This is a genomic window from Sphingomonas lacusdianchii, assembly GCF_022664395.1.
Classification (GTDB): domain Bacteria; phylum Pseudomonadota; class Alphaproteobacteria; order Sphingomonadales; family Sphingomonadaceae; genus Sphingomonas; species Sphingomonas lacusdianchii.
In genome coordinates, this window is record NZ_JAKRET010000023.1 from 1 (window position 1) to 42,067 (window position 42,067).

The window sequence follows — 42,067 nt, forward strand, 5'->3', positions numbered from 1 at the left end:
GAGAGGCCGGCGATCTGGCGCCATGCTGAGGCTGGACCCGTCCTGACCTCGAAGACGACAACGATGCGCAAAAGAAGATCGACTACGAGCACCTTGGCAAACGGCTTGACCGATTAGACGACAAGCGCGTCGAGCGGATCTGGCGGCGCGAGGGGCTGAAAGTGCCGCAGCGCCAACCGAAACGCGGCCGGCTCTGGCTCAATGACGGCTCCTGCATCCGGCTTCGACCAGAGTATCCGGGGCATGTCTGGGCCTATGATTTCGTCGAGGAGCGTACCCACGATGGGCGCAAGTTCCGCATCCTGACCATCATCGACGAGGCCAGTCGCGAGTGCCTGGCACTGGTCGTGTCACGTCAACTGCGCCACGAAGACGTGCTGGCCGCGTTGGCCGACCTGTTCATCGAACGCGGTCCGCCAGCGCACATCAGATCGGACAATGGCAGCGAGTTCATCGCCACCGCCGTCCAGACCTGGCTCGGACAGATCGGCGTGAAGACGCTCTACATCGCCCCGGGCTCGCCATGGGAGAACGGCTATAACGAGAGCTTCAACGGGTCGCTTCGCGACGAGCTGCTCAATGGCGAGATCTTCTACAGCCTCGCGGAGGCCAGGGTGCTGATCGAGGCATGGCGCCGTCACTACAACACCGTCCGGCCGCACAGTAGCCTGGGCTACCGCCCGCCGGCCCCGGAAGCGGTGACACCGCCATTACCGGCCTCCGGTTCCGCTTCGCTCCACCTACGCACGGCAATGGCGGCGGAGACGACAATGCACTAACTAACAAGCCGGACCACCCGGTGGGGGCTGCTCACAGCTTCCCGCCTGCTTACCAGGATCCGACATTCGTTCAGGTCGGAGTTAGCCGATGCCGCGAGTATTCCTCACGGCACTGCAGCCAACCGAAATCCTCATCCATCTGCGTGGCTCTTCGCAGCTTCGGCCAGGGCATCGATGAAGACCCGAACCTTCGCCGACAAGGCCCGGTGGCTTGGATAGAGCGCGTGGATCGCAACCTCGTGGGTACGTCCGGCAGGCCACAACCTGACCAGTCGGCCCTCCCCGACAGGAGCTTTGATGAGGAAGTCCGGAAGCCGTGCGATACCGCAGCCGCCAAGGACGGCGGGCAGGATCGCTGCGGCGTCGGAGATCACGGCGTGCGGGCGGAATTCGGCGTGGCCCGCTGGTCCAGCTGCGCCGTCGTGATAGGCCACTGGCCGGTCCGCATAGTCGAGCAGGGTATGGGCATGGAGATGGCTGGCGCGAAGCGGCGTGCCGCGCACCGCGAGATAGTCAGGGCTCGCACACAGCCATGTCTCCGATGTCAGTAGGTGCTTCGCGATCAGATCGCTATCGGCCAACGGTCCGACCCGGACAACCATGTCCACGAGTTCGGCCGGCATGTCGATGATGCGGTCCTCGATCTTCAGGTCGACGCGCACTTGCGGATAAGCCGCCATGAAGCGGGGCAGCATCGGCGCAACCAGCGCGCTTGCGATCGTGAACGGCAGACTGATCCGCAACGTGCCGCTCGGCACGGCAGCAAGACCTTCGAGCGCCGCCCCCGCCTCGTCGACATCGGCGAGGATGCGAAGGGCGTGCGGCCGGAACAGGGTGCCAGCGTCGGTCAGGCGCATATGCCGGGTCGAGCGATCGAGGAGGACGGCACCGACCTGCTGCTCAAGCCGAGCCAACGCGCGGCTAACGCCTGATTTCGGTAAGCCCAATGACCTTGCCGCGGCCGAAACGCTCATCAGGTCGGTGATGCGCACGAAGGCACGAAGATCAGACAGGTCCATCATTGTTGCATCGTATGCAACACCTGTCGCGCATAGGCCATCTAATCAGGCCGCCGTGCAACGACTATCCTTTCCCCGACACGAAAGGATGCACCATGAGCCCTACGATAAATCAGACCCGGCCCGATGCGGTGACGGCGTTCCCGATCCACATACCCGACGCCGACCTCAGCGACCTCGCCGACCGGCTCGATCGTGTGCGCTGGCCCGACCTCGGCACGACCACGGATGGGCGTCAGGGGCCTGCCTTGCCGACGATCCGGCGATTGGTCGAGCACTGGCAGGACGGCTACGATTGGCGGTCTACGGAGGCCATGCTCAACGGATGGGGCAGCAGCAGGACCGTCATCGACGGACTGGGCATCCACTTCCTGCACATCCGGTCGCCGCACGCGACTGCCGCTCCACTGCTGTTGACGCACGGCTGGCCCGGCTCGATCCTCGAGTTCCGCGACCTGATCAGGCCGCTCACCGATCCGCCATCGCATGGCGGCGATGCCGCAGACGCCTTCCATCTCGTGATCCCGGCGCTGCCGGGCTTCGGCTTCTCGGACAAGCCCACCGAGCCCGGCTGGGGCGTGGGCCGCACCGCCGCGGCATGGGGGCAGCTGATGGAACGGCTGGGCTACGGCGACCGCTGGATGGCGCAGGGCGGCGACTGGGGAGCGGCGGTGACGACAGCGCTGGCGCATATGCGCGCGCCCGGTCTCGCCGGCATCCACCTCAACATGGTGATGTTTCAACCGACCCGAGAAGAGATGGCCGACACAACACCCGACGAGCAGCGGATGCTCGACGACGCTCAGAGATATGACCGCGAGTTCTCAGGCTACATGAAGCTGCAGTGCACGCGCCCGCAGTCGATCGCGTTTGCGCTGGCCGACTCTCCGGTAGGTCTGGCGAGCTGGATCTACGCGCTGTTTCAGGACGTATCCGACAGCAATGGTGAGCCCGAGCGCGTGATCTCGCTCGACCATCTCATCGACGACGTGATGCTCTACTGGCTACCGAACTCCGGACCGAGTTCAGCACGCTTCTACTGGGAGGCCTCGCAAGAGATGGCGCAGGGAATGCCACACGGTCCAATCCCGTTACCGGCCGGGGTCAGCATGTTTCCCGGCGAGCAGGTTCGGCTCTCGCGGCGCTGGGCTGAAACGCGCTTCGCGGACCTGCGCTTCTTTGCCGAGGCGGACAGGGGCGGACACTTCGCGGCAATGGAGAACCCGCAGATGCTGGTCGAGCATATCCGTTCGACCTTTCGCACAATCAGGTAAACGGGAGTAGTAGCAGTGCACATCCTCGTCGTCATGACCCATCCTGCCGGCCCGTCGCTGACCCGCTCCATTGCGTCTGCAATCGTCGACGCAGGAGCAGCGCTCGGACACACCGTCGAACTTGTTGATCTGGTAGCGGAAGGGTTCGATCCGGTCTTCGGGCCTGCGGACCATGCAGCGTTCGCCGCTGCTGGCCCAACGCCGCCAGATGTGCGCCGAGAGCAGCAACGGATCGACAGAGCGGATCACCTCGTCCTCGTCCACCCGGTCTATTGGTGGTCAATGCCGGCGGTGCTCAAAGGCTGGATCGATCGTGTGTTCGTGTCCGGATGGGCATTCGAAGAGGATGCCGATGGAGGCATCGTCAAGAAGCTTGGACGGTTGAACGTCCATCTCATCGCGCTGACGGGTGCCAGCGCTGCGACCTATGCCAGGCATGGCTATCGCGATGCGATGCGCGCGCAGATCGATCATGGCATTTTCGATTTCTGCGGTGCGCCGGTCGTCACGTCCGAACTCGTCGACGGTCAAAAGGAAGATTTTGCCTCGGCACCATCGAGGGTTGCCAGCCTTGTCGGCTGCCACCTTGCGTGACAAGCAATGCAGCCGCGCTGCCTGACGACCCACATGCGGTCATCGGACGCACCTTATCCCCTTCCGACTTCTGCCGTTCGTTCATATTCTCAAAGGTCGGTCGATATCACGCCGGAGTAAGCGGTCGTTTGGTAGGACGGGAAGCGGAACGGTCGCATACAGGAAAGCCGGCGTACCCTCGCTGTGACTCACGCCACTCTCGTGTTAGTAGGGTTATCATTTTCGGCATTAGCCTTCGAAATGGCTCGCCTCACCTGATCAAGGTGTAGCGCGGCCACGACATCGCCCCTGGCAAGCTGATAATCCAACCTGCTCTCGACCAGGCGAAGCGCTGTGCCGTCATATTCGGCAATGAGACGGCGGGCTTCATCCTCGGCGGCAGGATGACGGATACTCGGACAGGTCGTGGATCGTTTTCGTCGAATATAACTCATGGCAACTAAAAGGCCGGGGGCCTTGGTGGGTCCGCTGCAGCGTGCTGCAGCACCGTCGAACGAGGTCAGTCGGTACTAGAGAGAGGTGGGTAGCCCTTCTACCAAGGGCGGTAAGAGCAGCGGCGCAGCTGCTGTAAACGGAAAAAGGCGCCCGCATCGCTACGAGCGCCTCACCGGACCGGCTTACCAAGCGTAGGAGCTAACAGTCCGTCCGGCCCTAAGCCGACAGTGGTTAGATGCCGTTCTTCAGGTTCGTGTCGGCATCGTGCGTGCGCATGTCTTCGGCTTGGTTCTCGCCGGTCGCGCGGACTGCTTCGGCAGCGTTCTCGAGATTGGCTTCGGCTGCTTCGCTCGTGACGTTGTCGGCAGCTTCCTCGAGGTTATCGGCGACCGCTTCCGCGTTCGCTTCGATGTTGTCGGCAGCCTGCTCGCGCGGGGTGTTGTTGCAAGCGGACAGCGACATCAGACCAACGGCCACGCCGAGCGCAAAAACCTTCTTCATTGAGCAATATCCCTCTTTTTGGAGGGAATACGCCATACGCCGGCAGGAAAGGTTGGCAAGTCTGCTTGATACATGGACACAGTGGCGTAGCCCGTCGCATCCGGTTGCTTCTATGATGACGACGGGTAAGGTCCGCTCTGTCTTAAAACGGAGTGCGAACAGTATGAATATCAGTGACCTTGCGAAGGACGTAGCTTCGATAGCGGAAACCAGCGAGGCAGACGCGAAGGTAGCGGTCCTCGCGGTGTTCGAAGCTATCGGAAACGCAGCGGCCAAGGGCGAGGACGTTGCAATTCCCGGGTTCGGCAAATTCTCGGTGAAGGATCGTGCCGAACGGCAAGGGCGTAACCCGGCAACGGGTGAAGCGATCACGATTGCCGCAGCCAAGAAGGTCTCGTTCACGCCCGCCAAGGGACTGAAGGACAAGCTTTGAAGCAAATAGGCGACTGGTTGCCAGCTTGGCGTTCCAGATGCCCTTAAAGCGAAAGGCCGCCCCTCTCGGAGCGGCCTTTCCATTGTCGGCCAAAGCCGGCAACCGTTCAGGCGCAGGCATGTCCCGCAGAAGCGATCATGCCCATACCCGTTGCTGTACCCGGCGTGTGACAATGAGACATTCGATCACCTCCTTTCAGTCGTTGATGCTACCGTTAAGATGGTCGAGGTAGCGGTCCAATTAAGATGCATTGCGATCCGTTAGATTGAAGGATCAGCAGTAAGCGATGCGTACGCGCCAACACGATTTAACGCGGCCGGCTCTTTGGCAAACATCGTACGTTCGGTCCTGTCTCGTGCCCTATCGCTTCCTTCTGCGCGTCCTGAGGTTTCGTCGTCCTGTGAATGCACGTCTCGGAGACGTCCGACGCAAAGGGCTTCTTTCTAGCGCAACGGTGCGTTTAGCGACCGTAGTCGGGCCGGAGCAGTGAGCGGTTTTCCTGACTATTGGCCGGCTCCTTGAAGTTTCCTTACCGGACCGAGCCGCGGCGAAAAAGGTTGATGATCGCCAGCAGTACAATCGCACCGACCAACGATACCAGGATCGACTGAATGCTGATGACACCGCTGGTGATCGGCGCGCCGCCGATCAGTGGCGTAACGAGGAAACCAGCGAGGAGCGCGCCGACGATCCCGACGACGACATTCAGGATAATGCCCTGCTGACCATCGGTGCGCATGATCAAGCTGGCGACCCAACCGATGATACCGCCGACGATGAGGAGTATGATGAGACCCATGACCATTCCTTCAGGTTTATCGAGAACGATGGCTAAACGGGTGGCGTATCTGTCCGGTTCACGAGCACCTCTCCGCAACCCTACCGCCGCATAGTGCGGCAGCACTACAACGATTGGTGCGCAGTTGGGAACGTCGCGCCGTCTGAATGGGTTGGATGGGCATGTCCGACCCCGCTGCTCCACCCACGCTCCGCCACCTCGAACAGCTCATGGCGCAACTGCTCGACGGCGTCATCCTTATCGACCCGACCGGGGTTATCCTACGCGCCAATGCCGCGGCGTTGAAGATGCATGGCATCGATCGCATTGAAGATCTGGGACCCACTGCCGAGGCCTATGCCGAACGCTTTACCCTGCGATCTGCTAATGGCCACCTGCTGAAACGGCGCGAATACCCACTGTTCCGGTTGCTTGCCGGTGAAGGCTTTCCGGATGAGACGGTGCAGGTCGCCGCATCGGGCGAAGACGAAGTGCGTTGGGTTCATGAAGTCCGCGACGTGACGATGGACGTTGATGGCGGTGACGCCGACTATCTGGCGTTGGTCCTGAGCGATGTTTCCGCACGTTTCAACGCGGAGCGCCGGTTCAAGGCAATGTTCGACGCCAATCCGGCACCGGCTCTGGTTGTACGCCTCCGCGATCTGCGCATCGTGCAGGGCAATCCCGGCTTCCTGGACCTGACCGGCTTTTCGCAGGAGCAACTTGCCGGCAAGAGTCTGTTCGGGCTCGATCTGCTGAGAGGACTAGCCGACCCGACCGGCACACGGACCAGGATCGAACAGGGTAAGGTCCTGCCCCAGCAAGAAACAGAGTTGCTCGTCGCAGATGGAACGCAGCGACTGGTGCTGTTCGCGGGGCAACCTATCGACGTCACCGAGGAAGACGCACTGCTGCTGACTTTTGCAGACCTGCAACCGCGGCGCGAAGCCGAAATCGCGTTGCAAGCAAGCGAGCGGCACCTTCTGGCCGTCTTCGAAATGGCACCGGTTGCGATGGTGGTGACGCGCCACGCGGATCATCGCATCTCGCGGGTGAACGCCGCCTTTCGCTCGCTGACCGGTTACACAAACGACAGCGCATTGGGTAAAACCGCCGATGAGCTGGCATTGTGGGAAACGTCGTCCGAACGAGCAGCGGCGGAAGCGGCCCTGAATGCTGCCGGATCGCTCCTCCAACAGGAGGTACGATTGTTGACCCGTGGGCATGACCCTCTCGACTGTGTTGTCTCTGCGCAAACTGTCGATATGGACCAGCATCCGTGTGTGCTGTGGGTCTATCAGGATGTCACCGAACGGCGGCGAAGTGAGGTGGAGCTAGCGGCCGCCATCGACGAGGTGATGAAAGACGCGAGCTGGCTCAGTCGATCCATTCTCGACAAGCTGGCCACGTTGCGGAGTACCACCCCGACTGCTCCGGCGATCGAGCTCAGTCCTCGCGAGCGCGAAGTCCTAGGCTTGATCTGCGACGATCTGGACGATAGCGCCATTGCCGAGCGGTTGAACCTGTCGCGTAATACGGTTCGCAACCATGTCGCCCGGATTTACGCGAAGCTGGGGGTCAGTCGGCGCAGTGGTGCCGTCGTCTGGGGTCGGGAGCGAGGGCTCGGTTCGCACAGATTGTAGACGCTGACCAGCTGGCTAGCGGACTGCCCAGCTAGACATACGACAACGTCTGAACAGTCCGCGGCACTAATGGCATAGTGCTGCCGCACCATACCGTCCGATGCGCGTTGTGAACCCCTTTCGCATCGACACGTTCGGACTTCCCCGAGGTCTTACCCAGAGGATCACGCTAGCTGCGCCGACCGGCTGGACCTCGGTGGCACAAACTCGACTGGAGAGATAGCATGAGTGATGGCAACCGGAGCGGATACGGGGACAATGCTGCCGAAGGCGGCATTGCCCGGCGTACCGAAGGCGCGTTCGATCGGTATGACGATCCGAACCGTGGCCCGCTTGATCGGGCTGCGAACGCCATCACCGGCGGCAGCGGCGGTTTGGACGGCGCGCTGCATCGCGACGATCCCAACAAGGGTCCGTTCGATCGGACCGAGAATGCCTTAAGCGGTCACGACGATCCGAACCGTGGCCCACTCGACCGCACGGCGAATGCCGTCACTGGTGGCGTGGGCGGCGTCTCGGCCGCTACGGCAGGAACTTCACGTGGGACAGGCCGGACCGTCTCAGCGGTCTTCGACACCGAAGCCGAAGCACAGCGGGCGGTGGCCGACCTGCGCAGCGCCGGCGTCAGCGACAGCGCGCTGTCGGTGATTGCACGCAGCAACGGCACGACAACGGCCCGCAACGTCGATGGCGAGATCACCGACGAACATGATGGAAGCATCGCCCGCGGTGTGCTTGGCGGCGGTGCCTTGGGTGCCGGCCTCGGCGTACTCGCGCTGGCAATTCCGGGCGTTGGTCCGCTCGTCGCCGCCGGTGCAATTGCCGCGTCCGCTGTTCCGGGTGCGATGGCGATCGGCGCTGCCGCAGGTGCTGCGGCCGGAACGTTCAACGAAGTGTTGAAGAGCCATGGCATCAGCGACGAGGATGCGTCTTACTACGGCGAACGCCTGACTGCCGGTGGTGTCGTATTGACTGTCGACGCAACCGGCGCAAACGCGAATGTCAGCGACATCTTGCGCCGCAATGGCGGGCATAACGTCAGCAACCCGCGCACTACCGCCCTTTAACGTACTATGGATGACCGGGACACTGCGCTCCCGGTCATTGTGTGCACATTGGTTACCAGGGGCCGCAACGGAACATTCCAAGGGCGTGAAACACATACGCCCTTTGATCGTCGGCGGTTATTATGAAGCAACTTGGCAGCAGTTCCGCATATCGCCGGGTTTCGATTACCACAGCGCTACAGTTTGGATCTTGTCCGCACCGACGGCGAAGGCTCCAAAGCTTCGAAATTACACGGTCCGCGACGCCGGCTCCCCGTGAATGGTTCGACCCAGTTGCGGCCGTTTAGCAGCCACAGTGAGGTGCCCAGCTTCGGACATTCGTTAATGTGAGTTGTTCGGGGTTCCAGAGGTACAAGGCCCGGGCGCGCGGAACCTTCGGCGCTCGCCGGCGGGGGAGATCTGTCTCCGTCAACACCGGCAATTGGCCGTGTGGGCGATGTTGTTTGCACAATGCCGGGATAAAGATGTAGCGTACGCCAACAAAGGGCGGATGCAGTGATGGGAACGTTTGCCACCGACGACAATAGCCCCGGCTGTGGGTGCCTGGCAGTCCTGTTCGCGGGCTTGATCATCAGCGTTGGCATCATCCGCGACGATTCTCTACGATCCGCGAGCGATATCGGTGCCGAGGTATGCCCGATACACAAGCTCTGCAGCCGTGACCTTCCCCCGACTCGGGTAGCGGAGCTCACGGACGCTCTGGACGGAACGGCGTCGGCTGTTGTTCATCTGGACGGAGGCCGGATTGAGGCGCCGCTGTCGCCGGGCGAGCGCGCTCGACTGGTGCAAGAGTCGATCACAAGCCGCATCTACGACATCGATCGCGACGTTCGCGAGCTCGAGCGTGCGCGAACCATGGCGGAGCGTCTTCAGGATGCGATAAGAGACTTTGGTGGGCCGCTTCGAAAAGATGCAAGCGAGGACATGGCTACGCAGGCCGGGCTATAGGCGCAGGGAGCACGATGATGAACATGGCTGTTCAAACGATGCTGGCATCCTCGTTCGGAGCCGCCGTCCAGGAGATCATCTTCTGGTATAATCTTCGTCACAATCTGGACGAGGAGAAATATGCCAGCCTAGTGCGCTCGCAAGGTTACTGGCTCGCCTTGGTCGTCATGATCGCCGGAACCGGGCTTGCTGCCTTCTTTTGGTTCGATGGCCCTGACTGGCCCAAGAAGAAGGAGGCCCTCACGTTCGGGATCGGTCTTCCTCTGCTCGTCAAGCAGCTCGGCAACGCCGCGACCAGCGGGGTCAAATACGGTGCGAGGACCACGCTGCTGCGTTATTTTCGGGGCTCTTGAGTGGCTCGGCCAATCACCGCTGGGATCCTGTTCGCAGCCCTCCTGCTCGGAGGCGCTCCATTCGCCGAAGTGACAGCGCAACGACGGGGCAGCAGCGGTAGCAACGATGTTCGGTACGAGCGTCCCGAGAAAAGCAGGGAGGATGCCCGTCGCGAACGGGTTCGTGAGGAAGAGCACCGCCAAACCGCTCAAGACACGCTGTTGCGACAAATCGGCCTAGACCGTCCGGCAGCCAAGGCACGGCTTAGTATCTATGAACGGGCTAGGCAATTTTACGTTGCTGGCGGTGTGCGTAAAGGTCTCACCGCCTTTCGCGCACCGCAGGCGCCAGAAACACATTTAGATGCTAGCTTCAACGATCCGCCACTCACGCATCTTTATGCCCTGTTCGGCCGCTCGGTTAGGGATCGCCCTGACACCGCCACCGCTCTTCTCGGCCCGCCCCTCCGACCTGGCCTCGCGATCTTCAGCGCCGTGCCTGAAACGAAGAAGGAGTTCGTTGACGTCTTCGGTGAGGAAGCCGTCCCCTCCCGGAGTGCCCTAGAGGCCGTGCGTGCAGGAAGTCTCGCACTCGATCGAATTAAGGGCAGTCATGTCGCGGTGATCACGCTTGCGCAGGTCGTCGAGGCGATCGGTCGCATGCGCGAGTCCACGGTGCTGCTCGTCGGGCACAACGAGAGTGGCGTTCTGATCTCGCCCTCGGGAAATAGGCTGCCTCTAGGAGACATTGCGCGATCCTGCGCGAGATTCGGCAAGCTCTGCATCTTCCTTTCCTGCCGGGCCGCGAAGCACGTTCCCGGTGCACACGGGCCGATGGTCGACGTCTCGCCGCTCCAGGCATCCCGCATGGCCAGCAAGATTGCCGCAATGCTGGACGAGCAACCGACGAAGTCTCTGGAGGCGCTTGTGCCTGCGCCAGTGGTTGCTCCGATGATCTACGCTGACCCGTGGCGACTGGTGAGGAACGTGGATGCTATCATTGCCGAAGAGACGACGGGTCGCACCCGTCTCTTCTACGTCGGGTTAAGCGTCGGCGGCGTCATCATCGTTGCTCTGGTCGTTGTCGACTTGGACGGCACCTGTGACGAAAAGTCTGAGGATTGCTCGATCTGAAAGCATGTTTTGCGCCGGGGTTCGGGTGATCAACACGAACGGAAACTATGTCAAGAAGCGCTGGCGATCACTTGAGTGTTGGCGCGCAGCTCGTTTGCCGACTACCGACAGGACTGGGGTGGAATACTCAGGTGACCCACGTTCCGCCATTCGCAGCAGTCGAAGCGTTTCCCGAAAGCTGCCGTCCATACATGTTGTACCGCGCCGTTCCGGCACATGTCCTGGCCGGTCAGCGACGTAAGCTAAGACGGTCAGCACGTTCATGTTGATCGATCGGCATTTTTACGCTTTCGCTATGTAGTCGAAACGGGGGGCAGCGACATGCATGCAGCGGCGGAGTTTGAGCTGATCATCGCGATGTTCCTCGTGATTGTCGGGTTGCATTACGTCGCGCGGCTCCTCTCTCTTCCGCCCGCGGCCGCGCTCATCGTCGGCGGCGGCGCAGTCGCCTTCATCCCCGGCCTGCCCGCCGTCGCCATCGACCCGGAGCTGGTCCTCGTCCTGTTCCTGCCACCGCTGCTCATGGATGGTGCCTGGTTCACCGCGATCGCGCCGTTCCGTCGCCACATGGCCGGCATCCTGTCGCTAGCGGTCGGCGCCGTGTTCTTCACGACCGCCGTCGTTGCGATGGTCACGAAGCTGCTGTTGCCGGCGTTGCCGTGGGCTGCCTGCGTGGCGTTGGGCGCTATCCTGTCGCCGCCCGACGCGGTGTCGGCCCGAGCCGTTCTTCAGCACGTCCGGCTGCCGCGTCGCCTTTCGACGTTGCTCGAAGGTGAGAGCCTGCTCAACGATGCCGCCGGCTTGGTGCTGTTCCGCTTCGCGGTTGCGGCGGTGTTGACTGGCACGTTCAGCCTCGGCGCGGCGACAGGCACCTTCTTGCTGCTGGTTTTGGGCGGCATTGCGGTCGGCGCGGCGATTGGATCTTTATGGGTCTTGCTGTTGCAACGGCTCGGCGACGACACGCTGATGATCGCGGCGACGATGCTGGTGTGCTGGAGCGCATATATCGTGGGCGAGCTTCTCCACGTCTCCGGCGTGATCGCCGTGGTGACCGCGGGTCTTACCTGTGGCTGGTTCCAGCATGTCGTGTTCAGCGCCAGTGTAAGGATCCGTGCGCTCGCGTTCTGGCAAGTACTGGTGTTCCTTCTGGAAGCGGCGGTGTTCACCCTGATCGGGTTGTCGCTGCGCGGCATACTCGACCGCGTCGGCGATCCCACCCGCATCGTCGACACGATGGCGATCCCGGTGCTGCTGATCGTCATGGCGGTGATCGTCGCCCGCTTTGTGTGGATCTTTGCTGCCGACGCGATGGTCACGGTCCTGCGCCGCATTGGCTGGACGTCGGCCCGCCCACTGGGTGGACGCGCATCGCTCGTCATGAGCTGGGCAGGTATGCGCGGCGTGGTGACGCTGGCGGTCGCGCTGTCGTTGCCTGAAGCGATGCCGGCGCGCGATCTGATGCTCGTCGCTGCCTTCGCCGTGATCCTCGTCACCGTTCTGGTTCAGGGCACCTCACTTGGCTGGATCATCAAACGCGCGGGTCCGGCCGAAGACCCGGCCGCGCTGCCGCCGCTCGACCTCCATGCCGCCGAGCACGCGATGTTTCGCGCGCAACTCTCGGCGGTCGAGCGGGAAGCACATGACGCCGACGGAGAACTCATCCATCCTCAGCTTCTTCGTCGCTACCGCGCGCGCGCCACGGTGGGCGAGACATTCGACGGCACCGCAGAAGAACGCATCCACGCAATCGCTCGCCATTTTGACGTCATCATCGCTGCGGTGGAAGCTGGGCGGGCCGAACTGGTCAGGCTGCATCGCGCTGGCCAGATCGACGACGAAACCCTCCACGATCTCGAACATGACCTCGACCTCGAAGAGTTGGGGGCAGTCGCCGCCAAAGGTTGAGGCGGCGTCTGCAGGTCGACTATATGACAGCCGCACCAAGGGGGAGTAACATGATGGCCGACCGTATCCTGATCTTCTACGGCTCGTATCGATCCGATCGGCAGGGCATCCGGCTTGCCGATTATCTGGTCCGCGCCTTCTCCGCACGAGGCGCAACGCCCGAACTCATCGACGCTCGAGCGGTCGGGCTGCCGATGCTCGATCGCATGTACAAGGAATATCCGAAGGGCGAGGCGCCGGCTACGCTGGAGGAACTCGCCGGCAAGATCCGTGCGGCGGACGCCTTCGTTTTCGTCACGGGCGAATATAATTGGGGCCAGCAGCCCGGCCTCAAGAACCTGACCGATCATTTCCTTGAGGAATGGTTCTGGCGTCCTGCCGCGATCGCTAGCTATTCCGCCGGGCGGTTGGCGGGCGCGCATGCCAGCGTGGCCTGGCATGGCACGCTCACCGAGATGGGGATGGTCGTGATCTCCAGCACACTGACTGTCGGCGGGATCGGTCACGCGCTAGATGCAACGGGAGCGCCAAGCGGTGACGCCGGCGCGGCTCTCGCTAAAACGTTTCCGCGGTTCGCCGACGATCTGGCGTGGTGGACGGAGGCAGCGCGAGAACAACGTGCGCGGGTGGCACCGCCATACTGATCGCGATGACCCTGTTCCGGACATTGCGGCAAGGCTGCCATGCTCCCGAACCCGGCCGTTCCGGCGTGCCATTTACCGCTGACGCGACGTGCCAATCAGCGCTGACATCTACAGCCATGCCGCAGGGTCTAGCTATCGATCTCGGCACTCATTGGTGGCGGATCGCCGATGACGGCGGAAAGGAGCTGGCGCGCTTCGATCACAGGATGTTCGAGGACATCCGAAACGGGGCCGCGGTGACCTACTTCGATGCCAATGGCGACGGAATAGCCGAGAACGTCCAACCCACGCGCGCGGTCGCCCGCTACCTGGCCCGCGCCAACCGGGCGGGCGTATGCGACGCGGCCATCGAGGGCCACATCCTCCACACCATCATGGCCGCGCTGCATTCCGCGACCGGCGACCAGCCAACCGACCGGCGTAAACGCCTCCGCCGACTGCGAGCGCGGATCGACGATCAGCGCCCCTGAAGCGGCTCGGCGACCGATGGCGCGCGATGCGGCATGACGGGCCGACGGCGCCCTTGCCGGCCGGCGACGGATACCTACGCCTCTCGGCTGCCACCGTGCTCGCGACCGCGGCGGCGGTGATCGCGGACCATCTGCCCACCCTTCTACAGGATATCGACGGCAGGATGCCCGGGGCGTCCGGATCGGCCGCCATCGCACGCGGCGAATACAACGGCTTCGGCGAGTTCCGGTCCGCACCACCGCACGGCGCTCGCAGTCCGCCCGCCGGCGAGAACGGCGGCGGCCAAGTCTCGGACACGCTCGACGGAAGATTAAGACGTCATTCGTAGATGCGGTTCCGACGGTTACTATCAGGAAAGGGAAAAAAGAAATGTTCTCCGCGCCCATCCGGCAGTTCGACGAGGCCCAGGTCATCCACAGACTCGAGCAGGTGCTCGGCGATATCGACACAGGCAACGGCACGCCACTGGCCGCAGCGGCCGCTACCGCCTTGCTCACGGACGCGGCGGCGACCCGCAACGGCCTTCCGGACGTGCTCGCATTGGACGACGATGCGCTCTTCCACGCGGCGGCACAACTGCACTACATGCTCACGGAGGGTCGACACGAATCCAAACTGCCGTTCGGCAGCTCCGCGTCCAGCTACGATCCGGGGGGCGTGAAGGTCGCGGGCGAGATGCTGGTGCTGGAGGCGGGCCGTCCGGGCCTTCATCCGATGGAGTCCACGCGACGCGACGCGCACGGTCCAAACCTCGAACTGCTGCGTCGTCTCATCACGCGCAAGACCCGAAGGCTCGCCTGCCGTCGCATCGGCCTCCCATCGGCCAAGACGATCGTTGACACGGACGAGCGCACGATGCTGCAGTTCCCGCCCTTCGCCGAGGCCGGCGGCATGGTCCTGCAACGCCGCACCTGCGATACGGGCGCTCCGCGCTTCTGCTCGGCGACGACCAGGCAGATCGAGGCGTTCGCGACCTCGATCGTCGAGGACATGCGCGCACTCTGGACCCGCCGCGCCGAGATCGGTGAGCGTGCAATGCTGGTACGCCGGTCCGCGGAGGCGGGCATCCTCGCGGAGTGCGGCCCGGAAGCGGACATCGCCGTCTCCTGCATCTCGATCGAACTCGGCATGCAGCGCGAAGACCGCGATCCGTCCGTCTACATCGAGTATGATTGCCTCGACGAGGCGCTGAGGCGCGGCACGGTCATCGACTACCTGCCCGGCAGGAACGAAGCGACGCCGCGAAACCTGCGGCGGATACCGCGCGTGCATCGCGAGCGGACCGCGGAACTGGAGGAACTGCGATCCGCGGGGGCCGCCGGTCGGATCGACGACGTCGCCGCCGCGATCGCCTCGGCCGCGCCCGGCGGCCTCGTCGCCGTGCTCGCGAAGCTCTCGGAGAACTACGACGCCTTCGTCACCATACCAACCTCGGGTGCCCCGCTCTACGCGACCCTGTACTGGCGGGACGGTGTGATCAAGGCGGAGGCGGATTGCCGAGACCGCCTCGACTACTGCCGGGAAAGGCTGGAGCTGCGGAACGTTCAGCTTCCCGACACGGTCGTCGAGACCCTCGCGGGACGATGGGTTTCGGAGACGGCCGAGCTGCCGTTCGATCTGACATGCAGGATCACCGGAGGCCGCGAGAACGACGCCTCGATCGTGCTCGACCTCGACGTCGGGACATCGCTCGTCAATTGCACCGAGGGTCGCATCTGGCCACAACCGGCCGACGGAGACTTCGGCGAGACCTGGTTGCGCCTGCCGCCGCCCTACGATGAGCGGTGACGGTCGGCGGAAGGGCGGCGCCTCGGGGCGGACGGCGAAGGCGCCTCCGACTCCGATGTCGCGACCTTCACCGATCAGCGCACAGGCCTCGTGAGGCCAGCTCCCCTCCCCGCCCCCCGCAGGATGCCGCTTCGCCCATCGCGGCCGGCGACGCCCTGCCTGGGCGCCAGCCGATAGACGCGTCGCCGGCTCAGGACGTCGACGAGGTCGCAGCACGCGACGCAGGGACCATCGCGTCGCCGACATGCCCATCCCGCGGATGGCGGTTCGATCGTCCGGGGCATCGAACCTCGACGCCGTGCCCGACGAAGGCCTGTACCAGCTCAACCGGATCGGGCGGACGAAAAAATCGACCCAGGTCCAGGGAGGGACTTCCCACGGACCAAATCCGGTAGTAAAGTCTCCACGAAGGTATGCGGGGACGGTTTACAGACCGTCCCCGCCAGCCGCCGGCGGATATAGACCACCCGCCGGGACCGCATCGCAGAACGCCTCAGCGTCCGTCCGCAACGGATGAAGAATCGCGCTTTCGCGAGTCGGTGTCAAGGTCCGGCTGAAAGGAACTTGGCATGAGCAGGACGTGGAGCGTTGACTACAGCAAGATGAGGCCGGGCATGCCGCCGGGGCGCTTTGCCCTGGCCATGCGGCGCCTAGCCAAGCGGCGGCGGCTAGCTGCTCGCGAGGAGGACCCCGACGATCATTCGCGCGGGGTAGACCCCGCGGCCCGCGATTGAGCGGGCGGCGGCCTATCGTGACGTTCTAAGGACGAGGAAAAGGGGGCGTACGTGATGAAGATGACCTATCCCTTCTCGGATTACGGTCGGGTGTTGAAGCTGACGCGCGCGGTAGCTGAGACCGCGGGCGTCACGACGGTCGACGGGACGGCAGCGTCGCTCGGCCTCAGCCCGGCGTCAGGGAATTTCAAGTATCAGGTCCTCGCCGCGCGTCTTCTCGGGTTCATCCTTCGTCGCGGGGACCACCTCACCATCACCGATCTCGGTCGGCGTTTCGTAGGTCCCGGTCCCGATGACGCCGACGTCGGCTCTGTCATCGCCAAGGTGCCGGCCTTCTCGAACCTTCCGTCAGCACCGGCGGACGGGATCAGCGACGAAGCCGTTGCCGAGGCCCTCCTTTCGGCAGGCGTTCCGGAGGTGAGGGTCTCGAAGGTGGTCAGGTTCTACACGGATCTCGTCGCCGGGACCCCGACGGCCGAAGCAGCGTCGCCGGTCGCCAGGCCTTCCGCCGCAGGCGCGACGGGATCCCCGACCGCCTCCGGCACCGACGGCGGTCGTCCCGACAACGCGGCTGCGGACCGCGGGTGGCTGCTCTCGGACGACGCCCTCAGGGCCCTCCTGGCCAAAGCGCCTCCGGGGGGGGGAGCATGGTCCGTCGCACGCCGGGAGAACTTCATCGCGAGTGTGGACGCGCTGCTGCGCGAACTGCTCTGGTCGTTCGACTGAGACCTCGTCGAGGCGAAGCGTCACGGGCCTCGCCGCCGCTGCCGGCACCGGCACGAGGTCCGAACCATGTGACCGGTCCCGGTCGCGTGGCAGATCCGGGGCGGCTCGAAGCGAAGCATCCCGACCATCCGGACGAGGATCGCAGTCCAGCGCGAGGAATGTCCGGTACACGGATACCGATCACTTCGTCCATGTCGCCCTCGCCTTCTATGAAGGTTCGCCATTCGACGCATGACAGACGCGGTCGAGGCCAAAGACCCGGCGGGCCCCGTGCCGCATGCCCGGCCGATGGGATCCGCCGTCGGATTGCCGTCGAACGGCTCAGAGACGAACGTCGGGCCGGAGGATCGCCCCGGCGACCAAACCGCCCACCGAGCGAACGAGGACGACCGCCGGACGCGTCGCGGTCGCGTCGGACGGGAAGAACAAGGCCTGCAGGTCACCGCTGCTGGCTCTGACGTCGATCTCCATGAGCGTGAGCGGGTGGAGATCGACGACCTCGCCGGCGGTGACCTCGGAGAGGTCCACCATACCGCCCAGCAGCGCGGCCCGATCGGCGGTCGCGGTCATCGCGCTGGCGGTCGTCAACGCCGACGGGGGCCCGTCCCCGTCCCCGGCGATCAATGCCAATTCGGGCCGCCCCGCCCGCATCAAGGGCAGGACGACGTCAAGCGGGTCGTCAGCGGTCACGAACGGGGGAGGTCGGAGGTTCATCTGCGCGATCGGGCGACCGGGGAAATGCGAGAACCGCGTCGGTGGCACGCGCGCGACAGCCATCACTGTCGAATGCCGGCGCGTGAAGTCCCTCACCGCCAACGAGTGCAGGCCGATCAAATCGAGGATCGCGTTCAGCTTGGCCCCGTGGTCCTGCCGATCGTGTATGGGCTCGTGATGCGCTATCCGGTTCCGCAGGTCGTTCACCTCGGCCGCGCGGCGCTGGACGTCGCGGCGGCGCATTCCCGCCACCAGATTGGGAAAGGCCGCGATCAGCACGTGATCCGGCCATACATGGTCGTAGTCGTCCCGGAACAGGTTGGACCAGAAATCGAACGTCAAGGCGGCAACCAAGTCGTCCGCGGTCGGCTCCGGCAGGCCTCTGGCGATCGCCGCCCGTACCAGGCGGTCGAGCGCGCGGGCATGCGACTGTTGGGAGAACGTGTTGAGACCGAAGGGTGGCGCAAGCACCCAATCGCGACCATACACGGCGGACAGGGCATGGTTGATGGCGTTGCGCGTGGCGATCTCGCAGATGCCGAGCGGAAACAGGAAGGCCTGGGAAAGCCGGCCGTTCCAAAGGTACAGGCGGATCGCGTGTCCGCGATCGCCGTGCGTGCCGAGGTAGGCGGCGAAGCGCGGCCCGGAGAGGGCCTGCTCGAGGGCGTCGACGGTCTGCGGCGTCGGAGCCGCGAATTCTTGACTTTCAGCCATCTCGCGCCTACTACATGTCTCATAGCAGCCGTATCCGCACGGATCGGCAACGGACCCCGGGGCAGGTACGCCTCCCCCGGGGCCACCCCTTCCAGAGCAGCGACATCGACCGGCATCGCCTTTCTGAACGCCATTGCAAATCTAACATTGCCCGCACGCTGTCAACGGCTATTGTGTACGCCGGTAAAGAAACTTATACATCGATAACGGAAGGAGTGCCGCTCTTGGATTTGGTGGGGGTCGCGGAGATCGCCGAGATGCTCGGGGTCTCGAAGCAGGTCGTGGCGAACTGGCGGGGCCGCAAGGGAGGGTTCCCGGCACCCACGGCGACGCTGAAGGCGGGGCCGGTCTGGACGCGCGAGGCGATCACCGCATGGGCGGTTTCGCAGGGCATAGCCGTGCGCCAGGAGGAGGAGGTCACCAGCATCGAGGCGGAGGTCCGTCGTCCGGCATCGGTCGCCGCCTTGATGAACATGAAGGGCGGCGTCGGAAAGTCCACCCTGACCGCGAACATCGGCTGGCACGCCTCCTACAATCGCGGCATGCGCGTCCTCCTGGTGGACCTCGACCCCCAGTTCAACCTCAGCCAGTACATCCTTGGCGTCGAAGGATACGAGAGACTCGTCTCCGACGACGATGACACCATCGAGACGCTGTTCCGGCACGAGCCGGGAGAAGGACCGGCCGACATCCGCGACCTGATCCGCGAGGTCCACGGCTGGAACGACGGATCCTGCCTCCACCTCGTGCCCGCCAGCCTCGACCTCGCATGGAGCATGCGGCTCGCACTCGAACGCGCCCATGTCCTGCGCGACGCCCTGGACGAGGTCCGCGACGGCTACGATCTCATCATCATCGACTGTGCGCCGACCGAGTCCATCCTCTCGACAGCGACCTACTTCGCCGCGGACTGGATCCTCGTCCCGGTGAAGCCGGAGTTCCTGTCGGCCATCGGGCTCCCGCTACTCCTGAAGTCGATCACGGAGTTCGAGAACACCCATCGCACCGAAATGACGCCCCAGATCGCCGGCATCGTCTTCAACGACGTCAGCGACAGGGTGGAGCATGACCGGAGCAGACGTTTCGTGCGCGACACGGCCACGCGCCACGCCATCCCGGTATTCCGGAACGAGATAAACCATTCGGACAGCTACCCAGCCGGCGCGCGTCAAGGTAAGCCGATCTTCCTCACGGACAACGCCCGGTCCACCCGCAAGGAGGAGCTGGAACGGGTGGGCGACGAATTCCTGGGGAGCATTGGCCTGTGACGACCAAGTCCGAGGCGCTGATCCGCGATCTGGCAGCCCTCTTCGTCAAGTACCGCCTGAGCGATTGGAAGCCGCTGCTCGCCGAACTCGAGCAGCGCGGAGGGTCGGCGGCACTCGCCAAGGCCATCAGCCAGCACGCCGCCCGGGCATCCACACCCGCAAAGCGCGTCAAGACGAAGGCAGTCCCCCCCAGGTCCGCCGCGGCGAAGCCGGTCGAGCTGGACCTGGAGCCCAGGTTCACGGGTCCTCACGCCGCGACGATCGACGAACTGCGGGACGCCATGGTCTCCAAGCGATCATTCCCGCTGATGCCGGATCTGAAGGCCGCGATCACCGCGCTGGGGATCAAGGGACCGCTGAACGGACGTCGCGATGTGCTCGTGATGACGCTGACGGAGCATCTGGACCGGCTCGAACCAGCAGCCTTCGAAGCCGCGTTGCGGAACCTCGCGAGGCAAGAGGAACGCAGCCAGCCGGACACGGTGCCGGCCTACGATCGGTGGTTCGATCTGATCACCGCGGGACGATCAAACGCGCGGTAGGCCTGCCCCCCTCTCCGACCCGTCGGTCGTCCAGCTCCCCCCTCGCCGCGGCGCGGTGGGACGCCGCGACGCCCCTCCCCGCCCTGACCTGGCGCGCGCCGGTACATGCGACGAGCGCTGGCGCGAGGGCGGATCCCCCATCCGTCAGCCGGATCGTCGGCGGCCGCCTGCCCCACAATGTCGTTGGGAGGGTAGGAACATGTTCGATGCCGCCGCAGTCGTGGAATCCTGACTCCGCCACCTAGCTTCTCGGGCTGTCCCCGACAGAGGGAATGGCATCAGCATGCAACCTCGCATATTCCTCCGACCACCTCGTTATCTTGGCAAGATCATCTTTCGAGAAGCCGCGCCCCCGTTCGCAGATCCAGTTCCACACCCGCTCGTTGCCTCTTGTCAGCCAGTGGGCCCAGTACAGCTTGCTCGCATCCTCGAGCGACACGTTGATGTGGTTCTTTTCATAAAGCATCGTCAGACGAAGTATCTGCATTATGTAGAAGGTGAACGCGAGCCGGGTTTCGAAACCGGGGACTTCAGAATCCCCTTCCACCTCGGGCTCCCAGGACAAGCGGAGCTTGTCGTTCCTGATGAACTCCAAGTTGATGGTCTGCCACTGGTCGTGCAGCTTGCTGTTCGCGGCGATAGTGTCGTCGTTCATCCCGCTCGTCTCGATCTTGCGAGCGATCTTGTCGGTGACGTTGACAGCCCAGACCGCCACCAGAAGCGCCATTGCCGCAACTACGGCGCCGAGGGCCTGCGCGGCAGCGGCGTCGATCGAGGCGGATGAGTCCTTGTCCCCCGCTTGATAGAAGGGGAGGGCTACGAAGACCAGCGCCACGAGAATGCCAAGTAACGCCATCGAGCGGAAGAAGTTAGGATGCTCGAGAAAGAAGTTGCGATCTGACGTGTTCGCTTCACCTCGCGGAGCCGGTCTTGCGAAGGCTCGCTGGGATACTCCAAGAACCAGAGCTGTTGATTTGCACTGAGAGTTGACCCGGCGTTTTCATCGAGAAGTGACCCGAGTCGTGGGGGTAATGTCAGGCCCGCGGGGTTGCGGGTCAAGTTGCGGCCTTTTCCTTTTTCAGTTTGCCGGCCTCTGACCGGACGCGGAACCGGAAGCTGTCGTTGCCGGTCTCGACGATGTGGCAATGGTGGGTAAGGCGGTCGAGGAGCGCGGTGGTCATCTTGGCGTCGCCGAAGACCCCGGCCCACTCGCTGAAGCTGAGGTTCGTGGTGATGACGACGCTGGTCTGCTCTTAGAGCTTGCTGAGCAGGTGGAACAGCATGGCGCCGCCCGAGGAGCTGAACGGCAGGTAGCCCAACTCGTCAAGGACGACGAGGTCAAGGCGGAGCAGGCGCTCGGCGAGCTGCCCGGCCCTGTTCATGGCCTTCTCCTGCTCGAGCGCGTTGACCAGGTCGACAGTGGCAAAGAAGCGGGCCTTCCTGCGCCGGTGTTCGATGGCCTGCACAGCGAGCGCGGTGGCGATGTGCGTCTTGCCGGTACCCGGGCCGCCAATCAGGACGACGTTGTCGGCACCGTCGATGAAATCGCCCCGGTGAAGCTGACGGACCATGGCCTCGTCGACCGCGGCGGAGGTGAAATCGAAGCCGGTCAGGTCCTTGTACGCCGGCAGCTTCGCTGCCTTGATCTGGTAGGCGATGGATCTCACCTCGCGTTCCGCCATCTCGGCTTTCAGCAGCTGGGACAGGATGGGCACGGCTGCATCGAAGGCAGGTGCGCCCTGTTCGATGAGGTCGCCAACGGCCTGCGCCATGCCGTACATCCGCAGGTCGCGCAGCATGACGACGACCGCGGCGCTGGCGGGGTCATGACGCATGGCGCACCTCCTTCATCAGCGTGTCGTAGCGACCGACATCGGCCTGGGGCTCACGGCGCAGGACAAGCGCCTGGGGCGCGTCGATAGGCGTGACGCTGGCGGTCTTGCCGTCGATAAGCCGGTGCAGGATGTTGAGGATCCGGGTCTTGGTGGCAACGCCTGCCTCAAGGGCGAGTTCGACGGCGCACAGCACCGCCTGTTCGTCGTGCTGGAGCACCAGCGCCTGGATATCGACCATTTCCCGGTCGCCGCCTGTTCGCCTGAGCAGTTGCTGGCGCAATTGCCGGAAGGCGTCGGGCAACTCGGTAAAAAGGCGCACCGTTTCGCATGGCACCTGGCTTGCGCTGGACCACCGCCAGATAGTGCCGCCAGTCGTAGATGGTCCGCCCCGGCGAGCGGTGCGTCCGGTCGATAACCCGGGCGTGCTCGCACACCCTTTGCCCCTCGGCGACCACGACGATGCGGTCGGGATAGATTCGCAGGCTCACCGGCCGGTTCGCGAAGGAAGCCGGGACGCTGTAGCGGTTGCGGTCGAAATGGACGAGACAGGTTGGCGACACCCGTTTGGTATGCTCGACGAAGCCGTCGAACGGGCGCCCCGGTTTCATCAGGTCCGGCACTTCTTGCGCCCATATATCGGCGACGGTGCCGGGAAGGTTGCCGTGCGGGATCTGCGCCCACTCGGCGATGCACTGCTCCTCGAGCCATGCATTGAGGGCGTCTAGATGAGGAAATGCGGGCAGCCGCTGCAACAGACGGCGACGCGCATCCTGCACGTTCTTCTCGACCTGTCCCTTCTCCCAGCCGGACGCCGGATTGCAGAACTCCGGCTCGAACAGATAGTGGCTCGCCATCGCCGCGAAGCGCGCGTTGACCTGCCGTGCCTTGCCCGTGCCGATACGGTCGACCGCCGTCTTCATGTTGTCGTAGATCCCGCGCCGCGGCACCCCGCCGAGCACCCGGAAGGCATGCTGGTGCGCATCGAACAGCATCTCGTGCGTCTGGAGCGGATAGGCCCGTACGATGAACGCCCGGCTGTGCGACAGCTTGGTATGAGCTGCCTGCAACTTCACCCGTTCGCCGCCCAGAACGGCCCAGTCCTCGCTCCAGTCGAATTGGAAGGCTTCGCCGGACTCGAACACCAGCGGCACGAACGTGCCCCGGCCCGTCGTCTGCTCCTGGACCTGACGGTTCGCTCTCCACGCCCGGATGAAAGCCGCTACCCGACTGTATGAGCCGTCATAGCCCAGCGCGACCAGGTCGGCGTGGATCTGCTTGCCCGTGCGCCGCTGTTTTCGGGACCTGGTCATCTCCGTCTTCAGCCAGCCCGATAGCCGCTCGGCATACGGGTCCAGCCTGCTTGGCCGGACGACTATCTCAAACTTCGGCTCCAACGCGTCCGACCGCAGATATTTGCGGATCGTGTTACGCGACAGTCCCGTGCGGCGGGTTATCTCCCGGATAGACATTCCATCCCGGAATGCCCAGCGCCGGATGACGCTCAGTAACGCCATGTCTATCACTCCTTGACCCCCCGACAGTCAGCCGGGGTGAGGTTGAGACACGGGTCACTTCTCGGTGGAAATTTATGCCTTCACCGGGTCAGCTCTCAGTGGAAATCAACACCCCTACTCGTCTTCCTGTCCAAGGGTTGAGTTCCAGGCGTTTCGTCGACGCCGATCCCGGCCCCGGCGGCCGCATGTGCGACAGGCGAACAGCAAGCCATATGCAGGCACGGCCCCTTTGTAGTCGTGACGCCTTCCCCCCGGTCGGTTGCGTCGGCGTGAGGCAGTGGAGGCACGAGAGGCTCAGCGTCATCCGATCCGTTCCCGACGTCCGACAACACCGCCGGGGGCGTCACCCGACCCACCCGACGCGCGCCCGTGCCGCCTGAGCGGCATCATCGTGGTCCATGGCGGTGGCCATCGGGGCGCCCGCCGCGAGATCATCCGTCATTGCCGGGGTTCCGCAGCCATTGACGAAGGCCGTGCGATCCGCACCAGCAGCAGACCTCAGCGCCGGCCATCGAGTCCCTCGCGGAAGGGCGCCGACAGTCGCCTGCCGTCTTCGTCGGCGGATATCCGCGACGTCACCCCGCCGATCAGAGGAGCGACGCTCGCAGATGGATTGAGGGGCAGCGGCCTGACCGATTCGGATCGCGGGTCGATCCGCGACGATCCCGCCCGGCCCGGCGGGATTGGAATCGAACGCCCGGGTCCCCGCGTCGCGCGCGAGGCTGCACCGTGAACGCTTCCGCCGGATGAGCGAACACCCGCGTGCCGACCTACGCCTGCCTCAGCGCGAATGCGGTCCATCCTCCCACGGACCCCGCGTCTTCGAGAGTACGAGCGAAGGGGGTGTGAAGCAGGTTGGAGGGGAAAAGCGGGGACGGGCCCGCCCCGCCTGCTTCGCATCGCACCCAAGGAGTTTAAGAATGATGAACGAGACCGAAGAAATGCGCCAGGCTCGGCATGAATTGAAGCTGCTGTCCGCGTCGGATCCCGCGGCAGGCGCCAACATGATGCGCCATGTCGCCGCGTTCTCGCTGATGCTCACCGGCCGGCGCGGGAACCGGCGTCGCGATGGCGAGCCGCAGATGGGCGCCGGCTTCGTGCTCACCCACGGCGACCAGAACCTGTGCGCGGCCGCCGCGCGCCGCAGCGGGACGGACTACATCTACATCGCCTTCGACGTCGACGATGCGCAGTCCGGCCCGGTCGCGGCCGGGATCTTCCGCGAACAGGATGGACAGATGTGGTGCTACGGCAACTGCGTCCTGTGGTCGCCCGCGAACGACGGCCGAGCGATCCTCGTGCCGCGCGGCCAGGGCGAGTATCCGGGCTACTTCGCCTTCCGCCCGGGTGGTCGCCTCAAGCTGGTGCCGGCGCGGGTGCCCGGCGACTTCGACGCGGGGGTGCGGCGGGCTGACGCACGGCTGCGCCGCCTGCTCGGCTCCGACGAACTGCGGAACGTGCACAGGGAAGGATACATGCACTGCATCAGCAACATCGGACAGGAGATCTACGCGGAAGTCACGCCTCTGGCCGCCTGATCATGCGCGCGGCCGGTCATCCGACCGGCCGCGGCAACCGGAACGCGGAATGCGCCGGCGGATCGAACTGAAGCCGTCCGCAGCCGATCGTCCATATGGCGGACCTCAGTCCCCCTCCGAACCCTCGCCGTCGTCGGCGCCTCGCCGCCCCGGCCCGCGGGAGAGCCGCCGGACCGCCCTGACCTCCTTGGCGGAGACCGCCAGCCCCGCGAACAGCTCGCCGAGCGGATATTCCAGCTCGACCGAAAGCCGCGCGATGACGAGAAGCGTCGGGTTCTGGCTGCCACGCTCGAGACGACCCAGGTAGAGCCTGTCGAGGTCCGACCTCGCGGCCAGCTCCGCTTGGCTCAGCCCGGCAGCCATCCGGCGCTTGCGTATGCGCTCGCCGACTTCACGAATCACCTCAATCTGCACGGGACGAGCATGCCCGGCGCAGCGCTGCCCCGCCAGCGCAAATGCCCGGCCGAGGCACGTCGTGCGCCGCGCCGCGCAAACCCGTCGCGGCGCGCCGCCGCCGGCGTCAGCCCGACCTCTTCGCCCGGCCCTCCCGTGGCGGCCTCCCCTCCCCAGCCACGGCACGATCGCTTCGAGCCAGCGCCTGGGCACCAAACTCACCGGCGGCCTCGTCGCCGCCGGGCGTGCCCGGGGCCTCGGGGATCTGCAACCACTCGACCCCGATCGCCGCCATCAGCTGGAGGAAGAACACGGCCGTGAACCTTCCCCGGCTCAGCTTCTTACGGAGATTGGGTACGCTCTCCTCGATGCCCAGCGCGGACAGGTGCTGAACCAGGCGTTCCTGGCTCAGGCCGCGCCGCATCAGCTCCGCCCGAACCATGTTCTTGGCCTGCCTCTCCCAAGCCTCGTCGTTCAAGCACGCCTCCATGCGATCGGCGCGACGGACCTTGCCAATCCCGCACATTACCATATATGGGCATCTGAAGCCCCGTTTGCGACCATGCTTATCCGAGCATGTCGCCTTGAGAACTGAGTAGCACCGATGGCAGACAAGGTCGACACGTCCGACGATCCCGCAGGCAGGGTCCGCACCGAAAGCAGCCCCAGGCCGGCATCCCGCAGGCGGCGGAAGACCTCCCGGCCGAGGGCGACCGGTTCGGGGGACGGAGGCGAGATGATCTCTCGGCACGCGAGGGACGCCTGCCCCCCGGGGTGCTCGTCGAAGCGCGCCGCCGCCTGCCCGCGAAGTGCCGGACCGCCCCGCGAGACGGCGCAAGACGGGATGGACCGGTGCGGAGGCGGCGACGGGGCCATGGCGGACGGACCCGCGAACGCGCCCGCCGTGAAGACGACCGACGACACGCCCGCGCTCGCGCGCCATCTGGCCGCGATCGACAGGCTTTCGGCAGAGATGCAGGACACGGGCGAGCGCCTCGTCAGGAGTCCGGGCGGCGGCGTTCTGCTGAAGTGGGCCGCCCGCAGGGCCGGCGTGCCGCTCACCGCGATCCACTACTGGACGGAGGTGAGGGAGAAGCTGCTCGCGCTCCGGCACTTCCACAAGTTCGAAGACGAACCGTCGGACGAGGAGGCGTCGGCGCCGGGCCACCCGCTCCGCCCGCCCGTCAAGGCGTCGGACACCGAGGCGTGGATCGCCGCCGCCCCGCCCGGCGCCCCGGAGCGCAAGGAGGCCGACGTCGTGGCCGCCCTCGACGGACTCGAGGCCTGGGACGTCGTCCTGCAAGCGCTCGTCGAGGCGATCCCCAGCCATCAGGGCCGACCCGTGCGCTCCGCCATCGCGGTGCGGCTCGGGGTCGAGGCCTTCGTGCTGGACCACCCGGCGGTGGACGGTTTCGTCGAGCGGCTGACGCGCAAGCACGGCGTGGCCTCCCCCAGGACGCGTTCGCCGCACCGCGATGCGAGGCGTACCGAGGAGCGCAGGAAGGTCGACGACGCGGCGGACACTCTCCGGATTCGCGGGGAGACCTGGGAGGTGTTGCCGAGCGGCATCCCGTCCATCCCGCTGGTCATCGACGCGCTCGACCTCGACCCGGCGCTGATCTTCCGTCCCGGCTTTCGCGCGCACGTACTCGAACGCCACCGCGCTCTCGCCGGGGCGACCGGCGCGGTCATGCCGGCCGGCGACGACCTTCACCTCGCCGTGGCGCACGCGGTGACCGACTCCTACTCCCTCCTGGTGGACGCCGGCCTCCGAACGCCGCCGATATCGATAACCGGGACGGTGCGCCTGCGTCAGTTCGAGGCCGAACTCGGCCTCGTGAACGGCACGTCCAGCCGCTTCCCGGAGATCAGGAGCCGGATGGAGGGGATCGCGGCCATCTTCATGGATGCCCGCGTTCGGGCCCGACGGGAGGAGGAGACCTCGCGCCGCGTCGAGGCGATCGTGCGGCGCATGGCGGAGGTGGCCGAGACCCTCAAGGCCGCCGAGGGCAAGGTCGCGATCAACCATCGAGGCGGCGTGAGCGTAGCGGCTCTCGAGACGGCGATGGGCTGGAGCCTCGGACAGGATGCGCACGATCCCAGGGTCGTCGCCGCGATCGAACGGCTCATTGCCCGCGTCGGGCTGGCCGAGAAGGTCGCCTGCGCGCCGAAGCGCGAAGCGACGGAGATGGACGTGAAGGTGGCCGACTACTGCGCACTGATGCGGCGGCGCGGCTTCGGCCCACCGAGGATGGCGATGCTGTCGACCCTCGTCTGCAAGGAGGGCGTGGCCGAAGAGATGGGCGTGCCGGCGGAACAGATCACCCATGCCCAACTCGACCGGATCCGGCTGACGGCGACGCAGGTCCGCCGCCTGAATCCGCGGCACCACGAGGGCCAGCCACTGCCCTGGCGGCTGGAGTACCGGGGGAAGACCTCGCTGCTCGAGACGCTCCTCGCCGACCCGGTCTTCGACGATGGCCTGCCCGGCCACCCGTCCGACGACAGACGCCTGGATCTGCCGGCGATGGGCAACGTACTCGCGATGTCGCCCGTGTTCCTTCGCCGGAACGTCGAGGCCCGCGCTCTGATCGACGCCAAGATGGTGGCCGTGGGCATCCGGGCCCACCCGGGGGATCGTTCGGGCATAACCTATGCCGAGCTGCGCCGATACGGCCGCGGGCGGACGGCGAAGGAGGCCGAGGCGGTGCTGAAGGCGCTGACCGCGTCCGCCATCCCGACAACGGACGGCCTCTCCTCGAACCCCGCCGCCGCAGGGGCGCGCGACGTACGAGTCCTCGAGCGACACATGCGGACGATCGGCCGGACGGGAAGCGACCCGGTCGGACTCACGCTGTTGCAAGGCGTCGCCCCGCGCTCGTCCCAGCCGGCAGGCGACGAGATGGACAGGTGGCGCCGCTACCACGCCGAGCTGGCCATCAAGAGGGCGGACCACGCGTTCGATCTTCCGCTCGGCGGCAAGGCCTGGGGCATGGGTACGATGGCGTTCTCCGCGGCGATCGCGCTGTTGCTGCGCGCCAAGGGCGAGACGACCTACGCCTTCGAGACCACTCCCGGCCTCGACAAGCGGATGCAGAAGTGGGCCGATGGCGAGGCCTTCCCGACGTGGCAGGAGGAGGACTCGCTCGACGCGCTGAACGCGTATCTGGGCGCGCCGGCCAACTTCCTGGCCAGCCTGCTCAACCCTGACTTTCGGAGCCTCGGTAAGCCACGGGGGGTGGAGCGCAACGCCACCCGCCACGATCACCACCTGCCCCATGGCTATTGGAGCGAGGAGCCCGATCGCCGCAAGGAGCTGCTGCGCGAGGTCGCCGGGTCGTATGCCGTCCAGGACGTCGAATACAGCCGCCGACTGCGCGTCCTGACGCAGGACGAGTACCGGCTGACCTACAAGCAGTGGCCGGAGGCGCTGAAGGCGGAATGGGCGGAGTACGAGAAGCGCTTCAATGTCGCTCCGTCCCCGACCGATGGAGCCCCGAAGGAGTTCGACGTGTTCACCCTCCTCGGCCAGACCATGACGGACTTCAAGGGCAAGGCCGTATCGACGGTGACCCGGACGATGGTGCGCCAGACGTTCGAGCGCCTGTTCGGCTTCATGACCCGCGCGCCCGATCCGGCACCGGGCGATCTGGTGGACCCCAGCACCCGCGACGACCTGATCGACCTTCGGCTGCACAACGCGAGGAAGGTCGGGTATACGCCTCAGGGCGGGATGGGCGTGCCGCCCGACCGTCTGACCATGGGCGCCATCGCGCTCGAGCATGTGACCCAGCGGTTCCTCGCACATATCAAGAACCGCTCGGGCGGCTACGGACCCGGATCCATCGTCGACTTCCACCACATGGCCGGCGCGTCGGACCGGACCAGTCCGCTTCGGACATCCGAACGGATCGCCGAAGCATCGGCCGCACTGGTCGAGTGGTTCCATTCGCCCGAGGGCAGGATCGCGGCGGTCGGCGGCCCCGTCCCCTCCGTCGGCAGCACGCCTGACTGGCCGACCGCGCACGAGACCTGCACCGGCGTCAAATCGTGGTTGCGGAAACTGGCGCGACTGACCGCCGGCCAGAAGGGAAGGACGTTGTCAGCGGACCAGCGCGTGGAGGCGAAGCGCAAGGCCTTCGAGCCGATCTGGGTCGTGCTGAGCTCGAAGACGCCCGCCGCCCTCTACCGCACCGTCATTCAGGAGATGATCCGCAATCAACCCATGAAGGTCGGGCACCGGCACCGCCACCTGCGCGACTGCATCATGGTCATGATCCTGTTCCAGACCTACCTGCGCATCAAGAACGTCGCCCAACTGACCTACAAGGGTCACGATGGCGACGGCCAATTGCGCCGGTTCGAGGACGGCTGGTGGATCACCATCCACAAGGACCGGTTCAAGAACGGTGGCGGCGAGTACTTCAAGTCCGGCGATCAGTTCCACGTTCGGCTGCGTGACGAGGACGGTCTGTACGCGATGATCGAATACTACCTCCGGGTCTCGCGCAAGTATCTCGAGATGCAGAAGCCGAAGCCTCGACGCAAGGCGTCGACCCGCGTCGCGGAAGCCGACACGCCGGTCACGTTGGATGGGGCCAACGTCACGGAGGAGGATACGGAAGCGGCCGAGGATGACGACGTGCCGATCCGTGGTGGCGCGCTCACGACCGACGACGACGAGGACCGCGACAGCTTCGAGGACGAGGACCACGACGGCGAGCGGGAGGAGCACCGCCTCTTCATCAAGCCCGGCGGCCATGAATTCAGGCCGTCGCAGCTCGCCGCCACGTTCAAGAACGCGACGGCCCGCTACATGGCGCAGAGCCCGCTTCGGCACCGCGGACTGGCGGGTCTGATGCCGCACGGTCCACATGCCGTCCGGCACATCGGCGCGACCGACGCGCTCAAGACCACGAGCTCGTGGGAGGCCGCCGCGCGCGCCATCCACGACGCCGTCGCCACGGTCCGCAAGGTCTACGTGTTCTTCACGCCCGAGGACCAGGGGCGGCTCGCCTCCGAGGCCGCCGAGAAGGGCCGTGCCAAGCCCGTCCATTTCCCACGCGGGGTCAAATTGCTTTCGCGGCCGGAGCACCGAACGACGCAGACGGCCTGACGGGGCCCGGCGCCGCCGCCAATCCCCAGCGATGCGGCTGCCCCCGCGCCCGCGTCTCCGTCCACCAGCGATCGCTGCGAAGCGCGTAACGAACCGGCGGACAGCGACACCGGACAACCGATCCCCCGCCCGCGAGCCTGAAGGAAAGGCGCGGGCGGTGAGGAGCTGATCTCCGTCTACCGTTCCGGAGGACCCGGAGCGGTCGGCGGTCTCGGAACGCTGGCCGGCCCTCCGAACTCGCCACGCGGCGCGCGCGGCTTCGTGCCGATCGCCCTTCCATGTCCGCACGGTCAGCCAGCCGCCGAGCCGTGCGCCCAGGCTGCCGCAAGCACCAGCCTTCCACGGATTTCGCACGCCGCCGCCCCTTCCACCGGGCTGCCGACCTGCGTAACGCAACGTTTTCGCAGCGTTTTGACCCTTTGACGACACCAAAATCCAAGTAGCTGTAAATAATAGGTTTTTTACACAACTGCCATGACACTGCTGACAGACTGCTGGAAATGAGGTCCCTAGCATATTGCGTGTAATTATGCAGAAAAACGCGCAAGGTCAGTGACTTAGGTTTTTGATGTCTATATTCATCAGATACCGCGATTACGCGCGCCCGCATGGACGCCGGTGTCGCCTCGCGCGGACGGTGCGCCCGCCCGCCTGTTGAGGCGTGGGAAGGTCAAGCAGGGCGGGCGCGTTCGGCCTGCCACTGCGGGCTTATCGACGAACGGGGGTGGACGCCACGGTCCGCCAAGGGCGAACCCGGGCAGGACGCTCACTCGAGCAAGGCTACATCAAGAGCCTATCGACGGCGGAAAGAGCCGGCCCCCTGGGCAGCAGGACCCGATGGCAGTCGTCCGCAGAACACGGACGATCCAGCTCGATCGTCACGAGTTCGGCGGACCAGATGCTCCCCGACGCCCGGCCGAACCCTCAAGGATGGTACTCCGACCACGACGACCACCGGTCGCCGTGGTCGGGGGCATCACCGTGCGATTGACCACAGGATCTTCGGACGTGGTCCTTTCGGCCACCGCAAGGTCGGGAACCGGCGGACCGGCTGCCAGCACCATGCCGAGCCCCGCCTTCGACGGGAACGCGGCCCCGCGCACCATCGTGTTCACCGCGCACGCTCCGCTTCAGATCGCTCCGGTCGCAGGGTCGTCGCGGCCTCGCCCGCGCCTAGGACATCATCGCTGCGAGATGCCCTCATATCCTCGATCCGGCGCCGCGAGGCCGGCCACCTCAGTCCGCCAACGCAACGCCCGATCGCGCAGAGGTGACGCCGGACCGGCGACCGATCACCGCCGCGAGCTCCGGACATCCGAGGGTGTCGGCGATCGCGCGCAGCGGTGCCCAAATCTCCGCGTCACGCCCGCCGGCGGCCCCGCGCAGTCCGGCGTAGACCGCCGACACGCCGCCCGCCCGCGTCATGGCCAAGGCGTGCAGCTCGTCCCGAAGCGTTGCGGGATCCGGCGCGGCGGCCGGAAGACTGGCGCAGTCCGCGGGCAGCGTTCTCACCGCGATGCAGCGGGACCTCAGCACCGCGTCGACGCCGCGGGTGGTCGTCAGGAGACGAGGCCCGTAGAAGTCGATGGTCTCCACCCGTCCGCCGTTGAGCGTGAGCGGCTTGCGCGCCGTCGACGACTTGTAGCTCAGCTTGAGACACTGCCCCAGCTCGCCGAACCCGGAGGCTTCCGTCGAGAGCCCCTCCGCGTCGTCCAGCGCGACCAATCCGCCGCACTCGCGCGTCAGACGCACCAGCGCCGCCGCAGAGCCCTGCCCCATCAGCACCGCATTGAACCCGAGCGACACGACCGCAGCCGCCAGTTCGGACTTGCCGGAGCCACGCGGGCCGATCGCTAACAGCAGCGGAATGGCCTCGAAGACACGGAAGAGGTGCGTCATCATGGTGAAGGCCGCGACGACCCAGAGGTCATCGGGATCGGGAAGAACGACACGCGACGCCAGGAAGTCGCGTACGTCCGCCATGACCTCGACGGCAGGCCGGCGACACGGATCGATCCCGGCCGCGCGATCGGCCGCGTAGCGCTGGATCGCGTCGAGCGACCACGATGCCTGTCGGCTCGCCTGCGGCGGCGCGGCGATGCGGGTGCCGTCGCTCAGCGCATGGACGCGCCGCCCCGCCGGGGTCCCCGCAGGTGCGCGAAGCACCTGGGGCTCCAGCACGGCGCCGTCGCTTCTCAGCACGAGGGTCTCGTAGCTGTGCAGGAGCCCGCCCCCGCCCGCCGCGGACGCCGCGCGGCGTCGCTCGACGAGAAAGGGGTAGAAGGAATGGCCACGTGCGAAACCGCCATGCACCGGAATGGGCATGGCGGCGAAGTCGCCCGGCCCGCCGTCCACGACCGCGGCCTCCGGCGCAGCCCCTACCGGAGCCGCGGACGAGAGTATCCTCTCGAGCCAGCCGTCGTGAAGACGGGTGATCGGAGGACCGTGATCGCAATCCTCGTCGCAGTCGTCCACGGGTTGGACCCCTTTCGCGCCTTCGATCGGGCGGCGCGCGGCGCGGACGATGCCGACGGCCATCGCGTCCGCCAAGCCACCGGCGATCACGACCCGATCCCACGGTGCCCAGAACGCGGCGTCGTCCCATTCCGCGGGAGCCGCATCGGGTTGCGAACTCGCCAGGCAGACCACCGGCAGACCCAGTCGGAAGGCTGCTGCACCCAGCTGCCAGGCCGCGACCGGCGAGCCAGCCACCACCGCAACCGCACCCGCGCCGGACCGCACGGTCGCCGGCGCACCCGGTCCCCATGCCACCGGATGGTCGGCACCGATCGTCACGCCCTCCAGATTCAGATAGCCGTAGCGCCGCCGGCTACCTGGGACGTCGAGGGGATAGGCGAGCACGCGTTCGACCAGCGTCCCGTCGGTGCGCCTGTAGGGCTCCTTGAGACCAAGCCCGAGCGCCTCCACCAGATCAGCGCCGAAGCCCATGGCCGACAGCCTGGCCATCGCCGCGGGGTTGCGGATCAGGTTCGAACGCAGGCGGCGGAAGTTGAAGTCCGTCGAACGTCGCGAGCGAGGAGCGGGCACGGGCACATCCTATGCTGATAAGGTGTTTATATACACCTTCCATGTAGACTTCGCAAGCCGCTTCACAAGGTCCGCGGGCCGAATGGAGGCACGTTCCCACCCGTCGAGCGAACCTTCGCCGATGGATCGGGCGGATCCGCCCGAAGTCGGCACGAGCGCCAGACGGGTGTCCGATCGGAACGATCAGGCGCTCCGGCCCAAGCCCGGGCGCCCTGTCGCACCTTCGACACCTCACCTCAGGCGTCGGGGGCGAGGTCCTGCGGAAATGGCGGCACGTCGCAGGATCGGCATGGGTCGAGGCACCGACCGCCGCGGGCGATGGCCCCTACCTGGCGAGGCTCCGCCAATCGTAGGGTCCGCAAAGCCACCAGCTCCCACCGTGCTCCGGAACGCAGCGACCGGGCGACCGCGGAACCCATGCGAGATTGGTCACCCAATCATCGCCGGTCAGGAACACGCACCAGCTCCTGGTCCAGGCGTAGACCGGGTGAGGCCGGTCGTCGCCACCCGGCGCGCCATCGAAGGGGTAGTTGAGGATGGTGAGAGCCTCCTCGCGACCGATGGGCTCGACGACGCGGTCGTGATCGAAGTCGTCGCGCAGCCGGCGTCGGCCGATCGCGACCGCCTCGATGCGTTCGCCGACGATCGTTTCGAACTCCAGGAGGTCCTCCTTGATGTTCCCCATGTCCGGATCATCCGCCAGACAGGGACGGCCGGGCGTCAGCGTTCCTGCTCATACCGACGCCTCCCTCGCCCAGGGCATACTCCACGGGACCGGGGCCGCCCACGCGACGATCAGCGTCCGGCCGCGATGGTCCTCGCTCACGGACAGGACACGGTACCCGCGCCCCGAAAGAAGGGCATGTTCGACGAGATCGTCGATGCAGCGGCCGGGCGCCGCCATGCGAAGGGTCTCCGGAACGGGACCGTCGAGCGTCAGGTACAGACCGCCGTTCGACGACACCATCCTCGCCCCCGAGGTCAGCATGGAGATCTCGAGGCAGGCGGCGCCGATGCGGAAGCCCAACGCTCCGAGGGGATCGTCCCGCCCCCGTACGACGACACCGCAACGCCGGAACCGCGAAAGCAGCTCGATCCTCGTGGGCATGCCCGACGTCGCGCTGCGCGCGGGCGGGCTTGCCAGACCGCGCATGGAAGCGGGACCGCCCGACCAAGCGTACCGGTAGTCATCGTACCTAACGCCCTCGACCGCTTCATCGAGATCCAGTCCCTCCGCCTCGCAGGCGTCCAGGACGAGCGGAGACACGGTGCGGACGGTGGCGCCGACGTGATCGCGGAAGATGCGCTGGAGCCGATCATCGACGTCGTAGCGCAGATCGCCGAGGGCCGCGTCGACACGCGCCATGGCCAGCCTTGACGCACCGGTCTCAGCCTCTCGCGCCTCTCCGCGGAGGTATCGGCGCGCGACAGAATCGCTCCCAGCGTGGGCGAGACGACGCGCGATCACATGCGGATCGACGGTCCCGGCGGTGGCGGCGGCCGGCGGCGAGGCATGATCGGACATCTCAGCCGCGCCTCTGCACGATGTGCAGATCGCCCGAGTGGAGCAGCGCCGATCCGCCCAGGTCGCCATCCTCCGCCAGCCGCGCCGCCAGGACGGTTCCGAGAAGCGCGACCACGATCGGATCGCGCACGTCGACGCCCGGCCGAACGTTCGCCGCCGCCGCCATCCCGGCGCCGACGCGCGCGCCCAGCCGCGCGATCGCCTCGGCGATCGTTCCGGTCCGACAGGCATGGAAGAACTCGAGGCACGAGCCGTCCCGCCCGGTCATCCTCAGGGTCGCCGTGTAAAGGGGGCGATCGCCACGGACGAGCAACTCGGCCGAGTGAGACGCCGCGTGGATGGATCCGGTAATCTCATTCATAGCGGCGGCCCCTCACCAGGCGGTCCCACTGTGGTTCGCCGCCGAACGGGTTGACCGCCGAATGGTAGATCCGCTCCCTCAGCCATATGCACTCGGCTTCGCGGTCGCGTTCGGCGATGCAGCGCTGCCAGACCCTGTCATCGGGGTTCCAGGAATACCCGCGACGCTTGAGATGGTCCTTCAGCGAGATCCGAGCCCCGACCGCACGGACGCGCCAGACGTCCTCCGCGGCGGATTCCACGAGGTGGGCGAGCGCCGGACGGCCGTCGGGCATGGTATGCCGCATCAGCGCGATGACGGCGTCCACGTCCGCCCCGGCCGAATGGGCGTCGTGAAACCAGCCGCACTGCGCCAGCAGATGTCCCAGCTTGCGCCCGTCGAAGCCGTGACCGGGCCAGTCGACCTCGGCCATCGAACAGGCCCAGACCGGCCGGCCCATGCCCGGGAGGCGGCGCTCGACGAAGCGGATGTCGAACGCGGCGTTGTGCGCCAGAACCATGTCGGCGTCTGAAAGAAGGCGGGTCGCGAGCGGCACGTCTATATGACACCCCGCGACGTCCGCGTCCTGGAGTCCGGTCAGCCGCGAGACGTCCGGCGGGATCGGCCTGCCCGGATCCTCGCGCCAGGAGTAGAGCCGGCCCACGCGGGTGATGACGCCGTCGTCGTCGTGACGGACGCGCCGTAGCGCCAATTCGATCACCGCATCCTCGACGGGATCGAAACCGGTGGTCTCCACGTCGACGACGACCGCCACCGCTCCGGCGTCGGGATCACCCAGACCCGTCGGTCCCTCCACGAGCCGAAGACGGCGAAGGATGCGCACGTCATCATCGTCCATCATCCTCACGGGACCAGGACGCTCCGCGACATCAAGAAGCATCTCAGACCTCCACGCACGCATCGGCGGCTGCCACCGCGATCGTCGGAACGGCGATCTCGACACACCCGCCGCCACGGTCGACCGAACGACGCACGCGCCCGCCGAGACGCGCCGCCAGCTGATCCACGATCGCCGCCCCCTGCCCACCCGGGCGCGACCACTCCCGCATGCCGCCGCGGTCGAGGACGCGGACCGTCGTCGTCCCCGCGCCGTCGAAGGCTTCGACACGCACCCGCGCGCCGGAGGCGCCGCCGTGGCGCAATGCGTTTCCGACCAGCTCGTGGACGCACATGGACAATATCCAGGCGTCGCCGTCGGCGACGGGCAGCGGATGGGCGACGACGTCCAGCGCGACCGACTGCGCGGCGTGCGCCGAGCGCATCGCGTCGCACAGCCTGGTCAGGACGTCGGCGAGATCGACGGTCCGGCCAGACGCCCCCTCGCAGAGCAGACGCTGCACGCGGGCGGTCGCTTCCAGACGGGCGATGACGGAGGAGAGCGCCGGATCCGAGCCGGTGCGACACTCCGCGAACCGCAGCGCGGCGGACGCGACGGCCATGTCGTTGGCCACGCGGTGCGCGTGCTCCCGCAGCAGAAGCCCTTCGCCGATACCATTCATCCGTCGCCTCCTCCAGTTGCCGTTGCGTCATCGCTGAGGGTGTATATATACACCTTCTTAAAGCGGTCAAGAGGTGTGCTGATGGGTCAGGTTGGTAGCGGTCGGACGGGCGGCGGCGGGCGGCGGACGGTCGGCCGGAAGCGCGGGAACACGGGCGCGGCCGGCGGAACGACGGAGAGCCGCACGTGGACGGTGGTACCGCCGGCGAAGCCGGTTCCCGCAAGCGGCACCTACGTGACGCCCGTACAGGCGGCCGCGTTCCAGTCGTTCATGCGGACCCATTCGGAGTCCGAGACCGCCCGCGAACTCGGAATATCGCAGATCCGCGTCCGCGAGCTGCTCGTCCAGTACGAGCGCAACCTCCTGCGCGACGCGGGCCTGCGTCCACCCCCTTTGAAGGAGATGCTGAAAGGCGACGTCTCGACGAGATTCCACATATCGCGCGACCTGCGGAACGGCCGCCCGGCCTCGCACACGCGCGCGGTGGCGATAGCCGTGCCGGCCCTGCCGGCAAGCCCGGCGGGGTCAGCGGCGACCGAGGGTTGGCGCCGTGTCGAGCCACCCTCCAACGGCGTGCGACGCTTCGTGGTGACGGCGGCGCAGCCCGGCGCGACACCGCACGCCGGGTTCATGCGCAACCTCAGCGCATACGCCGCCCACCATGGGGCCGAGATGGTCGTCGCCGCACTCGGGCCGCGAACAGGCAGGGAGCCGGGTCTGACCCGGACGCCGTTGGACTTCGCCGGCAGGCTTCATCTACGCGCCGACGCCCTGCCGCCGATGGTCTCCAGGCTGCCGCTGGAGGGCATGCAGCATCTCTCGGCCGGCACATGGTCCGCGTTTCCGCATTCGACCGCCCAGATGGAAAGCCTGCCGCGGATCCGGTCCGCCGCCCCCCGCGTCCAGATCACGACCGGCGCGGTCACGCCGCACGCGGATCCGGCCCGCAGGACCGCGTCCCGCGTCGGTGCGTTGGTCGTGGAGATGCTTCCCGACGGCAGGGTGTTCGTCAGGGCCGTTTCGGCCGCGGCGGACGGCGACGGCTCCTTCCGCGACCTCGACGAACGCGTATGCAACGGCCGCGTGCTGACCGGCGCGCGCGTCGCCGGATTGGTCATCGGCGACCTGCACCATCCGCTATGCGATCCGGCGACCGTGGTCGCCACCTGGGGGGACGGCCACACCGACGGGGGCATCGTCGGCAGGCTCAATCCGCGCATCCAGGTCCTGCACGACGTCTGCGACATGCGCGCACGCACCCACCACCAGCGCCGCGATCCTCACGAGCGCTTCGGACATCATGTCCGCGGCACCGGCGACGTCCGCGCCGAGATGCGGGCCACCGCCGGGTTCCTCGAGCGGATCCGCCTCGCCGAGGGCGTGACGGCGGTCGTGCGCTCCAATCACGACGACCACCTCCTCCGGTGGCTCCGCGAGGCCGACTACCGCACGGATGCGCTGAACGCCGAGTTCTACCTCGACAGGGAGAGGGCCCTCCATGCCCGGATCAGGAGCGGCGCGGGCACGGCCACCTTCTTCGCGGAGACGATGCGCAGCCTTTCCGAGGACGGGTTGGCCCGCGTCCGCTTCCTGGCGGACGGCGAGAGTCTGCTGATCGGCGGCGTCGAGTGCGGCATCCACGGCCACGCCGGTCCCGACGGCGTGCGGGGATCCATCCCCGCGTTCGAGCGCCTCGGGATCGACCTCATCCTCGGGCACTTCCATCGGCCGACGGTTCGAGCCGGCATCCACGTGGCGGGCGCCTGCCGGCTCGATCTGGGCTATGAGCGCGGCCCGTCGAGCAGCGCGATCGCGCATGTCGTCTGTCACGAGGATGGCGCCCGTCAGCACGTGTTCCTGCATGGCGATCGCTTCGCGGCCTGAATGCGGAATGATACGCTCTCCCGAAACACGCCCATCCGACGACCCGTATGCAGGTCCCGAATTTCCTCAATCTCCATCCGCCGCGACGAGACAGGCCTGCCACAAGGCCGCACCGTCAGACAGTCCGAAGACCTTCGCGAGCCGGGCGAGGTCCTCGTCGCCGCAGGCGCCGACGCCCATCTGCGGGCCGAGCAGACGCGACGCCGTGATCCCCCGTTCGAAGCGGGAGAGCGTGGCCGCGCTCACGCCGCTTCCCGCCGCCACGGCCGCCAGCGTCAATCCGCGTTCGCGACGGAGCGCGCGGAGGCCGACGCCGGGCGCCTCCGTCGGGCTGGTCGGCACGTCGAACGAGTCCTTGAGCCACCGCGGCGCGACAGCGGCGACGTTCACCTCAAGATGGTCGCAAAGCCGCTCAAGCGTCGGCCACGACGGACATTGCGCGCATCTCTCGATGCGCGCCAGGGTGCGAGGGCGAATGCCCGTGCTGGCGGCGACCTCGCGACGAGACAGACCCCGGGCTTCGCGGGCCTCTCGCAGAGCGAACCCGAGCCCCGGTGGTAGCATCCGTCGCTGGAATGGGAGTCTGGGATCGTGCGGCATCGGCTCCTCGAACGGGCGGTGTGTTCATGATCCCTTACACGTCGCAAGGCATGGTCCGCGTTTGCATGCGCTTGCGCGGGCCCATCCTAGAACGATGGCATGGCGCGAGCGAGGCCCCCCTCACATCCCGACGGACGAGCCTCATCGAGGCGTGCGGTCAGTCCGCAGGCGACGCGGCATGCGCGAGGGGACAGCCTGTCCGAGGCATCCTCCGCGCCCGAACTGCTGGCGTTCGTGAAAGCCCTTGCGCGTGACCTCGCCCGCGCCGATGCTGAAACCATGCGCGTCCGCGATGAACGCGTCGGGCGTGTCTCGGAGGGCGTGTGCGGGATCGGGTCGGGCGAGCGGGAAACGGTCGAGTGACGACCGCCGGCACCAAGGTCGCGATCTACGCCCGCTACAGTTCGGACAGGCAGTCCGAACGGTCGATCGAGGATCAGGTGCGCCTCTGTCGGGAGCGAGCCATCCGGGAGGGATGGTCGGTCGTCGACGTGTTCCCCGATTTCGCCCTTTCCGGCGCGACTCGCGACCGACCCGGACTCAACGCGATGCTGGCGCGCGCCGGAGAGTTCGACGTGATACTGGCCGAAGCACTAGACCGCATCAGCCGCGATCAGGAGGACGTCGCGGCCATCTGGAAGCGGATCGAATTCGCCGGCTGCCGCCTCACGACCGTCTCTGAGGGCGCGATCGGCGAACTGCAGATCGGCTTCACCGGCACTATGTCCGCGGTCTTCCTCAAGAACCTCGGCGACAAGACGCGCAGGGGGCAGGTGGGCCGCGTGGCCGCGGGCCGCATCCCGGGCGGTCTGTGCTACGGCTACGAGGCCGACGTGCAGGTGTCGGCTGGAGGCGTCGTCGAGCGTGGTAGGCGTCGGATCGTCCCGGAGCAGGCCGAAGTCGTCCGCAGGATATTCGAGTGGCGCGCCGAAGGCAGAAGCGCCACCTTCATCGTGCGCCAGCTCAACCAGGACGCGGTCCCGGGTCCAACCGGGGGCCCTTGGCGGATCACCACGCTGTGCGGCAACCGCCAGCGCCGGAACGGCATCCTCCACAACGAGCTCTACGCGGGCAGGATCGTCTTCAACCGCCAGCGCTTCGTCCGCGATCCCGTCACGAGGAAGCGCGTGTCGCGCCCCAATCCCGAGTCCGAGTGGAAGCGGCAGGACGCCCCTGACCTGCGCATCATCGACGAGGCGCTGTGGAACATCGTCGCCGCGATGGAGAGCGCTCCCGAGCGGGTGGCGGGCATGCGGCGGACGCCGTCCAAGCGGCTGCTCTCCGGCCTGATCCGCTGCGGGATCTGCGGCGGAACGTTCACGGTCGTAGGCGCCGAGCGCTGGGGCTGCAGCACGGCGCGCGCGACCGGCACCTGCGCGAACGGCAGGACGATAAGCACCTCGCAGCTGGAGCATCGCGTACTGGACGCGCTTCGTCACAGGCTGCTGCAACCCGACCTCGTCGAGGCCTTCGTCGAGGAGTACCGACAGGCCAGCGAGGCCGCGCGTACGCAGGCGGTCGCCGCTCGCGCGAAGATCGAGCGCGCTCGCGCCAAGGTGACCGGCCGCATCGAGCGCCTGACCGACATGATGGCGGATGGCATCGGAGACTATGCCGAGATGAAATCCCGGTTGGCGACGGCGCTGGCGGAGCGCGCGGAGATCGACCGGAGACTGGAGGAGGCGGAGATCGCGCCGGCCGTCGCCTTGCATCCCGGGCTTGCCGACGCCTACCGGCGCAACGTCGAGAAGCTGACGGAGGCCCTCAACGCACCCGAGTTGGAGGCCGGCGAGGCACGCGTGGCCCTCCGAAACCTCATCGAGCTCATCACGGCCGTCCCCCGCGCCGAAGGCAGAGGCGTCGACCTGCTCGTCCACGGCCGCCTGGCGCAGATCCTGCACATCGCCAACGGGCGTCCGGACCTGACCGCGGAGAACGGCGCGCGCAGGGCGCACGGGGAAGAGAGCCGGACTGAGGCCGACGACTGCGCGGTCGGTTCGTCCGACGGAGTGGGACATCCCCCAAGACGCAAAAAGGCGCCCGAAGGCGCCGATTGTATGTTTGGGTTGGTTGCGGGGACAGGATTTGAACCTGTGACCTTCAGGTTATGAGCCTGACGAGCTACCGGGCTGCTCCACCCCGCGACACTTTTGGCGCTCGAGTGAGCGGAAGAGTGGAGGACAGTTGTGAATGGTTATGCACCGGCTTCAATGCCTGGCGACGACCTACTCTTCCATCGCTTGAGCGATAGTACCATTGGCGCGGTTTGGTTTCACGGCCGAGTTCGGGATGGGATCGGGTGGTTCACAAA

General features: G+C 66.3%; 35 protein-coding genes, 1 tRNA gene, 1 rRNA gene and 3 pseudogenes. 22 read left to right on the top strand and 18 right to left on the bottom strand.

Annotated elements, in window-relative coordinates:
* Positions 1 to 113: 113 nt before the first annotated feature.
* A pseudogene (locus MF607_RS19970) lies at positions 114 to 779 on the top strand (IS3 family transposase); the annotation flags it as partial.
* A gap of 131 nt (positions 780 to 910) precedes the next feature.
* On the opposite strand, the gene MF607_RS19975 reads toward MF607_RS19970, so the two are convergent.
* Positions 911 to 1,801: a LysR family transcriptional regulator gene (locus MF607_RS19975; protein WP_242121917.1), complete on the bottom strand. Its 891-nt coding sequence runs from the start codon at positions 1,799 to 1,801 to the stop codon at positions 911 to 913.
* A 92-nt stretch (positions 1,802 to 1,893) separates the two neighbouring features.
* Between MF607_RS19975 and MF607_RS19980 the strand changes: the two genes are divergently transcribed.
* Together MF607_RS19980 and MF607_RS19985 are read left to right on the top strand one after the other, a co-directional pair.
* Positions 1,894 to 3,072: an epoxide hydrolase family protein gene (locus MF607_RS19980; protein ID WP_242121918.1), complete on the top strand. Its 1,179-nt coding sequence runs from the start codon at positions 1,894 to 1,896 to the stop codon at positions 3,070 to 3,072.
* Between the two features lie 15 nt (positions 3,073 to 3,087).
* Positions 3,088 to 3,666: an NAD(P)H-dependent oxidoreductase gene (locus MF607_RS19985; RefSeq protein WP_242121919.1), complete on the top strand. Its 579-nt coding sequence runs from the start codon at positions 3,088 to 3,090 to the stop codon at positions 3,664 to 3,666.
* A 666-nt stretch (positions 3,667 to 4,332) separates the two neighbouring features.
* Here the strand turns inward: MF607_RS19985 and MF607_RS19990 are convergent.
* A complete protein-coding gene (locus MF607_RS19990; protein ID WP_242121920.1) occupies positions 4,333 to 4,602 on the bottom strand; it encodes a hypothetical protein in 270 nt (89 codons plus the stop codon).
* 163 nt (positions 4,603 to 4,765) lie between these two features.
* On the opposite strand from MF607_RS19990, the gene MF607_RS19995 reads away from it, so the two are divergent.
* Positions 4,766 to 5,035, top strand: a complete 270-nt coding sequence (locus MF607_RS19995; protein ID WP_242121948.1) for an HU family DNA-binding protein — start codon at positions 4,766 to 4,768, stop codon at positions 5,033 to 5,035.
* A 529-nt stretch (positions 5,036 to 5,564) separates the two neighbouring features.
* Here the strand turns inward: MF607_RS19995 and MF607_RS20000 are convergent.
* Positions 5,565 to 5,834 (bottom strand): GlsB/YeaQ/YmgE family stress response membrane protein, encoded by a 270-nt coding sequence (locus tag MF607_RS20000; protein ID WP_242121921.1) that lies wholly within the window; start codon positions 5,832 to 5,834, stop codon positions 5,565 to 5,567.
* Between the two features lie 155 nt (positions 5,835 to 5,989).
* On the opposite strand from MF607_RS20000, the gene MF607_RS20005 reads away from it, so the two are divergent.
* From MF607_RS20005 to MF607_RS20055, 11 genes are all read left to right on the top strand, one after another.
* Complete coding sequence (locus MF607_RS20005; protein ID WP_242121922.1) at positions 5,990 to 7,456, top strand: PAS domain S-box protein; 1,467 nt, start codon at positions 5,990 to 5,992, stop codon at positions 7,454 to 7,456.
* Between the two features lie 374 nt (positions 7,457 to 7,830).
* On the top strand, positions 7,831 to 8,523 hold the full coding sequence (locus MF607_RS20010) for a hypothetical protein (protein WP_242121923.1): 693 nt from the start codon (positions 7,831 to 7,833) through the stop codon (positions 8,521 to 8,523).
* 498 nt (positions 8,524 to 9,021) lie between these two features.
* Positions 9,022 to 9,471, top strand: a complete 450-nt coding sequence (locus MF607_RS20015) for a hypothetical protein (RefSeq protein ID WP_242121924.1) — start codon at positions 9,022 to 9,024, stop codon at positions 9,469 to 9,471.
* 14 nt (positions 9,472 to 9,485) lie between these two features.
* A complete protein-coding gene (locus MF607_RS20020; RefSeq protein ID WP_242121925.1) occupies positions 9,486 to 9,824 on the top strand; it encodes a hypothetical protein in 339 nt (112 codons plus the stop codon).
* A gap of 288 nt (positions 9,825 to 10,112) precedes the next feature.
* A complete protein-coding gene (locus tag MF607_RS20025) occupies positions 10,113 to 10,937 on the top strand; it encodes a hypothetical protein (RefSeq protein WP_242121926.1) in 825 nt (274 codons plus the stop codon).
* 321 nt (positions 10,938 to 11,258) lie between these two features.
* The gene (locus MF607_RS20030) at positions 11,259 to 12,842 is read left to right on the top strand and encodes a Na+/H+ antiporter (RefSeq protein ID WP_242121927.1); all 1,584 of its coding nucleotides are present in this window, start codon (positions 11,259 to 11,261) and stop codon (positions 12,840 to 12,842) included.
* A 53-nt stretch (positions 12,843 to 12,895) separates the two neighbouring features.
* Entirely contained in the window at positions 12,896 to 13,486 is a 591-nt protein-coding gene (locus tag MF607_RS20035) for an NADPH-dependent FMN reductase (RefSeq protein WP_242121949.1), read from the top strand.
* Between the two features lie 5 nt (positions 13,487 to 13,491).
* Positions 13,492 to 13,956, top strand: a complete 465-nt coding sequence (locus MF607_RS20040; RefSeq protein WP_242121928.1) for a hypothetical protein — start codon at positions 13,492 to 13,494, stop codon at positions 13,954 to 13,956.
* Between the two features lie 26 nt (positions 13,957 to 13,982).
* Positions 13,983 to 14,285, top strand: coding sequence for a hypothetical protein (locus tag MF607_RS20045; protein WP_242121929.1), 303 nt, complete (start codon positions 13,983 to 13,985; stop codon positions 14,283 to 14,285).
* A 41-nt stretch (positions 14,286 to 14,326) separates the two neighbouring features.
* Complete coding sequence (locus MF607_RS20050; protein ID WP_242121930.1) at positions 14,327 to 15,745, top strand: hypothetical protein; 1,419 nt, start codon at positions 14,327 to 14,329, stop codon at positions 15,743 to 15,745.
* Between the two features lie 788 nt (positions 15,746 to 16,533).
* Positions 16,534 to 17,205, top strand: a complete 672-nt coding sequence (locus tag MF607_RS20055) for a hypothetical protein (RefSeq protein ID WP_242121931.1) — start codon at positions 16,534 to 16,536, stop codon at positions 17,203 to 17,205.
* A gap of 321 nt (positions 17,206 to 17,526) precedes the next feature.
* Here the strand turns inward: MF607_RS20055 and MF607_RS20060 are convergent, their stop codons facing one another.
* Positions 17,527 to 18,633: an Abi family protein gene (locus MF607_RS20060; RefSeq protein WP_242121932.1), complete on the bottom strand. Its 1,107-nt coding sequence runs from the start codon at positions 18,631 to 18,633 to the stop codon at positions 17,527 to 17,529.
* A gap of 233 nt (positions 18,634 to 18,866) precedes the next feature.
* Here MF607_RS20060 and MF607_RS20065 point away from each other — a divergent pair, with 233 nt between their 5' ends.
* Both MF607_RS20065 and MF607_RS20070 read left to right on the top strand, forming a co-directional pair.
* Positions 18,867 to 19,901 carry an AAA family ATPase gene (locus MF607_RS20065; protein ID WP_242121950.1) on the top strand — a complete coding sequence of 345 codons (1,035 nt, stop codon included), beginning with the start codon at positions 18,867 to 18,869 and terminating at the stop codon, positions 19,899 to 19,901.
* A complete protein-coding gene (locus tag MF607_RS20070; protein ID WP_242121933.1) occupies positions 19,898 to 20,443 on the top strand; it encodes a hypothetical protein in 546 nt (181 codons plus the stop codon). Before MF607_RS20065 ends, MF607_RS20070 begins: the two co-directional genes overlap by 4 nt.
* Before the next feature lie 241 nt (positions 20,444 to 20,684).
* On the opposite strand, the gene MF607_RS20075 is transcribed toward MF607_RS20070, so the two are convergent.
* From MF607_RS20075 to istA, 3 genes and pseudogenes are all read right to left on the bottom strand, one after another.
* On the bottom strand, positions 20,685 to 21,299 hold the full coding sequence (locus tag MF607_RS20075; RefSeq protein WP_242121934.1) for a hypothetical protein: 615 nt from the start codon (positions 21,297 to 21,299) through the stop codon (positions 20,685 to 20,687).
* A 199-nt stretch (positions 21,300 to 21,498) separates the two neighbouring features.
* A pseudogene (gene istB, locus MF607_RS20080) lies at positions 21,499 to 22,278 on the bottom strand (IS21-like element helper ATPase IstB).
* Positions 22,268 to 23,792: pseudogene (istA, locus tag MF607_RS20085) on the bottom strand (IS21 family transposase). The pseudogenes istB and istA overlap by 11 nt, the downstream one beginning before the upstream one ends.
* Positions 23,793 to 24,712: 920 nt before the next feature.
* Between istA and MF607_RS20090 the strand changes: the two are divergent.
* A complete protein-coding gene (locus tag MF607_RS20090; protein WP_242121935.1) occupies positions 24,713 to 25,330 on the top strand; it encodes a hypothetical protein in 618 nt (205 codons plus the stop codon).
* A 105-nt stretch (positions 25,331 to 25,435) separates the two neighbouring features.
* Here the strand turns inward: MF607_RS20090 and MF607_RS22975 are convergent, their stop codons facing one another.
* Both MF607_RS22975 and MF607_RS20100 read right to left on the bottom strand, forming a co-directional pair.
* Entirely contained in the window at positions 25,436 to 25,744 is a 309-nt protein-coding gene (locus MF607_RS22975; RefSeq protein ID WP_242121936.1) for a helix-turn-helix domain-containing protein, read from the bottom strand.
* A 106-nt stretch (positions 25,745 to 25,850) separates the two neighbouring features.
* Positions 25,851 to 26,201, bottom strand: a complete 351-nt coding sequence (locus MF607_RS20100; protein ID WP_242121937.1) for a DUF6471 domain-containing protein — start codon at positions 26,199 to 26,201, stop codon at positions 25,851 to 25,853.
* 426 nt (positions 26,202 to 26,627) lie between these two features.
* Here MF607_RS20100 and MF607_RS20105 point away from each other — a divergent pair, with 426 nt between their 5' ends.
* Positions 26,628 to 30,839 carry a hypothetical protein gene (locus tag MF607_RS20105; RefSeq protein WP_242121938.1) on the top strand — a complete coding sequence of 1,404 codons (4,212 nt, stop codon included), beginning with the start codon at positions 26,628 to 26,630 and terminating at the stop codon, positions 30,837 to 30,839.
* 1,236 nt (positions 30,840 to 32,075) lie between these two features.
* Here the strand turns inward: MF607_RS20105 and MF607_RS20110 are convergent.
* The 6 genes from MF607_RS20110 to MF607_RS20135 form a co-directional block, all read right to left on the bottom strand.
* A complete protein-coding gene (locus MF607_RS20110) occupies positions 32,076 to 33,887 on the bottom strand; it encodes a hypothetical protein (protein WP_242121939.1) in 1,812 nt (603 codons plus the stop codon).
* 325 nt (positions 33,888 to 34,212) lie between these two features.
* A complete protein-coding gene (locus MF607_RS20115) occupies positions 34,213 to 34,572 on the bottom strand; it encodes a hypothetical protein (RefSeq protein ID WP_242121940.1) in 360 nt (119 codons plus the stop codon).
* Positions 34,573 to 34,620: 48 nt separating this feature from the next.
* The gene (locus MF607_RS20120) at positions 34,621 to 35,412 is read right to left on the bottom strand and encodes a hypothetical protein (RefSeq protein ID WP_242121941.1); all 792 of its coding nucleotides are present in this window, start codon (positions 35,410 to 35,412) and stop codon (positions 34,621 to 34,623) included.
* Between the two features lies 1 nt (position 35,413).
* Positions 35,414 to 35,680, bottom strand: a complete 267-nt coding sequence (locus MF607_RS20125; protein ID WP_242121942.1) for a hypothetical protein — start codon at positions 35,678 to 35,680, stop codon at positions 35,414 to 35,416.
* Between the two features lie 85 nt (positions 35,681 to 35,765).
* Positions 35,766 to 36,614 (bottom strand): 3'-5' exonuclease, encoded by an 849-nt coding sequence (locus MF607_RS20130; protein WP_242121943.1) that lies wholly within the window; start codon positions 36,612 to 36,614, stop codon positions 35,766 to 35,768.
* Positions 36,615 to 36,654: 40 nt separating this feature from the next.
* Positions 36,655 to 37,272, bottom strand: a complete 618-nt coding sequence (locus MF607_RS20135; protein WP_242121944.1) for an ATP-binding protein — start codon at positions 37,270 to 37,272, stop codon at positions 36,655 to 36,657.
* An 81-nt stretch (positions 37,273 to 37,353) separates the two neighbouring features.
* Between MF607_RS20135 and MF607_RS20140 the strand changes: the two genes are divergently transcribed.
* Complete coding sequence (locus tag MF607_RS20140) at positions 37,354 to 39,156, top strand: hypothetical protein (RefSeq protein WP_242121945.1); 1,803 nt, start codon at positions 37,354 to 37,356, stop codon at positions 39,154 to 39,156.
* Between the two features lie 66 nt (positions 39,157 to 39,222).
* Here the strand turns inward: MF607_RS20140 and MF607_RS20145 are convergent, their stop codons facing one another.
* Positions 39,223 to 39,756: a helix-turn-helix domain-containing protein gene (locus tag MF607_RS20145; protein ID WP_347340906.1), complete on the bottom strand. Its 534-nt coding sequence runs from the start codon at positions 39,754 to 39,756 to the stop codon at positions 39,223 to 39,225.
* A 234-nt stretch (positions 39,757 to 39,990) separates the two neighbouring features.
* Between MF607_RS20145 and MF607_RS22845 the strand changes: the two genes are divergently transcribed.
* Together MF607_RS22845 and MF607_RS23075 are read left to right on the top strand one after the other, a co-directional pair.
* The gene (locus MF607_RS22845) at positions 39,991 to 40,119 is read left to right on the top strand and encodes a hypothetical protein (RefSeq protein WP_277926018.1); all 129 of its coding nucleotides are present in this window, start codon (positions 39,991 to 39,993) and stop codon (positions 40,117 to 40,119) included.
* Between the two features lie 77 nt (positions 40,120 to 40,196).
* Positions 40,197 to 41,867 carry a recombinase family protein gene (locus tag MF607_RS23075; RefSeq protein ID WP_431311981.1) on the top strand — a complete coding sequence of 557 codons (1,671 nt, stop codon included), beginning with the start codon at positions 40,197 to 40,199 and terminating at the stop codon, positions 41,865 to 41,867.
* On the opposite strand, the gene MF607_RS20155 is transcribed toward MF607_RS23075, so the two are convergent.
* Both MF607_RS20155 and rrf read right to left on the bottom strand, forming a co-directional pair.
* A tRNA-Met gene (locus tag MF607_RS20155) sits at positions 41,824 to 41,900 on the bottom strand. The genes MF607_RS23075 and MF607_RS20155 overlap by 44 nt on opposite strands.
* 68 nt (positions 41,901 to 41,968) lie before the next feature.
* Positions 41,969 to 42,067, bottom strand: a 5S ribosomal RNA gene (rrf, locus tag MF607_RS20160); the annotation flags it as partial.

Excerpts from the sequence above, each read along its gene's own strand:
- MF607_RS19975 (WP_242121917.1), bottom strand. The coding sequence starts at position 1,801 with ATGATGGACCTGTCTGATCTTCGTGCCTTCGTGCGCATCACCGACCTG.
- MF607_RS19980 (WP_242121918.1), top strand. The coding sequence starts at position 1,894 with ATGAGCCCTACGATAAATCAGACCCGGCCCGATGCGGTGACGGCGTTC.
- MF607_RS19990 (WP_242121920.1), bottom strand. The coding sequence starts at position 4,602 with ATGAAGAAGGTTTTTGCGCTCGGCGTGGCCGTTGGTCTGATGTCGCTG.
- MF607_RS19995 (WP_242121948.1), top strand. The coding sequence starts at position 4,766 with ATGAATATCAGTGACCTTGCGAAGGACGTAGCTTCGATAGCGGAAACC.
- MF607_RS20000 (WP_242121921.1), bottom strand. The coding sequence starts at position 5,834 with ATGGGTCTCATCATACTCCTCATCGTCGGCGGTATCATCGGTTGGGTC.
- MF607_RS20005 (WP_242121922.1), top strand. The coding sequence starts at position 5,990 with ATGGGCATGTCCGACCCCGCTGCTCCACCCACGCTCCGCCACCTCGAA.
- MF607_RS20015 (WP_242121924.1), top strand. The coding sequence starts at position 9,022 with ATGGGAACGTTTGCCACCGACGACAATAGCCCCGGCTGTGGGTGCCTG.
- MF607_RS20020 (WP_242121925.1), top strand. The coding sequence starts at position 9,486 with ATGATGAACATGGCTGTTCAAACGATGCTGGCATCCTCGTTCGGAGCC.
- MF607_RS20030 (WP_242121927.1), top strand. The coding sequence starts at position 11,259 with ATGCATGCAGCGGCGGAGTTTGAGCTGATCATCGCGATGTTCCTCGTG.
- MF607_RS20035 (WP_242121949.1), top strand. The coding sequence starts at position 12,896 with ATGGCCGACCGTATCCTGATCTTCTACGGCTCGTATCGATCCGATCGG.
- MF607_RS20040 (WP_242121928.1), top strand. The coding sequence starts at position 13,492 with ATGACCCTGTTCCGGACATTGCGGCAAGGCTGCCATGCTCCCGAACCC.
- MF607_RS20045 (WP_242121929.1), top strand. The coding sequence starts at position 13,983 with ATGCGGCATGACGGGCCGACGGCGCCCTTGCCGGCCGGCGACGGATAC.
- MF607_RS20050 (WP_242121930.1), top strand. The coding sequence starts at position 14,327 with ATGTTCTCCGCGCCCATCCGGCAGTTCGACGAGGCCCAGGTCATCCAC.
- MF607_RS20055 (WP_242121931.1), top strand. The coding sequence starts at position 16,534 with ATGAAGATGACCTATCCCTTCTCGGATTACGGTCGGGTGTTGAAGCTG.
- MF607_RS20060 (WP_242121932.1), bottom strand. The coding sequence starts at position 18,633 with ATGGCTGAAAGTCAAGAATTCGCGGCTCCGACGCCGCAGACCGTCGAC.
- MF607_RS20075 (WP_242121934.1), bottom strand. The coding sequence starts at position 21,299 with ATGGCGTTACTTGGCATTCTCGTGGCGCTGGTCTTCGTAGCCCTCCCC.
- MF607_RS20090 (WP_242121935.1), top strand. The coding sequence starts at position 24,713 with ATGATGAACGAGACCGAAGAAATGCGCCAGGCTCGGCATGAATTGAAG.
- MF607_RS20115 (WP_242121940.1), bottom strand. The coding sequence starts at position 34,572 with ATGGGGAACATCAAGGAGGACCTCCTGGAGTTCGAAACGATCGTCGGC.
- MF607_RS20120 (WP_242121941.1), bottom strand. The coding sequence starts at position 35,412 with ATGTCCGATCATGCCTCGCCGCCGGCCGCCGCCACCGCCGGGACCGTC.
- MF607_RS20125 (WP_242121942.1), bottom strand. The coding sequence starts at position 35,680 with ATGACCGGGCGGGACGGCTCGTGCCTCGAGTTCTTCCATGCCTGTCGG.
- MF607_RS20130 (WP_242121943.1), bottom strand. The coding sequence starts at position 36,614 with ATGATGGACGATGATGACGTGCGCATCCTTCGCCGTCTTCGGCTCGTG.
- MF607_RS20135 (WP_242121944.1), bottom strand. The coding sequence starts at position 37,272 with ATGAATGGTATCGGCGAAGGGCTTCTGCTGCGGGAGCACGCGCACCGC.
- MF607_RS20140 (WP_242121945.1), top strand. The coding sequence starts at position 37,354 with ATGGGTCAGGTTGGTAGCGGTCGGACGGGCGGCGGCGGGCGGCGGACG.
- MF607_RS20145 (WP_347340906.1), bottom strand. The coding sequence starts at position 39,756 with ATGCCGCACGATCCCAGACTCCCATTCCAGCGACGGATGCTACCACCG.